Origin of the sequence: Echinicola rosea, from assembly GCF_005281475.1 — a bacterium.
Lineage (GTDB): Bacteria > Bacteroidota > Bacteroidia > Cytophagales > Cyclobacteriaceae > Echinicola > Echinicola rosea.
Window position 1 is genome coordinate 5,411,372 of the sequence record NZ_CP040106.1, and the last position, 57,671, is coordinate 5,469,042.

The 57,671-nt window shown below is 46.5% G+C and carries 41 protein-coding genes and 1 pseudogene (2 of these 42 running past the window's edge); 16 read left to right on the forward strand and 26 right to left on the reverse strand.

The window, feature by feature from the left end:
* On the reverse strand, positions 1–792 hold the 5' end (the start) of the coding sequence (locus FDP09_RS21065) for an OmpA family protein (protein WP_187328735.1). Its footprint begins 1,566 nt before the window's first position; the window shows 792 of its 2,358 coding nt (coding positions 1–792); it begins with the start codon at positions 790–792; its stop codon lies beyond the left edge, outside the window.
* Between the two features lie 2 nt (positions 793–794).
* Entirely contained in the window at positions 795–1,739 is a 945-nt protein-coding gene (locus FDP09_RS21070) for a PorP/SprF family type IX secretion system membrane protein (protein ID WP_229683331.1), read from the reverse strand.
* Between the two features lie 1,073 nt (positions 1,740–2,812).
* Here FDP09_RS21070 and FDP09_RS21075 point away from each other — a divergent pair.
* Positions 2,813–3,439: a response regulator transcription factor gene (locus FDP09_RS21075; RefSeq protein WP_187328736.1), complete on the forward strand. Its 627-nt coding sequence runs from the start codon at positions 2,813–2,815 to the stop codon at positions 3,437–3,439.
* 1,190 nt (positions 3,440–4,629) lie between these two features.
* On the opposite strand, the pseudogene tnpA reads toward FDP09_RS21075, so the two are convergent.
* Positions 4,630–5,049, reverse strand: a pseudogene (tnpA, locus tag FDP09_RS21080) (IS200/IS605 family transposase).
* 579 nt (positions 5,050–5,628) lie between these two features.
* Here tnpA and FDP09_RS21085 point away from each other — a divergent pair.
* Complete coding sequence (locus FDP09_RS21085) at positions 5,629–6,402, forward strand: type IV toxin-antitoxin system AbiEi family antitoxin (protein WP_137404486.1); 774 nt, start codon at positions 5,629–5,631, stop codon at positions 6,400–6,402.
* On the forward strand, positions 6,389–7,285 hold the full coding sequence (locus FDP09_RS21090; RefSeq protein ID WP_137404487.1) for a nucleotidyl transferase AbiEii/AbiGii toxin family protein: 897 nt from the start codon (positions 6,389–6,391) through the stop codon (positions 7,283–7,285). Before FDP09_RS21085 ends, FDP09_RS21090 begins: the two co-directional genes overlap by 14 nt.
* Positions 7,286–7,498: 213 nt before the next feature.
* Here the strand turns inward: FDP09_RS21090 and FDP09_RS21095 are convergent, their stop codons facing one another.
* Together FDP09_RS21095 and FDP09_RS21100 are read right to left on the reverse strand one after the other, a co-directional pair.
* Positions 7,499–9,091 (reverse strand): hypothetical protein, encoded by a 1,593-nt coding sequence (locus FDP09_RS21095; RefSeq protein ID WP_137404488.1) that lies wholly within the window; start codon positions 9,089–9,091, stop codon positions 7,499–7,501.
* A 319-nt stretch (positions 9,092–9,410) separates the two neighbouring features.
* Positions 9,411–9,731 carry a winged helix-turn-helix transcriptional regulator gene (locus FDP09_RS21100; protein ID WP_137404489.1) on the reverse strand — a complete coding sequence of 107 codons (321 nt, stop codon included), beginning with the start codon at positions 9,729–9,731 and terminating at the stop codon, positions 9,411–9,413.
* 255 nt (positions 9,732–9,986) lie between these two features.
* Between FDP09_RS21100 and proB the strand changes: the two genes are divergently transcribed.
* The 9 genes from proB (at position 9,987) to FDP09_RS21145 (ending at position 25,196) form a co-directional block, all read left to right on the forward strand.
* Positions 9,987–10,778: a glutamate 5-kinase gene (gene proB / locus FDP09_RS21105; RefSeq protein ID WP_137404490.1), complete on the forward strand. Its 792-nt coding sequence runs from the start codon at positions 9,987–9,989 to the stop codon at positions 10,776–10,778.
* Between the two features lie 330 nt (positions 10,779–11,108).
* Positions 11,109–12,371 carry a BamA/TamA family outer membrane protein gene (locus FDP09_RS21110; RefSeq protein WP_137404491.1) on the forward strand — a complete coding sequence of 421 codons (1,263 nt, stop codon included), beginning with the start codon at positions 11,109–11,111 and terminating at the stop codon, positions 12,369–12,371.
* A gap of 845 nt (positions 12,372–13,216) precedes the next feature.
* Positions 13,217–13,483, forward strand: a complete 267-nt coding sequence (locus tag FDP09_RS21115) for a hypothetical protein (protein ID WP_137404492.1) — start codon at positions 13,217–13,219, stop codon at positions 13,481–13,483.
* Between the two features lie 266 nt (positions 13,484–13,749).
* Positions 13,750–16,200: a TonB-dependent receptor gene (locus FDP09_RS21120; RefSeq protein WP_229683320.1), complete on the forward strand. Its 2,451-nt coding sequence runs from the start codon at positions 13,750–13,752 to the stop codon at positions 16,198–16,200.
* Positions 16,201–16,228: 28 nt separating this feature from the next.
* Positions 16,229–17,563: a hypothetical protein gene (locus FDP09_RS21125; RefSeq protein WP_137404493.1), complete on the forward strand. Its 1,335-nt coding sequence runs from the start codon at positions 16,229–16,231 to the stop codon at positions 17,561–17,563.
* Between the two features lie 301 nt (positions 17,564–17,864).
* Positions 17,865–19,121 (forward strand): PepSY-associated TM helix domain-containing protein, encoded by a 1,257-nt coding sequence (locus FDP09_RS21130; protein ID WP_137404494.1) that lies wholly within the window; start codon positions 17,865–17,867, stop codon positions 19,119–19,121.
* A 357-nt stretch (positions 19,122–19,478) separates the two neighbouring features.
* Positions 19,479–20,900, forward strand: a complete 1,422-nt coding sequence (locus FDP09_RS21135; RefSeq protein ID WP_137404495.1) for an efflux transporter outer membrane subunit — start codon at positions 19,479–19,481, stop codon at positions 20,898–20,900.
* A gap of 1 nt (position 20,901) precedes the next feature.
* Positions 20,902–22,083 carry an efflux RND transporter periplasmic adaptor subunit gene (locus tag FDP09_RS21140; protein ID WP_137404496.1) on the forward strand — a complete coding sequence of 394 codons (1,182 nt, stop codon included), beginning with the start codon at positions 20,902–20,904 and terminating at the stop codon, positions 22,081–22,083.
* A gap of 2 nt (positions 22,084–22,085) precedes the next feature.
* Complete coding sequence (locus FDP09_RS21145) at positions 22,086–25,196, forward strand: efflux RND transporter permease subunit (RefSeq protein ID WP_229683319.1); 3,111 nt, start codon at positions 22,086–22,088, stop codon at positions 25,194–25,196.
* Positions 25,197–25,203: 7 nt separating this feature from the next.
* On the opposite strand, the gene FDP09_RS21150 is transcribed toward FDP09_RS21145, so the two are convergent.
* The 21 genes from FDP09_RS21150 to FDP09_RS21250 form a co-directional block, all read right to left on the reverse strand.
* On the reverse strand, positions 25,204–25,527 hold the full coding sequence (locus tag FDP09_RS21150) for a hypothetical protein (RefSeq protein ID WP_137404497.1): 324 nt from the start codon (positions 25,525–25,527) through the stop codon (positions 25,204–25,206).
* Positions 25,528–25,552: 25 nt separating this feature from the next.
* Positions 25,553–25,933 carry a DUF2255 family protein gene (locus FDP09_RS21155; RefSeq protein WP_137404498.1) on the reverse strand — a complete coding sequence of 127 codons (381 nt, stop codon included), beginning with the start codon at positions 25,931–25,933 and terminating at the stop codon, positions 25,553–25,555.
* A gap of 8 nt (positions 25,934–25,941) precedes the next feature.
* Positions 25,942–26,337 carry a (R)-mandelonitrile lyase gene (locus tag FDP09_RS21160; RefSeq protein ID WP_137404499.1) on the reverse strand — a complete coding sequence of 132 codons (396 nt, stop codon included), beginning with the start codon at positions 26,335–26,337 and terminating at the stop codon, positions 25,942–25,944.
* 78 nt (positions 26,338–26,415) lie between these two features.
* A complete protein-coding gene (locus tag FDP09_RS21165) occupies positions 26,416–27,279 on the reverse strand; it encodes an aldo/keto reductase (RefSeq protein WP_222840305.1) in 864 nt (287 codons plus the stop codon).
* Positions 27,280–27,297: 18 nt separating this feature from the next.
* Positions 27,298–28,494, reverse strand: coding sequence for an NAD(P)-dependent alcohol dehydrogenase (locus FDP09_RS21170; RefSeq protein ID WP_137404500.1), 1,197 nt, complete (start codon positions 28,492–28,494; stop codon positions 27,298–27,300).
* A 238-nt stretch (positions 28,495–28,732) separates the two neighbouring features.
* Positions 28,733–29,611, reverse strand: coding sequence for a helix-turn-helix domain-containing protein (locus tag FDP09_RS21175; RefSeq protein ID WP_137404501.1), 879 nt, complete (start codon positions 29,609–29,611; stop codon positions 28,733–28,735).
* A gap of 24 nt (positions 29,612–29,635) precedes the next feature.
* A complete protein-coding gene (locus FDP09_RS21180; RefSeq protein ID WP_137404502.1) occupies positions 29,636–30,115 on the reverse strand; it encodes a cupin domain-containing protein in 480 nt (159 codons plus the stop codon).
* A gap of 12 nt (positions 30,116–30,127) precedes the next feature.
* Positions 30,128–30,703, reverse strand: a complete 576-nt coding sequence (locus tag FDP09_RS21185) for a DapH/DapD/GlmU-related protein (protein ID WP_137404503.1) — start codon at positions 30,701–30,703, stop codon at positions 30,128–30,130.
* A gap of 236 nt (positions 30,704–30,939) precedes the next feature.
* A complete protein-coding gene (gnd, locus tag FDP09_RS21190) occupies positions 30,940–32,394 on the reverse strand; it encodes a decarboxylating NADP(+)-dependent phosphogluconate dehydrogenase (RefSeq protein WP_137404504.1) in 1,455 nt (484 codons plus the stop codon).
* Positions 32,395–32,658: 264 nt separating this feature from the next.
* On the reverse strand, positions 32,659–34,071 hold the full coding sequence (locus tag FDP09_RS21195) for a TolC family protein (protein WP_137404505.1): 1,413 nt from the start codon (positions 34,069–34,071) through the stop codon (positions 32,659–32,661).
* A 9-nt stretch (positions 34,072–34,080) separates the two neighbouring features.
* Complete coding sequence (locus FDP09_RS21200; protein WP_137404506.1) at positions 34,081–35,457, reverse strand: HlyD family secretion protein; 1,377 nt, start codon at positions 35,455–35,457, stop codon at positions 34,081–34,083.
* A gap of 6 nt (positions 35,458–35,463) precedes the next feature.
* Complete coding sequence (locus FDP09_RS21205) at positions 35,464–37,095, reverse strand: peptidase domain-containing ABC transporter (protein WP_137404507.1); 1,632 nt, start codon at positions 37,093–37,095, stop codon at positions 35,464–35,466.
* A 321-nt stretch (positions 37,096–37,416) separates the two neighbouring features.
* A complete protein-coding gene (locus FDP09_RS21210; protein ID WP_229683318.1) occupies positions 37,417–38,760 on the reverse strand; it encodes an IPT/TIG domain-containing protein in 1,344 nt (447 codons plus the stop codon).
* Complete coding sequence (locus tag FDP09_RS21215; protein ID WP_137404508.1) at positions 38,761–39,684, reverse strand: phosphodiester glycosidase family protein; 924 nt, start codon at positions 39,682–39,684, stop codon at positions 38,761–38,763.
* Between the two features lie 22 nt (positions 39,685–39,706).
* Complete coding sequence (locus tag FDP09_RS21220) at positions 39,707–41,008, reverse strand: RagB/SusD family nutrient uptake outer membrane protein (protein WP_137404509.1); 1,302 nt, start codon at positions 41,006–41,008, stop codon at positions 39,707–39,709.
* A gap of 21 nt (positions 41,009–41,029) precedes the next feature.
* Complete coding sequence (locus tag FDP09_RS21225; protein WP_229683317.1) at positions 41,030–44,311, reverse strand: TonB-dependent receptor; 3,282 nt, start codon at positions 44,309–44,311, stop codon at positions 41,030–41,032.
* 168 nt (positions 44,312–44,479) lie between these two features.
* Positions 44,480–45,670 (reverse strand): FecR family protein, encoded by a 1,191-nt coding sequence (locus FDP09_RS21230; RefSeq protein ID WP_137404511.1) that lies wholly within the window; start codon positions 45,668–45,670, stop codon positions 44,480–44,482.
* Positions 45,671–45,771: 101 nt separating this feature from the next.
* Positions 45,772–46,341: an RNA polymerase sigma factor gene (locus FDP09_RS21235; protein WP_137404512.1), complete on the reverse strand. Its 570-nt coding sequence runs from the start codon at positions 46,339–46,341 to the stop codon at positions 45,772–45,774.
* A 186-nt stretch (positions 46,342–46,527) separates the two neighbouring features.
* Entirely contained in the window at positions 46,528–48,003 is a 1,476-nt protein-coding gene (locus FDP09_RS21240) for a RagB/SusD family nutrient uptake outer membrane protein (protein WP_137404513.1), read from the reverse strand.
* A 21-nt stretch (positions 48,004–48,024) separates the two neighbouring features.
* Positions 48,025–51,141: a SusC/RagA family TonB-linked outer membrane protein gene (locus FDP09_RS21245; protein WP_137404514.1), complete on the reverse strand. Its 3,117-nt coding sequence runs from the start codon at positions 51,139–51,141 to the stop codon at positions 48,025–48,027.
* Between the two features lie 294 nt (positions 51,142–51,435).
* Positions 51,436–52,650, reverse strand: coding sequence for a polysaccharide pyruvyl transferase family protein (locus FDP09_RS21250; RefSeq protein ID WP_137404515.1), 1,215 nt, complete (start codon positions 52,648–52,650; stop codon positions 51,436–51,438).
* Positions 52,651–52,941: 291 nt separating this feature from the next.
* Here FDP09_RS21250 and FDP09_RS21255 point away from each other — a divergent pair, with 291 nt between their 5' ends.
* The 4 genes from FDP09_RS21255 to FDP09_RS21270 form a co-directional block, all read left to right on the forward strand.
* Positions 52,942–54,486, forward strand: coding sequence for a lipopolysaccharide biosynthesis protein (locus tag FDP09_RS21255; RefSeq protein ID WP_137404516.1), 1,545 nt, complete (start codon positions 52,942–52,944; stop codon positions 54,484–54,486).
* The gene (locus tag FDP09_RS21260) at positions 54,473–55,429 is read left to right on the forward strand and encodes a glycosyltransferase family 2 protein (protein ID WP_137404517.1); all 957 of its coding nucleotides are present in this window, start codon (positions 54,473–54,475) and stop codon (positions 55,427–55,429) included. Before FDP09_RS21255 ends, FDP09_RS21260 begins: the two co-directional genes overlap by 14 nt.
* On the forward strand, positions 55,426–56,562 hold the full coding sequence (locus FDP09_RS21265; protein ID WP_229683316.1) for a glycosyltransferase family 4 protein: 1,137 nt from the start codon (positions 55,426–55,428) through the stop codon (positions 56,560–56,562). Before FDP09_RS21260 ends, FDP09_RS21265 begins: the two co-directional genes overlap by 4 nt.
* Before the next feature lie 687 nt (positions 56,563–57,249).
* Positions 57,250–57,671, forward strand: the start of a protein-coding gene (locus FDP09_RS21270) for a glycosyltransferase family 4 protein (protein WP_137404518.1). Its footprint extends 793 nt past the window's final position; 422 of the gene's 1,215 nt are visible here — the first part of the coding sequence; the start codon lies at positions 57,250–57,252; the stop codon falls past the right edge of the window.

The following is a 57,671-nucleotide window of genomic DNA, read 5'->3' on the forward strand; positions in this document are numbered from 1 at the left end:
GAACGTTCTTTTCTGCTTGGCTTTTCTGATGCTCCGTGTAGCCGAGAAAAACAAATACTCCTTGCCCTCTGCCTTGACAATGGACGGGTCACTTACATTTAAAAAGTCATCCCTGTCCATCTGCAGTTGGATAATCGCTCCATTCGGATCTTTCTTGTAAATTTTCAGGTATTCCCTCCCCGTCCAGTCCGAAAATTCCTTGTCGTACAGTTGGTTCCTGGCATCGAACCGGATTCCCGGAAATGACTTTTCTTGGGCTTTAGTGTCCCTGTCGGAAACAAAATAGAGGTTCCCTTCTCCATCCCTTGCCCCCATAAAATCAGCGGCACTTAAGGTATTAAGCTCTGCCGCCAGCTCCAGTTGATCCTCTTCGGCCTTGTCACTGACTGTCCGGTACATCAACAGGTCCAGGGGATCCATATTTGAAGGATCAAGACCGAGCTGCCTTAGTTTTTTCAGTGCGTCGTCCTCCTTTCCCACTGCATAGGAAGACTTCAAATAATTTTCTGCATCATCAACAGATGGGTTTTCTCCAATTTCCATAGCCTTTCCCCACCATTCATAGGCTTTTGCATAATTATTCGATTTGGCATAACATTCGGCAGCTCCTTTTGCAGAGCGATAAGTCTTCCTTCTTTCAAATGCTCTGGTATAACCTTCCACTGCCTGAGCATAATTTGCCAGGGCAGATTGTTCATCTGCATACCTTAACAATGCATTTTGACCATTTGTGGTGCTCCAAAATGCGCAGGACAGAAAAAGTGTCAACAAAAGGGTATAATTCTTCATCATCTTTAGAACCATCTTTGATTTCTCATCCTGGCTTTACGGGGAGACAGGTAATACCCCAGAGATATCTCATGTGAATTGTGCCGCATCCCTGAAAGAACATTCAAGTTCTGGTCATAGGCATATCCTATCCTCAGATCGGGAGTGGCAAAGACCTCAAGGATCAACGCCAAGGCATTCCTATTGGACAGCCTTTCATCAAGATTATTTTTCCACCATTTTACGTTAGACCGGAAGGAGCCTCCAAGCCATAGCCGCTCATGGAAAAGAAACATGGCATTCAGGTCAAAATTGGTCGGAGCCCCTTTTACCTCTTTTACAAGAATTGATGGTTTGAATTTCACTGCTTCGCTCAAAGGCAAAAGGGTGCCGGCGGTGAAATAATAATGGAAGTCGTGGTAGGCCAGGGCGATGTCCTCTCTCTTGACCTGTTTTTTCCCAATCATGTTATAGGCACTTAACCCAATATAGAAATCACTTGTGTTGAAAAATATCCCCGCATTCATATTAGGAGTGTACAGGTTGGTTATCCCATCTGACAATACATCATCAGGATAATCATTGGGATCAAGCATGGAATGGTCCAAGGCATATTCGGAAACGCCCGCACTTACACCAATCCCCAAAAACGACTCATGACCCGTCTGGATCCGGTAGGCATATGTCAACAGCCCGCCTGTCGTGCGTGCAGCGCCAAGCTCATCATTAAGGAAGAGTACGCCAAAACCCATTGTTCCCTCATTTGCACTGAAATCGGCTGATACTGAAAGTGTTTTGGGCGCACCTGGAAAGTTGGTCCACTGGGAACGATACGTCGCTTGTATATAGCCTTCCTGCTTGTACCCTGCATACCCAGGATTAATATGCATGCCATTGAAAATATACTGGCTAAATTGTGGGAGTTGTTGCCCGTGACTATTACAAACAACTAGAAAAACTCCTGCAAACATCAAAAAAAAGAATCTTAAATATGTTTTCATAATTACTTTCCTTATATTGCCTGCTCAAGACGTTTACTAACACTACACCTCAGATAACCAAAACCATTTAGATTCGCTTCAACTAAATAGAAGAGGCTTAGCACGTTTAACTTTAACTGCCCCTGCTGGTTAAATTCAGAGGCAGTATGATATTGTCTGGCCGCAATACCCAAGATTGGTATGCTCTTAATTGTAGTATAAAATTTGTACTGCCTGTTCATAGATAATTATGTTTTAATATCTCCGCTGACTATAGGATGCTTAAGAGATGAACTGAAAAAACCGTTAAACCAACGCTGAATTCTATCATAATTATTGGTTTATCTAAAATTGATAGACCTACACATTTGAGTTAAATCACAAAAGATTCGATACAAATGAACAAAATCCAATAAACTGATCTCTCACATGTCCCTATGGGACATCGAGAATAAAATTTTGCTCAGCTTTCATAAACGAAATAAACATAAAATCATCAGTTTATTGCACAGACAATTGTCAACCCTTGAATAAATACCAATTTCAAGCTACTCATTACCAAAAAACAGCATTTTTTTGTGATACCTTTCAGTAGTTTTAACTATTTTATGGCATTGCAACCACCCATTCCAAGCAAATAATATTTTACAACTAAAGAAAAAACGATTTGAAAATATAAAATATGATCTTCGTAAAAAACATGTTCTACCTACCTTGGTAGATGATAGATGTTTTTACAAAAAACAACCGTAAAGTAGTGAACCATATCTCACCATAATCAGAGATTTTTATTATGGGATAGTTGAAGATTTATAGAAAATGTCCTTACAAACCTAGATTCTAAAAACACATCAATAAAAAACCTTCCTCGGTGATTTACACATCCTTCTCCTATAGCCATGCATTCAAAAAAATGGAGAAGCTCCTCTTCCAAATAACTTATTCTAATGATCATCACAAATTATTGTCATATTCATAAAATAGGCAACATGTTTTTGTTATTGTTTGTTTGATCTCACATAAGTAGCACAATTAACTTGCTAATGGTGCCTAGCTTTAAAATTATGAAGCACCAAAAAGCAATAATATATGACCACCATCGGCTCTTTAGTGACTCCTTTTCTTGTATCATGGAAAGATCGGATCTTTTCCAGTCCATCCAATCTTTCTTTGACGATAAAGAACTTGTACAACATATCATATCAGAAAGTCCAGAACCTACAGTTTTGTTTATAGATTTCATAATGGATGATGCTTATTCCTTGTTCTTAATAAATGAAACCCGGCGCCTCAACAGAAACCTGAAAGTGGTGGTGGTCTCTGGAATTTCTTCCCCTTCACTCATCAAAACTATTATAAGTTATCGGCCACATGGGTTTATCTCAAAATCTTCTGGCTTTGATGAAATAATAAAGTGCTTAAAAAAAATCGAGGACGGCCAATTTTATTTATGTCCGGAAATCCAAAATGTTCTGACTAATTACGAAAAAATAGAGAAAATACCATTTACATCAAGAGAGCTACAAATTTTACAACTATTTGCTCAAGGATTTTCAATTGACAAAACTGCAGAATTGGTTCACTTAAGTAGGCATACCATCGTTTCACATAGAAGAAAAATGATGAAGAAGGCTGGTTGTAAATCCATTATCGAATTGTTGGCATTCTCACACAAGCATGGATTAATATGACTTTAAAACACTAAAGTTTCACATTATTATTTCGTCATGCTTAAGTTAAACAGCCTGTTATCATTATGGATAGTTAGTCCATAGGTACAATTATATCAGTTTGTTTTCGTAAATCTCTATCCTAATAATGCGTATTAATTTCAACCAAAAGGAATTCGTTTATACAACATATATAGGGAAGACCTTCTCTAAACCAAAAAAAATATCCCCAATTATCCAGATGGGGTCATTGGTAGTTTATAACCATGATGATATCGTTTTACGTTTTGTAATTGAGGATATAAATAACAGGATTTATCATCACTTCACTTTAAATGAAATTCATCAAAAAAGCATAGACGAACTATTCCAAATACTTACTAGTGCCTGATCAAATTAAGACATCCTAAATATTCATTGACACTGATAGGGCATTAGATGCTACGCCTTCTCCTAAATGCTCCTAAGTTGAATGATTTGGCTCCGGTTGGACTGCAATACGGAAACCTAATCATTTAGTAAGAAATTTTCCCTTCCCGGGGGCTAGCCTCCGGGAAGGGAAAGGACAGTGTTGAGATAAGACTCCCTCGCCCCTTTGAGTATTCTCCTTCCGATCTCAAATACCCGCCAAAAGCCTTAAATCCTCCCCCAAGTGGTTCGAGTTTGCTCTTATCAGCTCCACGACTTAGAAACGAGGTGAATTTTCGCCTCGTTTTTTTTATATTACATAAACAAATTAACAAACATCGTTTTCATCTATATAATAAGCTGTTAATTCGAAAAATGAATTGTCAAAAACCAATTCCTTCAAAAATCAAAATACTGACAAAAATCATATGATTTAACAAATGGTTCGATCAATCTCATTGGCTTAGCTAGTAGGAATCGAACTAAATTTCAAATAAATTTGCGTCCAATAACCATTAATTATTCCGTATAAATGGAATAAACTTATTTTTAAAGTTAAAATCCGAAACAAACTTAAACCAAGCGTTCTTCCATTTGACCCTTCCAAAGGATATATCCCTTTCTTGGATCCGAATAATCATGGTTTAACCTACTGAAACTTTCCGGGGACCTTTCAATAAAAGCTTGCCTTCCCTTATCCCCATCCAAAGGAAGGGGATTTGTGATAACCCCTGTAAGGGGGTAAAACTGCTCTTGCCCCCTGAGGAGGCAAGGGAGGTGTTGTCCCCTCTGTTAAACTTTATTTACTTTTCAAATTTCTTTTCTTGCTTTTCCTGGTATTCCACATATCGTCTGATCATTTCTGAATCAAGACCTATCGTATCTACACAGTAGCCCTTGGCCCAAAAGTGATTGCCCCAATAGGGGCGCTGCTTCAACTACTTGAACCTACCAAAAACCCTTATTGCCGTACGTCCTTTTAGCACACCAACAATTTCTGATATGGATACTTTTGGCGGTACCTCGATGATCAGGTGAACATGGTCCTCCTGAACATTTAGTGCTTCTATCTTGCAACGCTTTTGCTCGCTGAACAGATGAATGCAGGTTTCTACTTCTTCCTTTATTGTGCCCTTCAGCACTTTATACCTATATTTAGGCGTCCATACTATATGGTACTTACAATGCCAAATGGCATGAGATAATCTATTGAATCGACTCATTTGGTTACTTTCTTTTGTTGTGGGGACAACATCTTGAAAGTTAACCTTGAGTCGGTTTTTAGGCAAACCCGTGAAACGGTCTCTGACCACGTTCACAGAACGTGGATTTCTAAGTTTATATTAAAAAAATCGTAAAACTCCTCATAGTCAAAATACCCTTTGACTTTATTATGGTATTGCATTAGATCACGACAGAAGTCAAATTCAAAGTCATAACTGGTTTTATAACCTACATTGGTTTTCCTCCCCTTGTATCAAAGATCATTGCCCCTCCGGGCGAAAAGGCGAAATCACTCCCATCGCACTCCAGTAATAGTTTGTTAAGCTGATTTCCGATAGGGTATCCCATTGGAGCGGAAAAGCCCGCTCCCAATAATATAGAAATAGATTTAGGCATTATAGAACAAGAAGTTTTTGTGAAGGTAGTGGTATTGAGCAGGAGTTCAAATACCTCAAATGGGGTATTCTTTATCCATAACGGGTTTAAAAAATACACGAAAAGTAAACTTTTAGTTTGGTTATTGGATTTTATATAAACTATTATTTACTTTGGTTTATAATTGTTCTTTATAACAAACTATGAGTTTGGAAAATAAAACTAAAATAAACCGTCTATTGCAAAACTGGCCATCTGGGGCTGTTTACCTGAGTTCATGGTTGGCAGACCAAGGATATTCGAGCCAATTATTGAACCGGTATAAAAAAAGTCAATGGATTACTTCAATAGGTTCAGGAGCTCTGGTAAAAAATGGAGACCAAGTACTTCTGGAGGGAGCTATATGGGCTATACAGAAGCAGGGAAACGGAACTGTTCACATGGGAGGCAAAACAGCATTAGGGTTATTGGGAAAATCCCATTATCTGGAGTTTTCCCCGCAAAATTGTGTCCTGTTTGGTGGTGAAAAAGAAAAAATTCCCGCTTGGTTTCAGCAGTACAAATGGCCCATGAAATTACATTACTATAGTACGGCTTTCCTGCCACCTGAGTTGGGTATGACCGATCATGAAGTTAATGGGTTTTCCATCAAGATATCCAGTGCTGCCCGAGCGATGATGGAATGTCTGTATTTGGCCCCGGAAAAACAAGAGTTAAAGGAGTGTTACGAACTCATGGAAGGGCTCAATAACCTACGACCCAATCTTGTCCAAGAACTCTTAACAACTTGTTCCTCCATCAAGGTCAAAAGATTGTTTTTATACATGGCTACCAAGGCCGGACATCCCTGGTTACCTTTTATAGATCAGGAAAAGATATCGCTAGGCACTGGTAAACGTCAGTTAGCCCAAAACGGGGTATATGTCCCGGAATTTATGATAACAATACCAAAAGACCTTTTTAATGACGAATTATAAAAATCAGGTAGCACTTTTGCTCAACGTTTTACCCGAAGTGGCCAGAGAAAGCTGCTTTGCTTTACATGGCGGTACGGCCATCAATTTATTTGTTCGAAATATGCCAAGACTGTCAGTGGATATTGACCTGACCTATATACCTGTGGAAGACAGACAGACTTCCTTTAACAATATAAATGGAGCGTTGGACAGGATTGCTAAGCGTTTGCAAAAGGTCCTGCCCAAAACGGAAGTCAATCATCAGCCTGAGCGTCTCAAGCTACAGATCAGGAACAATGAGGCGTTGATAAAGATTGAAGTCAATCAAGGTATTAGGGGTCTTATAGGCCAAATAGTTCCCTTAGAGCTTTGTAAGAAGGCAAGTGAGGTATTTGATGCATTCTGTGTGATACAGGGGGTACCCTTTGGACAATTGTATGGAGGGAAAATTTGCGCAGCTATGGATCGCCAACACCCCAGGGATATTTTTGATGTAAAATACCTTTTAAAGGAAGAAGGATTTACCCAAGAGATCAAAACGGGTTTCCTCTTTACTTTATTGAGTAGTAAACGACCTGTTCAGGAGATATTATACCCCAATTTTATTGATCAACGACAGGCATTCGACAACCAATTTCAGGGAATGACCGAAGAGGATTTTACGTATGAAAATTTCGAAAGTACAAGGAAGGAGTTGTTTCACGTCATTCACGAAAATATAACAGATTCCGACAAGGAGTTTATTCTAAAATTTGAAACGGGTACTCCGGATTGGAGCATTTATGATTTTGGAGAATATCCGGCCGTACAGTGGAAGTTGCATAATTTGAATAAATTCATGCAGGCCAATCCAGAAAAGCACCAAATGGGGCTTTCAGATTTAAAAAGCCTTTTGAACATTTAAAACGTATCTTTTCAATTAAGAAAGCACCCCAAAAAGAGGTGCTTTTCAAAATATGTCCTAAAGTAGCATCATATTTTCAATCCTCTGTCTCAAATGGTAGAGTAAAATCTCATTAAATAAACAGGGAAAAGGTAGAGCCACTTATTATGCACTTAGATGACTAACTTGATCAGAACCCTTGGCCGCCTGCCGGAAGCCTTAGAGCCCGTTGCCCTATTCTTCAAATCCATGATAGAGATATACCGCCCCGTAAGACCAATGTGGCCCGCTCTGGCTGGGATAATTGAACCTATCCATCATCAATGCCACGTATTTAAAGGGATAGCCTTCAGGCAACTGTACCACATTGGGCCATACCCTAGTGCCCGAACGTTCATCCCACGGCGGGAGGTCCATATTCAAACTGCCCACTTCCTTGAGGTCCGGATAGGAATAGATGTATATCTTCCGTTCCGAGCTGCCCGAAAAACAATATCGTTTATCACCTATTTTTTGGATTGAAGTGCCCGTGGAATTGTGCTCGACAGGACCTGCCATTCGCTTGTAGTTCCTGTTCCAGGAATCAGATTCCAAGACAATTGCCTTATAGCCCCCGTTGTTTTCGCAGGCAAGCATACGCCATTTTTTTGCTTCGGTATCAAAAAGGATATGGGGATCCTCGATGTCCCCAACCATTCCAAAGGGAGCAGCCTTCATGATCGAAAAACCAAAGCGAGGGTCTTTTTTGCTCTCGATGGCCAGCAATTGTTTTTTTTCTTTTGAGGGATTAGCATAAGCACTGAAACCGGTGGTTATGCCCCGCCATATATTGTTTTCCCTATCATAAAAAATATGGGATGCTACTTCATTGCGCAATAGGCCATCATTGCGGTCAAATACGATTATACCTTCCAATTTCACGTCAAAGACCGTGGGATCCATGCTAAATACGCCTTGAATGTGATGCGGCAAGGCACGTCCCCTGATGGACATCGTGTACCACAACCTGCCTTGGTCTAGCATGGGGTCGCCATTTTCATAGGTTATGGCCCGTATATCGGCCAGGCCTATCCCGGTACTCAGTTTCATTTCGGCTTTTTTCACTTCCACCCTACCCTCTTTCAAATGGACATATACCTTTGACTGAAAGCTTTGTAAATATGATTTATTGCGCAAATCCATGTATGTGTTAAAATTACTTTGCGCGATGACCTTAGGCAATTCTCCAGTATGTTTTACAAATATCGTAAGACCGCTGCCCAGCATCTGTAGGACTATCTTTCCCTTTATCTTTTCACTTGCATCAATATCCATGGCCATAGACTCATCCGCAACCACTTGGTCACCGGCAAAAACACTCAGCCTGGCCCCGGTAATTAGTGAATCCTCAAAACTGATTTTTATAAGAAACCGTTGTTCCTGCTTTGCATCAGAAAATTCAAACCCCAGTTCTCCATTGCCTTTTGTACCATGCACCTCCATTGAATAGGTAGCAAAGGGGTTAAACCCACCAAACCATATCCCGGTTTCGGTCTCTTTTTCTGATTGTATGATCAAGTGCCCATCCTCAATGCCTACATCCGCCCCATCATTGCCATAATGGGTTGTGGGATACATTGCAGAAAATCCAACACTATTTCCAGGATCAAGGATTGCCAGGGGTATGGATTGATTTTCATCAAAAACCAATCTTTTGGCGCCTTGTCTTACAAAGTTAATCTTGTCCGGAGAAACCTGCCCCATAGCGGGAAAAGCAAACAAAAAAACAAAAATTAATACGATGGATGGTTGATATTTGATCCATATTTTCGGCTTACTTTTAAGCATATACATAGGGTTTCACTCAGTTATTGACTTTTCAGGGATAGCTTTCAATCTATAAAATCCTGATAAATTTCACCAATATAGGGCAATTTGAAACAATTGAAAACAATTAAGATTGACAGTGCGTTTATTTTGGAAAATCCCCAATCCCAACCTTTTTCCCCAAAAAAAACCCTTCAATAATGCTTTGTACCTACCCACAACGGTATTTTGACAAGAACACGTCATACAGAAGCGAACCCAACATACTCACCAGCAGCACTTTTGCCATTGGTGAGATTTCATTCCTATCCCTTCATGCTTTTTCACCTGTATTCTTAAATCAATCCAATTCCCTGATTTTTCTTTGATGACTCTTTCCCCACTTCTCCATAGGCTTCACCACCTCTTCAATTCCAAAACAATAATCCGTTATGGTATATTCGATACGCATGGGAAAATCATCAATCACTGTTCTTTTAATAAGCAGGTTTTCTTCCAGAAGTTTTAATTCTTTGGACAATACACGATTGGTTATGGCGGGAATGGAATTGGAAATCTCGTTATACCTTTTATTCCCATCGTGAATAGTCAGGATAATGGGCGGGTTCAGTTCTCCTTCCGTACCGGAAGAAATTACCGAGATTATCCATGAAGCAGCCACCGATAATAAAGACCAACTGCGTTACCTTGTCGGTGAGAACGCACATGACCGTTGCGCAAGACGATTGGAAATAGTCCCGGAAGCCTTTAGAAAAGAGATATAGCATTGGTTCGCCGATATTAGAAATTTGTAATCAACACCTGAAAAGATCCACTGCACAATTTCTCCACTGTTTTTAAATGTTTTCACCAAAAAAATGGGCAATTCCCTCTTAGAACCATAATTTTGAACTGACGACAAAAACACTTTAAAACCATGGAAGATAAACGGAAAAAACCGAAAAAAATAGTGGTAAAAGTAGGGTCAAACATGCTTACCAATCACAAAAACCGAATCATGGACACTGTCCTGCAGCATTTGGTAGGACAACTTGTCCAACTTTACCAAGAAGATATCATGCCGATACTGATCACTTCCGGATCGGTGGCAGCCGGTAAGGAGGCCATGGGCCGTGAACTGTCCGTCAAGGACAAAACAGTTCGAAGACAGATCTATTCGTCCATGGGGCAGCCCAGGCTGATGCGGCATTATTATGAAATTTTCCAGCAATATGGCATCCGGTGCGGACAGGTTCTGGCGACCAAAAGGGATTTTTCCCCAGGAAAGCACCGGGAAAACATGGTCAATTGCTATAATGGATTGATCGCTTCGGGCATTGTCCCCATCGCCAATGAAGATGATACCGTTTCCCTTTCGATGTCCGCTTTTAGCGACAACGATGAACTTGCTGCACTGGTCGCCGAGTTGCTCGATGCGGACATGCTGATATTCCTTACCCATAAGGACGGGGTATTCAATGGCCCCCCTGATGCCGACCACACTGAGGTGTTGGAAGAAGTCAAAATAGATGAAAAAACCGAACAGTATATCCATGACAAAGCCGACACCAAGACCATCGGAAGAGGCAAAATGTCCTCAAAACTTAAAATGGCAAAAAAAGCTGCCATGAAAAACATTTCCGTGCATATAGCCAACGGAACCACTCCAAACGTAATCTTAGACATCGTGAATGGCAAACAGATAGGAACCAAGGTGATGCAAAATTGATCGTCGCCACGATAAAACACCATCCATACCGGAGATCCTAAGGGCTTTGCCCATTCCCAAAAACCTTTTGCAACCAGTCGATTTGCAAAAGGTTTCTTTTTGCTCCAATTATCCGTTTACCTGTATAGCGCTCTTTTCACCCCCGGATTCCATTCAGCTTCCCCCTAAAAGGTGCCCAATCTTATAATTTTAACCAATTCGATCGTCCCTTGTGGCGTAATCCGCTCCAAGTTCATGTATTTTTATACATTCATTTAATGTTACCAATTAGCAATAACTTGCCTTCATCTTCTCTAACCGCCCAGAAAGGAATGGTAAAAATCACGAACTATGAATAAGAAAAGACTAGTCATCAACCTTTTATCCTTTTGTTCTCTTATCATTTTGATAATGGGATCATCGACCGTATATGGGCAGGAAAAAAAAGAGAAAAAGGACAAAAATGCTCCTCCCCAAAAAGGGAGTCTCTATCTTTCGCCTGTACCCGTTATTGGTGCCAATCCCGCTTTTGGTTTTATATATGGAGTGGGTGGATCAGCTAGTTGGTTTATGGGGGATCCCTCCACCACAAAAATTTCCAATGCCCTCTTAGGGGTAGCCTTCACCACCAAAAAACAGACCATTGTCACCCTCAAGAGTACCGTTTATGGTGAAAACAATGATTTTATCCTATTGGGAGACTGGAGGTATCTGGACAGTTCCCAACCCACCTGGGGCCTCGGTACTGGCCCCCAATCGGCAAAACTGGCCAGCAATGATTTTGGCTTTGATGATGGAAGCATTGAAGGTAATTCGGAAGCCGACATGATGGAGTTTCGCTTCTTTCGGTTTTATGAAACCTTCCTGAAAAGGGTCAATGACAAGGGTTTTTACGCAGGTTTAGGCATCCACGTGGACATGTTCCGTAACATACAGGATCAATTGCTGGACCTGGAATCAACTCCTCAGATAATCACACCTTATTATGCCTACAATGAAGCCTACGGATTTGACCAAGAGAAAAGCACTTTGGTGGGCATTTCCCTTAATGGGGTTTATGACACACGGGACAACATCAACAATCCCTACGCCGGAGGTTATGCCATGATCAACTTTAAGATAAACCCTGAATTTATGGGCAGTGACCAAAGCTCCACGCAATTATGGATGGAATACCGCGACTATTTTGACTTCACCGATGACCACCAAAATATCCTTGCCATCTGGACGTACGCCAATCTCTCCATCTCAGGTGACCTTCCCTATATGAATCTTCCTGCCATTGGTTGGGATCAATATTCCAAATCTGGAGAACCTTATTCCCAAGGACGGTTTAGGGGCAGTAACCTAATGTTTGCCGGAGTGGAGTTCAGAAAGCACCTTTTGGCAACTAAGAACAACCCTGATTTCTTTGGGGCGGTTGTGTATGCCAATGCCACGACTGCAAGTGGAAAAGCAAATGGCATCAACCTGTTCGAATATGTAGAGCCTGGTTATGGCTTGGGATTGCGGTTCAATATTAATAAAAAGGCCCGGACCAATGTAGGAATAGACTATGGCTGGGGCAATTATGGCACCTCGGGACTGTTCTTAAGACTGAATGAAAACTTCTGACAATAGCATGTCGTTTTTGACATCAAATTGAAATAATTCCAACACAAATCCATTCAGTGCACTCAATTAGGGAAATCATCTCCTAAAGGTTCATTACAATTTACCGAGAGCTATTATTCCCCACGCACAATCCCACTGATATGCGCTTTACTTTTAAACGTTGAATGGACTATTTGACCATGGCTTCCTCCATGGCTATGAACATGTCACTCCCCTGGGGCTAGCTTCGAGTGCAATCTATCAATGCAGGTCCAACATACACTTGGTACCTTTGTGGCATTTTTATGTATCGTTAGTTTTTCCATTAAGTAAACTGGCAGCCCCCAAACTTTTCCGCTTGATCCAAGAACTGCTTGTGACTTAAACCCGGAATCAATGCCGTTTAGTTAGTATGTACCTGGAAATATTGGTTCTATTGTTTTTCTGCTAAATTCCAAGATGGTTTTCATCTCTTTACCTTTGTCACTTTTTTGCTGCAGGTCAAAAAAGTGACCAAAACCTGTCCGCCGGTGGTGGAAACCCCGCCGCTACGCCACGGCGCACAGGTGTGCATCTATTGGCCTAAAATTAAAACCTCCCCTCATGCAGGCAAACTCCTCCTTTTCTAGCTGCCAATATTCTTTTTGGCTAGTATTTCGTCAAACAAGCCTGCCTTTTTACCCGCCCGCTTTTTAATTTCTTAACGCCCAATACCTGCAAGGCGGATCCGATTAATAAGTTTCTTATGGATAAATTATCATCATTATTCCATGTACTGGTATATTTTCTTAAGTAACCAAGTTGAGCCGGAACGATAAGCCCCCCTGAGCCAAAAAAGGTATCGCTTCCTTATTACGGCCCTTGGTATGCCTGTTTTCCAGCCGATGGTGGAGGCCGTTAAGAAAGGGAGTTGGCTCGCGTCGTGGAACAGCGAGCCCCACTCGCTTTTAGGTCGTAGCCATCGGGTGGAAATTAAAATGGGTGACGGATCCACGTCGCAGGGGAAATCCATGTCCCATTTTAAAGGGCAGACCACCGGCCTGGATTTTTTTCTTTCTTTTTTCATCAATGGAAAAAAGGAAAAGGATAAAATCCACCAAAATGCCCAAAGCCATACAATTAAAGTCAAATAGAAAAGAAACTCCTAGCAGGTGAAAACAGGGAAATGGCCTTAACTAAACGGCATTAAACCCGGGTTAAAACAGCCCCCCTTTTGATATTTATTAAAAATTAATCTAAATAATAATTGATCTAAAAAGCCCTAAGGTATATATTTGCAGTAAATTAGATTAAATCTAAACAAAAACGATACAATAAAGCAGTCCCGTGTTTTTTTTTAAATGAGCAACATATCGCTTGAATTTTATTTCGAATTAAAAAATACGATAACGAAGATCGGATGAAAGCAACTCTACTTATTTGCAAAACTTCTTTTTTATTGGTGTTCAGTATGGTTTTATCCAGTCCAGCAGCCCTGGGGCAGGCCGTCGAAGCTACCACGGTAAAAGGAAAAATTTTTGATGCTGCGGCCACGCCACTTCCAGGAGTTATCGTGCGCATCAAGGACAGCCCACTGACGGCCATATCAAATCTTGATGGCAGTTACCAAATTCAAAATGTCCCCTCTGGAGAGGTTGAAATCTTGCTTTCATGCCTTGGCTATCAGGACCATGCTCGTAAATTCTCTTTGAAAGAAAATGAACCCACAGTCCATTTGGATTTTTCACTGGAGGAATCCACTACGGATCTTGATGGTGTCATCATAGAAGGCCAATCGGTGAAAACGGAGATAGAAACCAAAGGATTTGCCGTGGAAGTGGTGGAAACGGAAAAGGCCGCCTTGCAGTCCGTCCAGACCAACGACCTGCTCAACAGGACAGCTGGTATCCGTGTCCGCCAAAATGGGGGCATTGGTTCCAGGGTGGACTATAACCTTAACGGCATGTCGGGAAATTCGGTGCGAATATTCATCGACGGTCTCCCAATCTCTACCTATGGCCCTTCCTTTAGCCTTAACAGTATCCCTCCTGCCCTGATCGAGCGAATAGAGATATACAAAGGCGTTATTCCTGCACACCTTGCGGACGATGCCCTTGGCGGTGCCATCAACGTGGTCCTGAAAAAAGCCGCTTTCAATAGCCTGATGGCATCCGTTTCTTATGGTTCATTCAACACCCTGCAAGGCAACCTCAATGCCGTTTACCATGATGAAACATCCGGCTTTACCACCAAAATATCTGGATTCTACAATTACTCTGACAACGATTATGAGGTATGGGGAAAATTTGTCCGTAACATTTTGCCAAACGGCCGGTATGATTATGTGCGTGCAAAAAGGTTCAATGACAGCTACCGGTCGGTTGGAGGCAAATTTGACATTGGCTTCTCCAATGTCAAATGGGCAGACCAGTTTTTTATCAGCTACACCGGATCCGATGATTACAACGAAATACAGCACGGCACCTATATGTCCATTCCTTACAAGGGACGATTCACCACTTCCCAATCAAACGTGTTTGGACTAACCTATGCAAAGGACGGCCTGTTTACCGAAAAGCTTGAAGTCAACTTCAATGGATCCTTCAGTAAGCGGGCAGAAGTGGTCACCGATACCGTAAAGTGGAATTATAACTGGTTTGGAGAAGTAAGCCTTAACCTGGATGGCAATCCAATTCCAAAGGATATGGGAGCCCAGCAAGGTGCCCCGACCATTAACCACATTGACCGGAATGTTAGTACGTTTCGCGCTGTTGCCAATTATGACATTACTCCACAACATAAGATAATCCTAAGTCAATCATTCTTTAACATTGATCGCTACCAGCAGGATGAAATGAGAAGTGAGGTTGAGCGCCAGTTTGTGGGCACTCGTGACTTACAAAAACACATCACCTCATTTGGATATGAATTTAACCTGGTCCAGTCCAGGCTGAAGGGAAATATTTTTGGCAAATACTATGTACAGGATATTGAACGGATGGATCCAATCCTTGTGGAAGGTACAAATGGATCAGTAAGAGAGGAAGACAGGGTTTCCAGCAACCGAAATACCACTGGATATGGCATGGCCTATTCATTCCAAGCCTGGAAACAGGTGATTTTTCTTGCTTCTGCCGAAAAGGCGGTCAGGATGCCTTCCGAAGGAGAGATTTTCGGAAGTCCTGGGGACAATATCGTGGAAAATATTAGTCTCAAGCCAGAAATCAGTAATAACCTTAATGTGGGCTTCAAGTTGGGAAAATTTAAACATAATTCCCATGAATACTCATTTTCAGGAACGGGATTTATCCGTGACACTAAAGATAAGATCGTCCAACAGATCAATCCCAGAGTCAATGATGCCGTACAGACCAATCCTTTTGAAAACTTAAATAAAGTCAAAGCAATTGGGTTTGAAGCACAGGCAACATATTCGTATAAAGAAGCATTGTTGGCCACAATAAATTTCTCTCGATTCAATTCAGTGTTTAATAACAAGTACGATCCGAATGGAGAAGTATATGAAAAATATGGACAACAAATACCAAACCAACCTTACTTTACTTTAAATAGCTCATTGGAATACATTCTCCATAACTTCATTCAACAAGGTTCATCACTCAGGTTATCGCACTATTTCAGTTTCGTACAAAATTACTATATCAATTGGCTAGAAATCGAAAGTCTCCGGACTCCTAAGCAATTTGCCCATGACCTTGGAGCGACCTACACCCTGCCAAATCAACGGCTGTCCATCAGTGCAGACTTAAGAAATGTATTTGACAAACAGGTATATGACAACTTTGCCGTCCAAAAACCGGGCAGGGCATTCTACCTCAAGGTCAATTATGCCATTCATAACTTTAAATAAATTTTAACCAAACAAGTAACAAAGGAAGATGTTCAAGACAAACACATTATCGTTTAAACTCCTACAAATCAGCTTTGTGGTAGCCATGCTATCCCTGGTAAGCTGTAGCAGTGAAGATGATCCCACCCCGGAAAACCCACAGGAAGCAGACCGCTGGGTGACCGTAGCAGGCGCCCTAATGGGAGATAGCCCAGGTGACGGAAACGGTGGCACCAAAATCTACGCGGTCAGCTACGAGGATGCCATCAATCCCGAAACGGAGATCAATGTTTTTGACGACGGAGAGCCGGTAAAATCCAACCGTACCGCAAGGATTCAGGTATCAGAGGACGGAAACACCTTGTTCAATATTGCCTACGGGGGTGATAATGGTGGGGAATTCTCCAAATTTGATGTGACAGGTGGTTCAAGCTATGTTCAACAAGACGTAACTGCCAACATTTCTCAATATGTAGGTTCTGCCCCAAGATGGAGTAAATTATACAATGGTGATAAAAACGGTATAGCAGTAAATATCACCAGTATTACACCAAATAATGCAGGAGAGAATTCTGCAGAACCTTTCCGCTACTATAGAGGTACTGCTACTGTTCTAGACTTGGATCTTCAAAATGTACTTATCAAAGATAGTGAGAATTATGAACTGCCCCTTTCTGCTGAAGAAGAACTGGCAGGGCATTGTATCTTCAGATTGGATGCACCGGTGCTGAACCAAGCAGGCGATAAGCTACTTATTGGTACCTGGATGCGTAAGTACGATGTAGCCACTGGCGACAGGGAAAGCGAATGGGAAAGACTGGGCACCAAAACCGTGGTAGTAGATTATCCTTCATTGGAAAATCCAACGATCATTACCTCCACACAAGCCAATGGAGACTGCTCTGGCTACCGTAGCAACGTAAACCAACTTGCAGAAGACGGAAGTATATATCAGGCCACTTCCCGTGACACCGACGGTTCGCACATCCTGAAAATCACTCCTGACAACGAATATGACAACACCTTCGCCCTGAGCTTGGACGAAGCACTTGGATTCAACGACGTTTATGTGGATGCTTGGAAATACGTGAACAATGGTATCGGCTACGCCATGATCCGTCATGGAGAATCAGACCAAGGTTACATTGCCAGATTGGACCTTAACCAACAAACCGCCCACCTGGTAAATGAAATCCCTGATGATCCTGATGTAAGGTTTAACCAATACCAAGGATTTATGGTAAATGGAAACGACCTGTTGGTACCCGTTTCTCCACTGGGCAAAGACGGAAATATCTACGTCCTGCACAGCGAAACCGGTGAAGTTTCTGTTGGTGCCAAACTGATCAACAAACCAGGCAACCATTTTATCGGCGCCTTCTAAGACAGAAAGCTTATTACCGAATGGCTTTGAACTGGTATCGACCTTGCCTCCTCTGTACTTACCTGAGGGGACAAGGTCTTTCCTACTTCAAGCAGTACCTTCCCAAGATCGCACTCCCAGGTGGCGGAAATGACAACGTGTTGGTTTTCCAATACTACTTCATATATACCGAGACAGTATATCACCGCCAAACCTACTGCCCACAGCAGTTTTGAAACAACTCCAAGTAATGCTTTTCAAAAAGGGACATAATCCCTTTTGGCAAGCTCCCCTTTCAGAGACAACACAAATTTTCAGAAACATGAAATCAAAGCCTAAAAAGACCACTTGGCAAAAAGTCCGGAAGTTCTTTAACGACATCCACTTATGGGTTGGGCTGGCCAGTGCCTTGGTGCTGATCCCGGTTTGCCTATCCGGAACAATATACGTCTATAACAGCGAGCTGCAAGAAATGTTCAGTGCGCACCTCCACTCCATCCCCTATACAAAAGGAGAATCCAAAAAATCAATCGAAGACCTTGTCCACGTCCTATCTACCCAAGTGGAAGGCGATATTACAGGTGTCTCGATACCCCATGATCCGGAAAGCACCTATCAATTTACCGTAAGGAAAAAAGACAGCCGCAGCCGTTTTGGCACTACGTATTACCTGAACCCTTATACCGCAGAAATCGTCGGCGACTCAAATGAAGAGAATCCTGTGGCTGATTTTATGCGGGAGATGTTCAGCCTCCACCGCTGGCTAATGCTGGATAAAATCGAAGAACCGCTATTCGGAGAACTGTCAAACCGAAAACTGGGCAGCTACATTTCCGGGACAGCCACGATATTGTTTACCTTGGGTGTCATTACCGGGATTGTCATCTGGTTTCCACAAAAGCTAAAAAGCTGGAAGCAGGGATTAAAGCTAAAACTGAACGGCAGCTGGAAACGTGCCAACCATGACCTCCACAACACACTGGCCTTCTATTCCTTTTTTATCTTGCTGATCATGGGACTGACCGGACCACAATGGTCCTTTCCGTGGTACCGAACGGGATTACAAAAAGCCCTGGGGACTTACCAAGAGTCCCCCAACAGAGGCGGCGGTCACGGAAGACCTTCGCCTGCTAAGGAGACAGAAGAAGCCCCTACCAAAGCCCTTTCGCTTCTTCCCTACCAAGAATACCTTGACATGACCGACAAAAACCTCCCCTATCAGGGAGATTACAGGATTAGCTTCCCCAAAACCGGAAATGACCAGGTTCAAATCCAAAAAAATAAAACGGGATTTTTTGCCCCAGCAGCAAGTGACAGGATCAGTCTGGATCCCGCTACAGCAGCCGTCACGGATATCCATCGTTTTAGGGACCAACCTTTTAACCAACGGGTAGCAAGATCCATCAAAGCCCTCCATATTGGTTCTGTATATGGTGGATTTTCCAAGCTTTTGTACTTCATATCCTGTTTGATTGCCACTAGCTTACCCATTACGGGAACACTGATCTGGATCAATAAAATGAAGAAAAAACCTGCCAGAAAACGTAAAACCAAGCAGCAAGAGGTTTCTGCAGCTTAGACTATCACCACACTAAGCATTAAATTTGATTGAAAATATTCTGAACACAGGGAAAGGTTCTTAACGTCTTATGACCCGAAGCATCCTCTTCCCTTGTGTTCGGAAATAAATAATAAAGGTTCGCATAACAGACAAATTGCTATCCCCGCCACCAAACTGCCTTCATCCCTCCACCCTAATTACTTTAGTTGCCCCTACCTAGTATTGATGCCCAATAGAATCCTAAAACCCCTGCTTTTCACTACTGATATTGAATTGTTTCCAAATTTAATGCATGGAAAATTGGGAAAGAATGGATTTGCTATAGTGCCTAAAATACTTTATTTTAAGGTTTTACGCACATAAAGGATATGGCACTTGTACAACAATGACCCCACTCATTCCACCCCCTTGAGAAGCAGCTTCATTTGCCTGCTGACTGTGTGCCTATTTTTCTGGCAATGTTCACCAAAAATCACTTCCTACGACCCTCCTATCGATACCGCGCAGGAATTCTCCAGCACTGGGGAGGATAGCATTTCCATGTATTGGTGGGAGGCCTTTGAGGATCCTGCACTGAACAAGCTCATGGACAGCTCCTTTTCCCATAACCATAACCTCATCAGCATCTGGTACCAATTGGAAGAGGCCAGATCGATCCGAAAAATCCAGTCCACTTTTTTGCTTCCCGATATTGAAGGCAGTGCCCAGACGGCCATCAGCAGGCCCCAGCCGGACTTCGCTGGTGGCGAAAACACCCAAATAGGCGTTTCGGCCAGTTATGAGGTGGACCTATGGGGAAGGATCCGAGCGGGAGTACAAGCGGAGGACTTCAGGATGCAAGCGTCCTATTTTGATTATCAAACCGCTGCCATGACCTTATCCTCACAAATAGCCACTACTTGGTTTCAACTGATAACGGCAAAAAAACAACTGAACCTTGCCAAAGAGCAGATCGCCATCAACGAAAAAATCATTAATCTGATAAAGGTCCGATTTGGTGCGGGGCAGACCAAAGGCGTGGACATCCTCCGCCAACAGCAACTGGTCGAAGAGGCCAGAAACCAGCAACTCCTCTACGAAACGGACCTTGCCCTTCTCAAAAACCAACTGGCCGTACTTACGGGAGTACCGCCACAAAATTTTGAGGTATCCGCACGAGACAGCCTTCCTCGCCTCCCGCCACATCCACAGACAGGCCTGCCACTGGACCTGGTAAGGAGAAGACCGGACGTCCAACGTGCTTACCGTGACCTGTTGGCCGCCGATCGGGACATGGCCGTGGCGGTAAGAAATAAGTTTCCCCGGCTATCCTTTAACCTTACCGGCCAGACAAGGTCCAATACCTATCCGGAACTCTTCAATGATTGGGCCTATACCCTGGGTGCCAATCTGGTCGCTCCACTCCTATACTGGGGCAGGTTGCGGGAGGAGGTAAAACGTGCCGAGGCGGTAAAAAACCAGCAATTGCACAATTATGGCCAATCTGTACTCATAGCCTTTCGGGAAGTAGAGGATGCCTTGGTGCAAGAGCAAAACCAAGCCAAGCGGCTTAAGGTAATCGAAAAACGCATCACCATGGCAAAAAAAGTCCAAAGACAATTGCAGACCGAGTACATCAATGGGTTTATAGAATACCTTGATATCCTGGTATCCCTAGAAGAACAACAACAGCTTGAGCGGCAAAAAATCCAACTTGAACAAGACTTGTTTGAGTCAAGGATTGCATTGTACCGGGCATTGGCGGGGAATTTTGACCTGGAGTATATCCCCAATTCCCAACCAGCTAACCAGAACTAAGATGAGCAATAAAAAGACCCTTTTCATTTCTGCTGGAATCTTGATCGCCTCCACCTTGGTGGTTTTCCTGATTTTTTTCACAGAGCCTACCGCCCAGAGTGAAGGAGCCACCAAAACCACGGCGATGCTAGTAAGTGTGGAAGAGGTCCATAGTGGCACTTTCGTTCCTGAGTTTATCACAACCGGATCTGTCCAAGCGGTGGACAACATCAATTTAAGCGCCCAGGTAAATGGTGAAGTGGTCGAGCGAAGGAGTGAATTTGTCCCTGGTGGCATGGTAGAAAAAGGCGAAGTACTCTTGAAGATCAATCCCGCCGACTACCAAAATCAACTGGCCTTGCGCAAAAGTGAACTGGCACAAGCAGAGACCAATCTTCAGATCGAAATGGGACGCCAAAAAATTGCCGAACAGGACCTGTCCCTGATCGGTGGGGACACCCTTTCGGAAAAGGAGCAGTCACTGGTCCTCCGCAAACCGCAGCTGGAAGCTATCAATGCCCAAATCCAATCTGCAAGAGCGGCCGTGGACCAAGCTAGCCTAAACCTTCAACGCACCGTCATCAGGGCTCCCTTTGATGCCCAGATCATCACACAAAACGTCACGCTGGGCTCACAGGTGGCAGTAGGCGATGACTTGGGCAGACTGGTAGGCACCGAAGCGTACTGGGTGCAGGTCACCCTTCCGGTCCGGGACCTAAAATGGCTACAATTCCCAAACGACGACCAAGAATTGGGCGATACCGTAAAAATAAAAAACACCAGTTCCTGGGAATCACAAGAATACAGAAACGGCTACCTGTACCGCCAGATTGGAGCACTGGACCCACAGACACGCTTGGCGCGCATCATCATTAAAGTGCCGGATCCATTGGGGATGCGTTCTGAAACTTACCTTCCCAGGCTGCTCATTGATGAGTTTGTCGAAGTCTCTGTCAAAGGCAGCCCTATCAAAGAAGTGGTCAGGTTGGACAGGGATTACTTGAGAAGTAATGAAACCGTTTGGGTAATGGAGAATAAAAAACTCGCTATTCGCAAAGTGCACATCAAACTGATGGATGCCCATTATGTCTATATTTCCGAAGGGCTGGAAGATGGCGAGCAGGTAGTCACCACCAATATCAGTACCGTCACAGACGGCGTTCCCCTTAGGATTGAAGAAGACACCACCACTAATACCAGATAACCTTGGAAAAGCACAGCGACAAAACCGAACACAAGGGGATCATTGCCTACATGGCTACCCATTCCCTAGCGGCCAATATCCTCATGATGCTGCTGGTGGGCGGTGGCATCTATACGATGTTTACCATCCAGAAGGAAGTATTTCCACAGTTCCAGCTGGACTTTGTAAACGTCTCCGTGGTCTATCCCGGTGCGGCGCCTGAAGAAGTGGAGCAAGGCATCCTGATGCCCGTGGAAGAAGCCATCCGGGGCATTCAAGGGATCAAGGAAATCACCTCTACGGCAAATGAAGGATCCGCCCAGGTCAGCATAGAGCTGGTCGCCGGCACCAACAGGATGAAGGCCTTTCAGGACATCGACCAGGCCGTCAACCGCATCCGTACATTCCCCGATGATATTGAGGAGCCCGAAGTGGTCCTGCAGGACCGGCAACGGGACGTGATGCAGATTTCCCTCTACGGAAATGTGGACATCTGGACCCTGAGAAAGCTTGGGGAGCGTCTCCGCAACCGGCTGTTGAGCCAACCGGAAATCACCCAAGTGAGCCTTGACAATGTGCCCGATTATGAAACCCGCATAGAAATCCCCCGCCACAACCTCCGAAAATACCAGCTCACACTGGGGCAAGTGGCTGATTTGATAGACCAGTCCAGCAGGGATGTACCAGCAGGTGCCATCGAAACCAATTCGGGCGAAATCCTGCTCAGGATGAAGGAAAGAAAGCAATGGGCCAAGGAATTTGGAAACATCAACATTGCCTCCTCGCCTTCGGGCGCACAGGTAAAATTACAGGACATCGCCACCATTACGGACGGCTTTGAAGAAACAGGTTTTCACGGACAGTTTAACCAGACCCCTGCGGTCAGCATGGAAATATTCCGTGTCGGGGACCAATCACCGCTGGACATAGAGGAATTGGTAAATGAACTTTTGGCGGACTTTCAGCTCCCTCCGGGAGTGCATTATCGCATTGACAGCAACAGGGCGGAAGATTATCGCGAGCGCCTTTCCCTGCTGACCGAAAATGGCCTGATGGCAATCGTGATCGTATTAGTGATCCTCGCCTTATTTTTGGAGTACCGGTTGGCCTTTTGGGTCATGATCGGCATGGTCATCTCCTTTATCGGCGGGATCACTTTTTTGCCCTGGATCGGTGTCAGCGTGAACATGATTTCAATGTTCGGTTTTTTGGTCGTTCTGGGCATCGTGGTAGATGATGCCATCGTGGTCGGGGAAAATGTCTTCGAATACCGCCAAAAGGGATATAGCATCATGGACGCTTCAATCAAAGGCACCAAGGACGTCGCCAAACCGGTACTCTTCAGCATTTTAACGACGATCATTGCTTTTTTTCCATTACTTTATATCCCTGGCGAAACCGGCAAATTCTGGTGGCCACTTCCTGCAGTGGTGATCGTCATACTCAGTGTTTCCCTGATAGAAGCCTTGTTCATCCTTCCCTCCCACTTAGGGCATATCAAGCGCCGCAAGAAAAAAGGGATCATCCTGAAACTGGAAAGCTATCAAGCCAAATTTGCCAAGGGATTTGAGTGGTTCATAGACACCTACTACCATCCTTTTCTGGACAAATGCCTGGAGTTTAAGTACATCACCTTGAGTATAGCGGTCGGATTGTTGGTGATGGTCGGCGGATATGGACTAAGCGATCATATGGGGATTATCTTGATGCCGGAAGTGGCGGCAGACGAAATCGAAGCGGGGATCAGGCTGCCAGTGGGCACCACCCCTGACCAAGCGGCTGCAGTGGCCGAAGAAGTGACCACGGCCACCAGGAAAATGTTTGAGGAACACAACTTATATGAAGTCGCAGAAGGGATCAAAACCAATGTCCGCGGGCAAAACTTCATCGATGTGGAAATCGTCATGCTTCCACCTGACCAACGGGACATTTCTGCTAGGGAGATCATCGCCCTGTGGCGGGACAACATCGGCGACATCCGTGGTGTGGACCAAATTACCTTCGAAGCCGAACGCGGTCCAGGTGGTGCACGACAGGCCATCAGCGTGGACCTGAGCCATTCGGACATAGCGGTTTTGGAAAAAGCCAGCAACGCCTTTGTCCAAAAGATGAATACCTTCGAGAATACCCGGGACGTAAGCGATAATTATAACAAAGGAAAAATACAATACGACTTTAAGCTTTTGCCACAAGGACGAAACCTGGGCCTTACCTCCTCTGAAGTAGGCAGGCAAGTACGCAACGCTTTTTTTGGAGCCTTGGCCATGCGCCAGCTCCGGGGCAACGATGAAGTGGAAATCCGTGTAAAACTACCACTGGAGGAACGGAAAGACATTCGAAATCTCGAGGATTTCATCATCCGGACGGACGAAGGCATCGAAGTCCCTCTCATGGATGTAGTGGAGGTGGTCCAAAAAGAGGCCTTTACCTCTATTAACCGACGGGACGGCCGACGCGTGGTCAATGTGGGCATGGACGTAGAACCTTCCAATGCCGTCAGTCGAGTGCTCGCATCCATAAATGAAACGGTACTTCCACAGCTCCGGGCTGATTTCCCTGGGCTCACGTGGACTTTCGAAGGCAGTCAAGCAGACATGAGAGAATCCACGGACTCGCTGTGGGGAACCTTCACCATGGCACTCCTGCTTATTTACGCGCTGTTGGCCTTGGCCTTTGGCAATTATACCCAGCCGCTCATTGTCATGACTGCCATTCCGTTTGGGATCGTAGGTGCGGTAATCGGACACATTTTACTGGGGTATGACCTGTCTCTGGTCAGCCTGATGGGCATGATTGCCCTAGCGGGGGTAGTGGTAAACGATTCCTTGATCATGGTAGATTATGCCAATAAAATGAGAAAGGAACTTTCTGCCTTTGACGCTATCCATGAAGCGGGACTAAGACGCTTCAGGCCTATCGCCCTGACCACCTTAACTACCTTTGGTGGGCTTACCCCCATTATCATGGAAACTTCCAGCCAGGCCTATTACCTGATTCCCATGGCCATTTCACTGGGGTTCGGCATTGTATTCGCCACTTCCATCATTTTGGTGATCGTTCCCTGCCTTTACCTCTCCCTTGAGGATATCAAGCACCTTTTTGCAAAAATAACATCCAACGAAACAACTACCTGAGGCTACTTCAGATGGCTGAACACCTCAGTATAAGGTAATGTAAATCCGCTACTACCCTGTCTTCCTTTTTATGGGCAATGGCATTTTTAAACACGGGCATGCCGCCCATTTGGCCTGTTTCATATGGATCCAACACATACTTCCATTTTCCATTCATGCTGGTAAACGACCTGTTTTGGGTATTGGCTATGAATGTTTCCTGACTAACCCCATCTCCAAGGGCAAAAAAGAATAGGATAAAGGATAAAAAAACAGTCTGCGGTAATCGTTCATGCTTTATATGGCTTATGGTTTCGATATTTAATTTCAGGGCTAAAATACCGAAAAACATGCTGCAAATCCGTTGAGATGTTTGCTTATTGGGCAGCCAAAACCTCCACAGTAGCGGCCTTCGCTCGGTCACTGATCATGGGAGCCAAGTATGGACTCCCTCCGTATTTTTCCCGGTACGCTTGATCAATCTTATCATTTAGCTCACCTGATATTGGCTCAAACCGCACTTTCTTTTCCAGTCCAACTGCGGTGATTTTACCGCTTTTTTGACCCATGGCAGCTTGATACCACCTCGAACCAATCCCATTATAGGCACGGACATATAACCTGCCGTCCACGGCTACGGACCAAATCCAAGTGAGGGTGCCAAAAGTCTGACCGTCTTCCCGAAAAGGAGCGATGTGAAAATCATCCTTTTCTGCAATTTGCTGGACTTCCTCTTTGCTCAATGTTTCTGATAGCATTTTACGATCTATTTTGAGTATTGCTCATCTGTTACTTTTTCCATCCAAGTCACCACAGTACCATTTACCTCCTCTTGAATGGCTATATGGCTCATGGCCTTATTGGAGGAAGCTCCGTGCCAATGTTTTTCATTTGGCTCAAACCAAACGATGTCCCCTGGCTTAACGACCTCTATCGGCCCTCCCTCCCGCTGCACCCAGCCCAAACCTGACTGGATGATCAGCGTCTGACCTGCTGGATGGGTGTGCCAAGCCGTCCTGGCACCTGCCTCGAAGGTCACTAAGGCACCAGCCGCTTGGGTAACTTCCCTTTTGGGAAATAAGGGATCGATCCTCACCGAACCTGAAAACCAATCTTCAGGCCCTTCCATTGAATTCAGTTGTTCATTTTTAACAATTTCCATCGTATTTGTGGTTTTATTTTAATATCCTTCCATGATTACGATATGGTACAGGCAATCATAAAACGCCAAAATTACTTGTTAATCCCCCGAAAACACTGGAAACACAGTAGCCTCTCCATAGTCATTTATCTGTTCGAGGTGCTTTAAATGCTCCATATCCTTATCGGAAATTTCAAAATCCAATGCAGCATTGGCCTTCATATGCTCCGGATTGGCTGTTTTTGGCAATGGTAACAGTCCCAATTGCAAATCATATCGAATGCTGAGCTGTGGCACGGAAACACCATATTTTTCAGCCATTTGGGCCACCTCCTTATCTTTGAGCAACTCGCCATGTCCTAATGGTGAATAAGCTTCTATCAAAATGCCCTTATCCTTACAAAACCGGATCAAGTCGGCCGGGGTATTCTTGATATGGGCCAGGATTTGGTTGACCATAGGCTTAATGGTACAGGAAGTCAAGATATTTTCAATATCGACTTCCTTAAAGTTTGAGAGGCCTATTGCCCTTAGTTTACCGGCCTCATAAGCTTCTTCCAAGGCACGCCACGCGGCACGGTTCCCTTCAAAATACCGGTCCTCACCCTGGTATTCTTCCCATGGCTTTGGGCTATGGATGATCATCAAATCGACATAATCAAGGCCCATTTTCTCCAACGAACCATCAATTGCAGCTTTGGCACCTTCATAGGTCTTCTGCTCAGCTGCCAATTTACTCGTAACAAACAGGTCTTCTCTTTTTAAACCGCTTTCACGGATTCCCTTTCCCACACCAGCTTCATTTTCGTAGGCCTGGGCGGTATCGATGTGGCGATAGCCGATTTCCACCGCTTCCTTTACAGCTTGCGCAGCATCCTCGTCACTGATAAACCAGGTACCTAGTCCCAGTTTTGGAATTTCCACCCCATTTGACAATGAATATTTCTCTTCTAAAATCATCATGTGTACTTTTTTATTGACTTAAAATGTAGCGGCATCGATCACATACCGATACCGCGCTTCTTTGTTGACGACCTTTTCCCAGGCGTCATTAATCTCCTCGGCCGCAATTTTCTGAATCTGCGGCCGGATGCCATTATCCGCACAATAATGGACCACCTCCTGTGTCTCAGGGATCCCTCCGATCAAAGACGCATTAAAATTTACCCTTGAAAATGCTAGCATCAGATTGTTAAGGGTTATTTCTGAGGCATCTGGCATCCCTACGAAGGTGAATGTTCCCTGAGGCTTTACACACGCCACATATGGTGAAACGTTAAACTGGTAGGGAATGGTGCAGATCATATAATCCAAGGTCTTAACGAAGGCTTGCATGTTTTTATAATCCTCATCCACGACGATTACTTCCGTGGCTCCCCACGATTTAATATCCGCTACTTTTTCGGTGGTGGTGGTAAAGGCATATACTTCGCCCCCCTTGGACACCGCTAGTTTTACCGCCAGGTGACCAAGCCCTCCGATTCCCGCTACCCCAACCTTATCCCCTACTTGAAATTGCGCTTTCATGAGTGGCGAATAGGTGGTGATTCCTGCGCATAAAAGAGGGGCCGCTTCTTCAAAACTGAGCTGGTCGGGAATGTGTACCGCAAAATGGTCCCGCACTACCATCTTATTGGAATAACCTCCCTGGGTAATTCCTGAAGGTGATTCCTCAGAAGGATATCCGTAGGTAAATACCGTCTCTCCGCGATCACAAAAGTGTTCCTCACCATGGGTGCAGCTTTCACACTCCATACAGCTGTCCACCATACACCCTACCCCGGCACGATCGCCCACCTTGAACTTGGTAACGTTTTTGCCAACTGCCGATACCACACCGACGATCTCATGACCGGGTACTTGGGGATACACCTGCTTGCCCCAGTGTCCTTTTTCCTGGTGGATGTCAGAATGGCAAATACTGGAAAACTTAACATCGATCAGGATATCATCATCCCCTACCGGCCTCCGTTCAAACTCCCATGGGCTTAACACACCGGATTCATCTGTAGCTGCATAGCCCTTGGCTTTGATGGGTTCTACGGTCTTTCCCGCTGTTTCCCCCTTGGAAAAGACTGAAACTGGATTGGATAAGGTCAGGCCTGCCCCCAAAACGACCGTCTGCTGGATAAAAGCTCTCCGGGAGCTGTCATCTGATATTTGGGATTTCTTTGTCATATGTCCTATGGTGAGGTTTTAATTTCCTTTACACTTTCAACATTACAAATTTCAAACTTTCACCTATCAAAAAATAAAGCTTTTCAAATCATTTATTAAAAAAATCAAACCTCACATGAACTGCTCAAATAGATCATAACAAACAGAACAATAATTAGTTAAGGAAATACCAACAATATATCGAACCTAATACCGGAACAACAAACCACATCCCTGCCCCCATCACAAGTTAACATAATCAAACTTTCTCTAACCGAATAGCCTTGGGCGTAGTACCGGTCTGCTTTTTGAAAAAATTGTTAAAATACGTAGGATAATCAAAACCGAGCGCAAAAGCAATTTCACTGATGTTCCAGTTGGTATGGTGCAATAAAGCCTTTGCCTCCACCAACACGCGATCGGACACATGGGCGGAAGTGGGCTTTCCAGTAACCTCCTTCACCGCCCTGTTCAAATAGTTGACATGGACATTCAGCTGATTGGCATAATCCTGCGCTGACTTTAGCGCTAAAGGCTTACTGGACGTCTCAATGGGGAATTGCCGCTCCAGCAACTCCAAAAACACCGATGTCAACCGCGAAGAAGCATTTTTCTGCTGCTCAAAATCCTCTGAAGGCTGCAGCTTCATGGCCTCGTGTAATATCAAATGGATATAATTACGGATCAGCTCGTCCTTAAATGGATAATCAGACTGCTGCTCTTCGATCATTTTCTTGAAAATCCCGTTAAGAAATTCACGTTGCTGCTCATTGATCAGCAGTATCGGCGTACCGCCCAACTTGAACAAAGGGGATTGTTGCAGCATATCGCTTCGGTCTGATTGAACCAAAAACTCCTCGGAAAACAAACAAGTATAACCAACATACCGTGTGGACAATGTTTCCCAGGAATAAGGGATATGGGGATTGCCAAAAAACAAGATGGTATCATCTGCTTCAAAACTCCGGTCGGAATAGTGAATAATACTTCTTCCTGTGGTCAGGCATATTTTATAAAAATCCTTCCTACTGTAAATCTTGGTTGCATTTCCATCCTTTTCGATCTGAAACACATTAAACCCCCTAAGCTTTAACTCATTGTTAAAGTCTGATACTGACCGTTCAATTTTAGCTTCCATACCTCAAAATAAGAAAAAAGCTCCTCATTTACTATTGTACACTTCATCGCTTACAGGCTCCATCCACTCGACAATCCCCTTGTCCGTGTTGGTTACCACATACATTTGCTGCAATCCCGTATCGGGACTGGCGCCATGCCAATGTCGGGTATTGGGCGGACACTTCACCACATCACCCTTTTTCATGATTTCGATGGGCTTCCCTTCTATTTGGTGGTATCCTTCACCATCGGTAATGATCAGAATCTGTCCTCCCGGATGGGTATGCCAGTTGCTTCGTGCTCCCGGCTCGAAATAGACATTCCCTACGACTGTATGATAAACGGAATCATTCGGAACCAAACCAATATTATAGGCATTTCCGGTAAATAATTCCGCCGGTCCTTTATTTCCTTTGGGAAAAATTGCCTCCAAGGATTTACCCTCCCCTTTGGACGCTTCCTGTTGATGACACCCTTGTATTAGCAGGCCTATCATTAGTGATAATAATGTAATTCGTTTCATGGCATTAATGGTTTATCGGTTTAGATCTTTAATGATTTTTGCGGGAACGCCCGCGACCACACTATTGGCCGGAACATCCCTATGTACCACTGCACCTGCTGCTACCACTGCATGCTCTCCTATCGTGACACCGGGCAAAATTGTGGCATTGGCACCTATCCAAGCATTCCGCTTTACCAATACTGCTGCTGGCACCATGGTTTTTCGGGCAACGGGATCCACTGGGTGGTTTTCGGAAGTAATGTTCACACGGGGACCGATCATCACACCATCTTCTATGGTAATTCCTCCCAAATCCAAAAAACTACAGGCATGGTTGATAAAAACATTGCCCCCTAACCGAATATGCTTCCCCACGTTGGTATAGAAAGGAGGGAATATAGTCGTACTTTCCGGAATAGGTTGTCCAATGATTTCTGAAAGACAAGCCCGGATTTCCGCTTTCGTCTGCGCAGAATTCAGCTTATGGGACAACACTAAAGTACGATCTACCGCCTCCCCAATTTTTACATATTCCGCATCATCCATGGATATGGCCTCCCCTGAAAGCAGCCGCTCAAAAATATCTCTTACCGGTACACCTCCCATATAACAATCTTACTTACAACAAGTTGACAATACAACAAATTTAATATTTACCCCTAAAACAAATTAACGATAATCAAAGGAAAAATTAAGGAAATCAAACCTGATCATATCAAACGCTCCAATCCCCTCTCGGAACGAAAAAAGCCCTCGGCCATCGGACAGTATCCAATGACCAAGGGCTTCAAGGCTTTTTTTCCAATAGCACGATAAGTTGCCAAGCCTAAAATGTTGGTGCGTTAACTGTTATAGGCCGTCGAAACGGTATCGGCACCTTCTCCTGTCCAGTTGGTGTGGAAGAATTCCCCTCTAGGCTTATCGGTCCGCTCATAGGTATGGGCACCAAAATAGTCGCGTTGTGCCTGAAGCAGATTGGCAGGAAGCCGCTTCGTCCTAAACCCGTCAAAATATGCCAAAGCAGCGCTCAGGGCCGGTACTGGAATACCGTTGGTCACGGCAGCGGCACAGACCTTTCTCCATCCTCCTTGGGCATTTTGTACTTTTTCTTTGAAGAAATCATCCAACAATAAATGGGGAAGACCAGGATTCTTGTCAAAGGCCTTCTTGATATCTCCGAGGAAGGCAGAGCGGATGATACACCCCCCACGCCACATCAAGGCTATATCGCCATAGTTCAAATCCCAATCATGCTCCTTGGAAGCTTCCATCAACAGGTTGTAGCCTTGGGCATATGAAGTGATCTTGGCACCGTACACCGCCATTTTAAGGCTTTCCAGCATCTCTTCCTTGTCACCATCAAAGGTAATTCCCGGCGCCTCAAACACCTGGGACGCCTGATCACGAAGCTCCAATTGGGCACTCAGGAACCTGGAAAATACCGACTCGGCAATCAGTGTCAACGGTACTCCCAAATGCATCGCTTCTATCCCCGTCCACTTTCCAGTACCTTTTTGGCCGGCAGTATCCAGTATTTTCTCCACCATCGGCTCGCCATCTACGTCCTTATAGGCCAAAATATCAGCGGTAATCTCAATAAGGTAGGAGTCCAGCTCTTCACTGTTCCATTTTTTGAAGGTCTGGTGCATCTCGTCATAGCTCATGCCCAGCACGTCTTTCATAAACTGGTAGGCCTCGGTGATGATCTGCATATCCCCATATTCGATGCCGTTATGGATCATTTTCACATAATGGCCGGCACCGTCGGCACCCACCCAGTCACAACAGGGCACGCCCCCGTCCACTTTTGCAGATATGGACTGGAAGATTTCCTTCACATGAGGCCAGGCTTCCTTGCTCCCTCCGGGCATCATGGACGGCCCGCGTAACGCGCCGATCTCTCCGCCCGATACGCCGGTTCCGATAAACTGAAAACCTTTGCTCTCCACATATTCGGTACGGCGGACCGTATCGGTAAAATTGGAGTTTCCACCGTCAATGATAATATCGCCTTCTTCCAAGTGGGGAATGATCTGCTCAATGAAGCTGTCCACCGGGTCGCCCGCCTTTACCAGCATCATTACTTTTCTGGGTTTTTGCAAGGAATCCACCAGTTCCTTTACCGAATGGGTGCCGATGAAGTTTTTTCCTGCCCCACGTCCTTCGATAAACTTGTCCACTTTTTCTGTTGACCTGTTGTAAACGGCTACGGAAAATCCTTTGCTTTCCATGTTCAGCACCAGGTTTTCGCCCATTACCGCAAGCCCTATCAGGCCTATATCAGCCAATTTGCTCATAACGTTCTTTTTTGTCTTTTGATTAGTGTTTCGTAAAGTTTGGGAAAGTTAACATAAATCCCGCTAATTTTTAAGTCTAGGGGCAGTTCTCATCACGATTTGGGCCATCAAACCTGTACAGATCGATTATAAACCAAAAAATCACCATCCATCCTACTCTCCACTCGTCTCCGAGGATATTCTCCCCGCAAGATCATGCATCCTTCATTTCATTGGACTGTCCTCAGCGCCACAGGCACTTTGGCCAGGTTTAATCCACTGACACTACTGTACCTCCCCCGGAACCTCCAGCGTATTGGAAAAATAGCCAAACTTCAGCTTCTCCAGCTGCCACTTGGTAATCAAGTCCACCAGTTTGAGTTGGCCCTCCAGGTATTTCTCCTGCCGCTTGTTCAGCAGAAATACAGAGCTTTCCCCATAGTTGAACTTCTCGGATTCCGCCCATAACAACCGCTCATATCCCTCGACGTTTTGCTGCTGATTCGCCACTTGGTTGGCCAGCAGCCCTATTTGCGCTTGACTGTTAAGCACCTTGTTTTGCAGCCCGAGTGTCTTGTTTTCCAGGTCCAGGAGCTTTTCCCGTACCTTGATCTTGCTGAGCTGTAGGTTTCCCCTTTCGCCCCTCAAAAGGAGTGGAAAGCTAAAAGAAAAACCCCATTTATAGTCGTTTTCATTGTATCCCGGCAGCCCTTCCCCGTCCGGGGTAAGCAGCGGCATGTATTTAAGCTTAAGCTTAGGCAGGAGTTTTTCCTGTTTCATCCTCCTCTCCGCCTCTAAAGCGGTGATGTCCAACCTGCTCTTTTGGAGCATGGGATGCTGCTCCAACGAATCAATGGCATATGGTGGCACCGTGACTTCTTCACGGAGGGATTCAAGTTGCTCTGGTGCCCGCCCCTGGAGGTAGGCATTTCCATCTTGGTCCCACAAGAAATTTTCCAGGTTCCGTACCGTGGACACATAACTGGACTGTGCAGATTGCAACAGGTTTTGGCGATCTTGCCATACGGTAAAGGCTTCCAAGGTATCCATGGCCGTCTTTTCCCCATTTATATAAGCCGTTTTGGTATTTTCGAAGTAATTCCCGGCCAGTTCGACGCTTTCTTTTACGATCGACAGGGACTGGTGGCTGTTGGCCCAATAAAAATAGGCCTCGGCCGCGCTGAAATAAAGGTCATTGGTCTGAAGCACCTGCTCTTGTTCGGCGATTGCCGCATAGGCCTTCGCCTGCTTCAGGGCTGTCCTGCCTTCGTCCATCAGCAGGCCTTGGAGGACATTCAACTCAATGCCTGCATTCCAGAGCCCATCGTCCCCTGCGATATAGTTTTCCGGGTTCAGGTTATACCCCGAATTTTTCTCATACCCGGCCACGAGGTCAAAGCCCGCCACGGTAGGAATCCTCACACCTGAAGCAAGCTTGCGGTAATAGATTTCCTCATCATAATGCTTTTGGCTGAAATCTGCACTGGCTACGGGGTCAAAATTTCCACGCGCCGCCCGCACCGTTGCTTCTGCCTTTTGGGCATTTAACCTCGCCTTGGCAGACAAGGGATGGTGTGCCAGCACATCCTGAATGTACTGTTCAAAATCAAGCACCCCACTATCTTGTGCCTGGGCTCTCGGCAACAGGCACATGGTACATAAACACCAAAAATATGTATAGATTACCACCTTGATCATGTCGATGCTTTATTTTACCGATTTTAAGGGAGCCTTTAACTTGATCCCTTTGGGGTTGGCCTTCTCTTCGCTATAATAATCTGTGGGGAAGCCATTCAGTTGCCGCCATATTTCGTACCACAATGGCACATCGTTCAGCAAAAGGAATGCGCGTGCCCCGGTGCCGATGCTGAGCCTTTCGGGCCACTTACGGTCATCCGGATCGGGGGTGACCAGCAGCCTGTAGTACCCATTGGTACTAATAAACCGGTCCATGGCCACTACCTGTCCGGAAAATATCCCCGTGGATGCCTCCGGCCAGCCACTGATGACGATGGCGGGCCACCCATCAAAGCGCAGGCGAACCTTTTCATTTTGCTGTACCAACGGAAGATCCCGTGGACGTACGTACACTTCCACGGCCATGTCCACCCTGTCCGGAACAATGGTCATGATATCGGTGCCCTCTTTGATCATTTCCCCGAGGCCCTTTGTTACGGTCTTAGTGACGTATCCAGACTGCGGTGCGGTCACATAATACCGTTCTTGCCGTTCTGTATAGTTTCTTAGCTGGTTGCGCAGTTTGGAAGCATCGGCGAAGGTTCCCAATTTGGAAGAAAGGGCCGTTTGGATGTCCGACTGCACCTTTGCCAGCTTGTCCCGATATTCCCTTTCGGTGGAAGATATCTGGAGGTCCAGGTTGAGCAGTTCGTTGCGCTGGTTGGTCAATTTGTTTTGCTGTACGGTCACTTTGGCACGTGTTTCCTGTACCTTCAGTTCCTTCTCCTGCAGTTCGGTTAGCGACTTGAGTCCTTTCGAATGCAACTCAGTAGTCCGTTGCAATTGGTTTTCGGCAATGGAAAGATTGGTCTTAAAGGCCACCAGGTCCATGCTGTCCATTTCGACTTTGTTCTGAGCCTGCAGTATCTTGTTGTCCAGCTGCCGGAGCTTAAAGTCAAGTGCTTCTTTCACGGCCTGGTACTGCGAGCGCAGCGCAGCCACCTTCATTTCGTAAGAATCCGCACTTTGGGTCTTTGCGTCCAATTGCTCGGTGGTCCTTTCCAACAGGTTAGGGTCAAAGTATTCACTCTTTGCATCGGAGATATGGACCAGCGTATCGCCCTTTTGGACAAAGTCCCCCTCCTTGACATACCACCGTTCCAACCGACCCGATATCACTGACTGGATGGCCTGTGGCCGTTGCTCTGGCGACCGGGTGGTGACATAGCCATCGGTTTGGATGTTTTGGGTCCACGGCAAAAACATGGAAGCTCCAAAGACCACAAAAATGATCAGAAAAGTCCTGCGGGAAAACTGGAAAGCCTTGGCATCTTCCAGTACCTTAAAGGCCTTAAAGTCCTTTTTTTTGATATAATTATGGATACTGTTTTCAGAGATATTCAGCATAGCGGATTACAGCTTCACGGTCATTGTACTTCTTTTCAGCCATTCTTGGTCATCACTGATGACCATCAAGGTCCAAGGCCGCTTTTCATCGGTCAAGTATTGGATCAATTTGACCTTTTCGCCCGTAGGAACATTGACCAAAGGATCTTCCATCAGCAATAACCCGGGACAGTGGCAAATGGCCCGCGCCAAGTGTATTTTTTGGATCACACACCTCGGGGTCCTTCTTCCCCCACTGTCCATAATGGTTTCCAGCCCTTGGGGTAATCCCTTAATATAGTCTTCCAAATCCAAGTCTCGCAGTACCTGTAAGAGTTCTTTTTCCGAAACCTCCCTGCCCACCAGGATATTTTCACGGATAGTGGCATTAAAAATCTGGTTAGAGGCAAAGACGACACCCAACTGCTGATGAAGGCTTTTCCGGCTCAGCACGTTATACGAAATGTCGTTCAGCAAAACATCGCCCGACTCCAGGTCCTGCACCCCTGCGATGACCTGTAGCAAGGTGGATTTTCCTGATCCCGTCTCGCTATTTAGCACTGCTCTGGCTTTGGCCGGAATGACCAGGTCAAGATCGCTAAAGACAGGTTCCAAAGCGTCCTTGTGCTTGAAAGTGGCTTTTTTCAAGGTCAGTGAACAATCCGAATTCGGGGAAATTACCTCCTGGCCTTTGCGCTGTTCAAGTTCCAGATCGGTCACAAAACCAATTTTGTCAAATGCCGTGAGCACATCATATACGCTGTCCCACACCTGTAGTAGCTTTTCCACTGAATTGATGATCAGGATGATCACAATTTCCGCAGCCACAAACTGCCCAATATTCATTTGTTGGTTAAACACCAACAGTCCACCCACTACCAGAATACCCGCAGCAATCAGTATCTTAAAGCCCACAAAAGATTTGAACTGGTCCATCAGCACCTTAAAATGCGACTCCCGACCGTGGATATAATCGGCGGTAATGCTATCGGTCTTCCTCAAGTGGAATGAAGAGGGATCGTTTATCTGAAAAGTCCTTCTTGCCCGGCCGATTTCTTCCAGCCAGTGGGCCAATCGATACTTGTATTTACTTTCCTCCAAACTGGTGTCCAGTCCGATTTTTCCGGTAACCTTTACCAAGACATAAAGAATCAGGATCATCACCAATCCCATACCGATAAAATAAAGGCTATAAACTGAAAGCAACAGGAGTCCAAATAAAATCTGGAAGGTAGATACGGAAAGGTCAATCAATATCTTCGGCAGGCCTTTCTGAATGGTCAGCGTGTCAAAAAAACGGTTGGCCAGTTCCGGTGCATGGATGCTATCTACCTCTTTGGCCTTCATTTTCGGAAACCGAAAGGCAAATTCAAAGGCCGACCGGGCAAAAATATCTTGCTGGATATTCTCCACCAAACGTAGCTGTAGCACTTGGAGCACCCCTGCCACGGCGATGCCCAGTAATACGACAATGACCAAAATAAACCAAGAGGAAGACAACTGGCCGGTCTGCAGAAAGTTGATGATGGCCTGAATACCCAGTGGAAGAGACAGGTTTACGACGCCAATGAAAACGGCATAGGTATAAATCTGCCTTATCTCGGGCTTATAAAGTTTCAGTAGCCGCCACAGCCTCTTCAAAGGTGATAAAGTACTCATAAAGTTTACTACAGATTAATCGAAATAGTTGGATACCTTTTTCAAAACCATTAAACACCAAAACGGTACTCAAGGTTACTAAAATTTTCAATTCTGATGGCGGTAGGAGTGCGAATTTATAAAATAAACGCTTAAAACAGCAATTTCATTCGACTTTATGTATAAAAATTCATTTTTTGATAACACCTTAGCAGAAGGTGTGCATCGTGGCATACCCCTAAAAAGCTGGGTAACAATCCAAAAAAATCCCTTCCGATAAATTTCGAAAGGGATTCTGCTTTCTGTGCAAGCAATTGTTATTTACATTGATCTTACTTGTATCTATTCCTCCTCAATTTTCCTTACCCTATGATTTCCCAGATCGGCTACGTAAATCACACCATCGTGGAAAGTCACATCGGTAGGATTGTAAAACTGGGCGGTCACTCCTACCCCATCAAGGAACCCGCTTACCGATCCTGCAATGGTGATGACTTCTTCATTATCGATCAACCTGACCTTGTGATTGGACAGGTCCGCTATGATCAGTTCACCGTCATTTCCCACACTAATCCCATAAGGGTTGTTAAACTGGGCATTTGCAGCTTGGCCATCTCGTGTACCTTGTGACCCGTCGCCAGCTACCGTCGTGACTTGACCAACATTCAGCTCTATTTTTCTGATCAAATGATTGATCCGGTCGGCTACGAAAATGTTGCCCTGCGCATCGATGTCCAAACCAGAAGGGTACCGGAAAGTCGCTTCTTCCAATGTGCCATTTTGATCGCCTTGCTCACTTCCGGCGATCGTACTGACCGTTCCATCCACATCGATTTTCCGAATGCGGTGGTTACGGTTGTCTGCGACATAGAGTACCCCTTCCTCAGTCACGACTACATCCAGTGGCTGGTCAAACTGCGCTTCGCCTGCGGCACCGTCATTGAATCCGGCCTCACCGGTTCCTGCCACGGTACTTACCGTGCCTTGGGTATCTATTTTCCTGATGACGTGATTATCACGGTCTGCGACATAGATATTGCCTTCCTGGTCCACACAGGACTTCCAGGGATAGTCCAACAGCGCACCTGCCACAGGGCCATCCAAATACCCCCTCTGACCAGTTCCCAGCACTGTGGTCACTGTACCATCCAAGGTCACTTGGCGAATACTGCTATTGCTCCTGTCCGTGATGATAAGAGAGCCATCAGGATGAGCTGCCACCCCTTCGGGATTCCTGAAGGAAGCTCCATTGCCAACGCCGTCTACCAAGCCATAGTCACTGTTCCCTGCCAGCGTCGAAACCCTATAATTGGCAGGCCGGACCACATGGCTGAATTCAAGCGAAGCGCCATCGGCACTGACACCGTTTACGCTCACCTCTATCGTTTGCAGTCCCTCACCTTCGGGGACCACCACCTGAAGCCTACTGTTTGTTGCTTCCAAAACCGTGGCCGAAATCCCGTTAAAGGAAACGGCATTTGCTTCCCTGTTACCACTGAAATCCCTTCCTTGGATGGTTACCACATCCTTCGCATTACCTTCCTCAGGGCTCATGGCGTATATAAAAGGAGCCAAGCTGCTTTGGGGTGTCACATCATCATTGTCACAGCCAAGAACCAGCAAGGCCGAAAGGATGATGGCCAACAATGGAAATCTATACACACTTTTCATTTTTATATCCATCATCTATTCGTTTTCGTTTACCAAAATTGCCCAGCCATTTGCCACAGGACGTGGTGTCCCATCAGATGGACGGTTACGTACATGAAATACATCTTCTAAACTGTGCAAGGTCACAAAAGTAGAAGAGCCGCCCCCATCGAGGTTAGTGGCATCCCGTACACCCAGTGCCTGAAATACCTCGGCCACTTCCGATAGTGAAAGCCCGTTGGAGTAATCAAACTGCCGACCATCCACTACCATAAAATAAACCTCTTCGGCATCGGTAATACCGACCGCAGTCCTTGGATGGATGTCTTCGCTCGGGATAGGTACCAAATTATAATCCTTGATCAGCAAGTCTCCAGCGCCCAAGGCATCGTACAATCCGTCCTGGAATTCGGGATAATCATCGGAATGCTCTATTACCAATCTCCCGTTTTCGTCCACGCCAAAGAAGGACCTTCCTACCATTGGGGTCGTCTTAATGGCTTCTCCGTGGAGATGGACTACGCCACGGGGCTCTCCGGTATCCATATTGAAAAAATCGGCATTGACACCGCCCACAACTTTCTTTCCGGGCACATCCACCCATTCCATCATTTCAGGAATCGGCTGCATTCCAAAACCGCTGCTCGCAAATGGTGTCAACGGAAACAGTTCGACGCCCTCCTCTTTCAGGTCTATCTTAACTACAAACATCCGCATGGTAAGTCCCTTCATGGACAAATAATGGATATCCGTCTCCTCCACCCCAGGAGCCACCGTAAAGGTCGTGTCCCAAAAGACTTCGCTGACCAATTCCGTACTGTCGGCCAGCCTTTGGGTGATGGCGCTCAGTTCTTTGTCCAGCACTGTCGGCTGGATATCGTCGTTTTTACAGCTGGCGGCCATCAAAACCATAGAGGTCGCCAACAGAAATGCATAGTAGTAATTGAGGTATTTTTTCATCACTTTTTTGCCTTTTTAGGGATCAATATCCCGGGTTTTGTTCCAGTTTTTCATTTAACAACAACTCCGTCTCCGGTATGGGCATGAGGGTTTCGCGCTGCTGTATGCCCAATTCTTCCACGGCCTTTCCCGTCCGTACCAAGTCCACCCATCTGAAGCCTTCGGCAAAAAGCTCCCTTCTCCTCTCTTCCAAGACCAGCTCAAGGTAGTCCTCCTCGTTGGAAGGTGACACCGGCCCTAGTCCGCGGGCTTCCCGAAGTTCATTGAGCCGATCGAGTCCTGCCAGTCCCTGCGCCTCTGCACTGATCAAGTACATCTCGGCCAGCCTGCTCACGTTGAGCTGGTCTGTACCGGTCTGGCCACTGGGGTATTTATTGACCACGTCCAGTCCATCATAGGTATCCACAGAAACTTCCGCCCGTAAATCGGATCCGGAGAACATTTCCATCGCCCAGGGGTTGGGCTTGAAAACATACGAACCACTCTGGGGATGGGCATAGGTGTAAAACAGCGTGGAAAGGTTGATGCTGGACTCAATGGTGAGATTTACAAAAGCAAAAATCAACTCACTGTTATCCTGTCTCCTGAACATTTTATCAAAACTGTCCAAGCTGAGATAGGGCGAATTGATCAGTTCTTCGGACAAGGTAGCCGCTTCGTCCATTTTTCCCTGCCCCAGCTTGGCACGGGCCATCAGGGCCTTGGCAGCTTGGCTGGACACATAGTTAAAATCACCGCCCAGTTCCCCGTTGAAATCCGGAGCTTGTTCAATGGCCACCGACAGGTCCTCCTCGATAAATTGCCAAACCTCCTCGGCAGAATTCCTTGGCAACTTTTCCTGGGTATTTTCCCTGATGATCGGTACACCGCCAAATTTGATCAATAAATTATAATAGATATAGGCCCTGAAGTAGTGTGCCGTTCCGTTTACCTGATTGATCCTATCGGAAGGAGTCATCTCCTTGACATTGGCGATCAAGGTATTTACCTGATAGAGTGCTTCGTAGTATCCTTTCCAGGAACTGTTGACATATCCGTGCTCCGGGCGAAGGATATTGCTGATAAAGGCATTGGTACCACCGCCATTGGTAGAACCGGCAGAATTGAGGTCTCCCCCCACCAGATCGGGCAAAATGTACGATTCCCTTCCAGGATCGTTCTGAACAGACTGATAGACACCGATCAGGAACGATTCCACATCATCTTCGGTAAGATCAGATTCGGAAGAGACGGCCGACCGTGGATAAAGGTCCAACTGATTACCACAGGCACTGGCAAGCATAAGTACCAGCAGGCCTAGGGACATTATTTTTATATTATTCATGATTATCTTCTTTTTTTGGTTCTAGAAAGCCGCATTGATCCCCAATCGGATTGTTCTGGGCTGGGGCAGGTTCATGTTGTCATCTGCCATAAAGCGGGCATCGTAATTTTTGGATACCTCAGGATCCAATCCTGAATAGTTACTGAACAGGTACAGGTTTTCACCTTGGACAAAAACACGTAGCTTGCTCATCTGAAGCTTATCCAAAATGGACTGGGGCAAAGAATAACCCAAACTCAAGGTCCTCAACCGCAAGAAAGATGCGTCTTCGAGAAACCGGGAAGAGTTATACGTGTTATATCCAGTGCCGTGAATGGCCCTGGGGACTTCATTGCTGGTACCTGGTCCCGTCCATCGCTCCAGGGCAGGCTCCTCCCTAAATCCTTGTCTTCCATTCCCCAATCGATCCGTCGTAATCCTCCAGGTGGCATAGATCTCGGACCCTTGGGAAAATGTCAGGAATGCACTGAGGTCAAAGTTCTTGTACTGGAAGGTATTGGACCAGCCACCGTAAAAGTCGGGGTTGGAAGTACCGATGATCTGGCGGTCGTCCACATTGATGATGCCATCACCATTGACATCTTCATAATGGACGTCTCCTGCACGGACTCCCTGGTCGTACAATTGTTCCGGCACTTCCTCGTCCGTTTGGAAGATCCCCAGCATTTTGTACATATAAAAACTGCCCACTTCTTCCCCCACCTGTAGGGTCCTGTTGGCGCCGATCAGCAGGGGATCATCTCCCAGCAGCGAAGTGAGTTCATTTTGGACAAAGGAAATATTAAAGCTGGACTGCCATTGCAATTCACCAAATTGCTGATTGTAATCAAACAAAAATTCCAACCCTGTATTCCTCATGGAACCGATATTACTCGTCACACTGCTAAATCCACTGGTCGCATGGATGGGCATATTGTACAGCAGGTTTTCGGTATTTTTGATAAAGTAGTCAGCCGAAATATTGGCCTTTCCGCTCCACAGGCCCAGATCTATTCCCACATCAAATTGGTTGGCCGTCTCCCAGGTAAGGTTGGGGTTTCCAAAAGTGGAAATGGACAGGCCACTGTTTCCGCCATAATTGGCACCTCCACTCATCAGGGCCTGGTAGGCATAGCTCCCTATACCATCTTGATTACCCGTAGCACCATAGCTTGCGCGCAGCTTTAGGTCCGTTTGGGAAAATTTCCAAAAGTCCTCGTCCGACACGTTCCATCCGGCGGAAATGGACGGAAAAGAACCATAGCGTTTTTCGGGCGAGAACTTGGAAGACCCATCCGCTCGGATGGAAAGTGAAAGCAGGTATTTGTCCTCCCAGCTCAGGTTGGCACGGCTGTAATAGGATTCAAGTGCATTTTCCCCAAAACCAGAGGAGGCGTTGGCAATCTCACTGGCCACTGAAAGGACATCGAAAGAAGGTGAAGGAAATCCCCTTCCATCAATGTAGTTGGTACTGGTGGTCACTTTTTGGTAGGAATGCCCCACAAGTGCATTCACCGTAAGCTTTCCAAATGTATGGTCAAAATACAAGGTGTTTTCAACCAGTCCATTGGTCATCATCCTACGCTCGTCCAACAGACGTCCCTGTCCTGCCCCATAGGGATGCTCATCGGTGTAATAAAGATAATCCTCCGTATAGATGGCATCCAGGCCAAAGGTATTTTTCAGATGGAAAGAAGGACTGAACTTGATGTCGGCATAGGCATTTCCCAGCATTCTATAATTGTCCAATTTTGTATTTTGCTCGTTGATGATCTGCAGGTTGTTATGGTACACCAATTCATCTGTACCTCCTACATAATAATCACCATTGGGCTTGTATGGCCTGTCAAACGGCCGCTGCCCCATGCTGCGCAAAAACACCGATGAACCATAGGTACCGTTTGGTACCCGGTGGTTTCTGGAAAAGCTCAGGTTGGTATTGGTACCGATTTCCAGCCAATTTACCGCTTGGTGGGTCACATTGACCTTGGCATTGTACTTTTTATAATCATTGGTCTTGAGTACTCCTTCCTGGTTTAGGTAACCACCAGAAATATAAAGTTTCGTTTTCTCACTCCCACTGGAAAAAGAGACGTTGACATTGGAAACCAAGGCATCCCTCAGCACCAAATCCAACCAATCGGTATCCGGCAGCCCGGGATAAGGATCTTCCATATAATCCACAAAGTTCCCGTCTCCAGGTGAATAGCCATTTTGCTCGTTATAGTTAAAACGAGCTTCATTGAGCACCTCTAGGTACAGGTCCGAATCGGCCATTTTTAACTTGTCCAGGTTCGGAAGATACTGGACGCCAAAATTGGTCTGGATATTCAGGCTTGATTGTCCCACTTTTCCGGACTTGGTGGTGATGATGACCACACCATTGGTGGCCCTTGAACCGTAAATGGCCGCGGACGCCGCATCCTTGAGCACTTCGATGGATTCAATGTCATTGGGATTAAGCTCGGACAGCGGGTTCATGCCTTCTCCAAGGTTAAAAAGCGCTGCATTATGGTTGACCAAGGGGATGCCATCTACTACATAGAGGGGCTCGTTCTGTCCACTCAGGGAACCGATACCGCGAATACTTACACGGACATTGCTTCCTGGAGTACCGGCACCGGCACCGACATGGACTCCCGGCATCCTTCCCTGCATCATCTGATCTGGCCCCAGTACCTGTCTGAAGTTCTTTTCATCTGGCCGGAAGTTGGAAATGGCACTGGTCACTTCCTTCCTGTCCTGCTGACCATAGCCAATGACCACTATTTCGGACAAGTCATTTTCTGACGGCCGGAGGGTGACCGCTATTTTACTGCGCCCATCTACGGGGATTTCTACAGGATCATATCCGATAAAGGAAATGACCAATATGGCATTTTCGGACAACCCATTGAAGGTGAATTTCCCATCCAAATCAGTGACTGTTCCTTTAGAGCCTCCCTTCACCCGAACGGTCGCACCGGGCAGCGGCTCCCCGTCCGTGCTGATTACCGTACCAGTAACCGTTATAGCTGCTGGATCATCAGTGGTTTTTGGCTTGATGACAATATAGGTTTCCACCAGCTGGTAGGTAAAAGGTTGGTGGCTGAAGATCTCCGTAAGGATCGTTTCAAGTGATCCGCTCTTCACGTCCACATATACGGGACGGGATTGGCTTACTGTTTCATCGTTGAACACAAACCGGTATTCAGATTGCGATTCTATCATTTCCATCACTTCTATCAGGGGAAGCCCCTGGGCTTTTAGCGTCAGATCCTGGGAATGGACCTTGGCCGTTACCTGAAAGACGAGTGATAAGCATAAGATTAGTGTCCATTTCATAACCAAAAGGTAATTGGGTGGAGCAAAAGATACCCCTTGTCCACCTTGTCCTAAGTGGGTTAATTTCATAACTTTACAAATTAGATGTTGATCGATAAAATTTTAATGTGAGGTTAAAAGGCATTGATCAGCCTGGCCGGTGGTTTTGCGAGAACCATCGGCTTTTTTTTAGTGGGTGGTGTTTTTTACATAGACTGTTCCGTTTTTTAGTTCAAAATCGATTGCTCCTGACATTTCCAGCATGCCCAATACCTTGGACAGATTGGTATCCATCGATATGGTACCACTGAAATGTTTTTCGGGAATATCTCCATCAAAGGAGACCTTGATGGCATACCATCGTTCCAATTGCCTCAAAATATCCTCAAGCTTGGTGCGCTTGAACATAAAAAGGCCCTCCTTCCAGGCCACCACCTGTCGGGTGTCTATCTTCCTTACCGAAAGCTGCCCATTTGAGAGTGCTTGTTCTCCAGGTGAGATGACCTTGGTCTTATCTTTATGGGAAACCTCGACGCTCCCCTCCAATAAGGTGGTCTTTGTCAAGGGCTCGTTTTCATAGGTGTTGATGTTGAAATGCGTGCCCAGTACCTTCACTTCAGTATCGTTGGCCTGAACGATAAAAGGTACTTCGGGATCGTGGGCGACTTCAAAATAACCTTCTCCTTTAAGCATCACTGTTCGGGACGGCCCGGTAAAATTGGACGGAAACGCCAAGGATGACGCACTGTTAAGCCAGACCTTTGTCCCGTCTGCCAACACCACCTGGTATTTCCCTCCCTTTGGTACAAAAACCCTGTTTACTTTGCTTTCAGGTGTGGTAAAATCTTTTTCCACATTGAATATCACCTGATCAAGCCGTTTGGCGACGGTAATACCAACATCCTCTTTCAACGTCCCTTCTGCAGCTCCTTCCAGAAGGATCTCTTCCCCATCCGGGAGGATCAAAATGGCTTTGTCCGTTCCCGGCCCCACATCTACGGTAGCCACCGTTCCTTGATCGGAAGGCGGCGTAATGGGCAACCATCCACCGTATATCCCCCAGCCCGTTATCACCACTGCCAGAATCGCTGCCGCTGCTGCATAGCGGACCCACCATTTTTTCTCTTGACTTTCCCTCTTGCCGCTGGATGGAAGGTGCTGCTTCAGCTTGCCAAAGGCCCCTTTGGAATCTATGGAAGAGAAGAAAGCCATCTCTTCTTCCAGTAAATGCTCTTGGCTGATACGCTCATAAAAATCCCTGCTCTCTTGGCTCTGGGAAAGCCAATCCTCCAAACGGTCGCGCTCGACTTCCTCCAGTGTTCCCTTAAGGCTCTTTAGGATAAGCTGAGTATATATATGAATATAATCTTGCTCGTTCATTTCAGTGTATTTGTCCTTATTACACAGAAATAGAAGAAACGGGTGAAAGAAAATATGGATTTTTTATAAAAAAATATTAATTAATATTGAGGTAACACCGATTAACAATTAATTAACAAAACAAGAACGTATAAGACTTCCGGATTTAGGCGTAACCGCAAGAGTTTAAGTCCCCGTTGCTTTTGGGTTTTTACGGTATTGATCGATACCCCGAGTTGGTCGGCGATTTCCTGGTTGGACTTCCCTTCCAAAAAACCTAAGGTAGAAATTCTCCTGCACCCCTCAGGAAGTGCCTCCATGGCAGCATAAAGCTCATTCAACACCTCTGAGTGGATCATCCGCTGGACGATGGACTGGTTTTGGTTCGATATCTCCGCCATTCCATCATCTATTCCCAAATTGTGTTTTTGATCACGAAGGGCATTGATACTCCTGTTCTTGACAGCTTTAAAAAGGTAGTTTTGGATGTACGGTATTTCATGCTCCAGAAGCTCCTCCTTTTGCGCAAATTGGATGAATACTTCCTGCACGATGTCCTCGGCAAGATCTTTTTCTTGCACATATTGGAAACAAAAATAGACCAGCTTTTTATGAAAACCATAAAAGACCTCCTCCAACGTAGGCTTGGTGCCTTTTCGAAATATGCTGGTCTGGTCATTGTTGTTTTTCATCGAGGTAATTCATCAGATAAGTATTAAGCCGTGTATCGGATACATCAAAATTAAAGAATAACTGTCCGAAGTTATTTTCTTTAGTTGTTATCAATTTATTAAAAACCCTTAACAGGTTCACTATACACGCATAAAAAAGCCCCAAAACTGGGGCTTTTTTTTATCAATTGACTTTCAGGGCGCTGTTCAATACCCTGGGTTCTGGTCACTGGAAGCATCCATGGCCTGGTTATAGTTCAGTTCGTCCACTGGGATGGGCCATAAATAATGTTTCTCTGCAATGTCGATACCCTTGTTCTCGGACACAAATTCTTCGGCCCTGCCCAGTCGCTTCAGGTCCAGCCATCGTTTTCCTTCAAACTGGAATTCATAGGCACGCTCCTGCAGCACCGTATCCAAAAATGCCTCGGGTGACATTTCAGCAAGGCCAAAATCCACTTCATTGGCGGCAGAAGGATCCAGCCCATACCCCCTTCTGTGCACTTGGTTCAGCGCATCCAATGCCCCGCTGCTCACCGTGCCCGAGGCCCTTGCATCTGCTTCGGCAAAGATCAACAGCACCTCGGCATAACGGTAGATCGGCAGGTCGTTGCCCGCACCCGTATTGTCCGGGGCTTCCGGTTCCACGTATTTCCCGTTGACCAAGGTGGTGGCCCCCAGGCCAAAATCCACTGGTGTCCATAGCTGCTTCCTGAGGTCTGCATCATTCCATTGCGCATAGAAAGGATTGGCCGAATCGCCGTAATGCGCATAGGCTCCCCCAAAATTATAAAGCCCGGTACTGGGGTGGTTCAATATCCAGGGGAGTCCGTTTCCCTGGGCGGTCTGTCTGGTATATTTCAGGTAAAACACCTCTTCTGTACTGTTCACCAGGTCCGGGCCGAAAACATCCCACTGAATGTCCTCTACACCTTGTACCGGCACCAGACCAAACCGCCCGGATTCCATCACTTCCAGGGCTTTGGTGCGGGCCGAATCATACTGCTCCAGCTGGAGATAGACATCTGCCAACAGTGTCTTGGCCGACCAACTGGTAGGCCTTCCGGGCTGGACAGGATCGGCAGGAAGGCCATCCTCTGCAACCAGTAGATCCGCCAAGATAAAATCATAGACCTCTTCTACACTGGCCTTCGGCACATCTTTTTGCTCGATGTTTTCAGCTGTCCTCAGCGGCACACCGCCCCAATTCCTGACCAGGTCAAAATAGGTCAGTGCCCTTAAAAACCTGGCTTCGGCCAAATAACGGCTGCGGATTTCCTGGTCCACTTGTTCGCTCTGCGGGGCATAAAAGATCACCAAATTGGCATTTCTGATCCCTTCGTAAAACATCGTCCACCGGCTTGCCGCCGCATTCATATTGGTAGCGTTCAAACCATTGAAGTCATTGTATTGCGCCCTACTTCCCCTTCCGTATCCCCAATCGGTATGGGCACTCAGTACGGCCACTTGCTCCGGTCTTACATTCCGCAAGGGCGTATAAATGGCGTTGGTAGCGGCCTCGATATCTGCTGCGGTCTGGTAAAAATTTTCTGCTACGACCGTCTTGGGTTCCTCTTCCAGGAGATCGCTACATCCTGCCAGCATCACCAGTACCACCGCCATCAGGAGCAGGTTTATGACGGGAAGTGCCTTGTCTTTGGATTTTATGTGATATGTATTCATGTCTATTGTGCGTTTGGATGGTTAGAAAGTGGCCCTCAGACCCACGGTATATGATTTTGGTATAGGATAACTGTAATGGTCAATGCCCAGGCTGGTATCGCCACCGTTGCTGTTGACCTCTGGATCCCACCAGGAATAGTCGGTAAATGTCAACAGGTTCTGCCCACTCACATATAGCTTCAGGTTCCCGATCCACTTGGACTGTGGAAAGGAGAAATCGTAGGCCAGTTGGACGTTTTTGAGGCGCATATAGGAGCCATCCTCCACGTACCGGTCAGAGACCTTCAGGTCATTGTTACGGCTGATCCTGGGATAGGCCGCATCAGGATTATCCGCCGACCAATGGTCGAGGAGCACCGCTTCGGGCATATTCAAGCCCTGTCCATAGTCCATGGTACTTGATATCGAACTGACGTTGAAGATATCGTTGCCCTTTGATCCCTGCAGGAAAATATCCAGTTGGAAATTCTTGAAATTCATAGTGGAGTTGATCCCGTAATAAAAATCCGGATTGGGGTCACCGATCGCCGTCTTGTCCGCTTCGGTGATTTCCCCGTCCCCGTTCAGGTCCCTGTACCGGATATCGCCCTGTTCGGTAAAACCGTCCTCTTGGTAGCCCCAAAACTGTCCCAGGGGCCTCCCTTCCTCCATAATGGAAAAGTTGTCCGCCACGGTGACCACATTGATGTAATTGGTCAGGATGGGCTCACCATCATTCAGGCTGATGACCTTGTTGCGGTTAAAGGAAATGTTTCCACTGAGGTTCCAGCGAAATGCCCTGTTCAGCACAATGGCATCCATGCTGAGTTCCAGTCCTTTGTTCTGGACCTCCCCTACATTGGCCACCGTGGTGGTATAGCCATATGAACTCGGCAGTCTAACGGTGCTGAGCAGGTCGCGGGTATTTTTGATATAAAAATCGGCTCCCAGCATGATCCTTCCCCCGATCAGTCCCACGTCCATTCCCACGTCAAACTGCTCGGTAGTTTCCCACTTCAGGTCACCTGGAAGGACCGCCTGCGGGGCAAAGGTACTGTACAGCTCATCCCCAAACACCGTATATCCCGGAAACAGCCTGTTCAATGTACTGTAAGGGTCAATGGCCTGGCTTCCGGTCAGCCCCCAGCTGGTACGGAGCTTTAATGCGGAAATTGCTTTCTGGTCCTTCATAAACCCTTCCTGGGACACCCGCCAAGCCAGTGCTGCGGATGGAAAATGTCCCCATTTATTGCCTTCACTATAGCGCGAGGAGCCATCCGCCCTCCAAGTGGCCGTAAAGAGGTATTTATCCGCATAATTATAGTTTAGCCGACCGATATAGGAAAGCAATACCGACTTGGCATATCCTGATGTGGGCACCCCTGGGGTATTGGCCGCGCCCAGGTTATCGGTCTCGAACAGATCGCTCAAAAATCCGGCAGCACTTCCAGCCAGGTAGCGTGTCTGGAAGTCCTGATAGGTAAATCCGGCCAAGACGTCAAACTTATGCCTTTCGTCCAGTGTGTCCGTATAGGAAATGGTATTTTCATTGAGCCGGCTGATGTACTGCCGGGTGTTGACGCTGGCATTACCGTCGCTATTGATAAAATCGGTGGTCCGGTAAACATCCGTCCGGTCATCCCTGTTCTCTATTCCTCCAAGCACCTTGATGGTCAGTTTCGGAACCGGGCTGTAGCTCACCGAGGCATTGGCCAGGACAATATTGGCATTGACCGTATTAAATTCCTCGTTGATATAGTTAAGTGGATTGATGATATCCGGAGAGACAAATGGAAAATCTTGCGACAATACGGTCAGTGAGCCATCCTGCCCATACGGTGTGGACAATGGAGAGGCCACCAGCGCCGCCCCTATCATGGAGTTTCCCCTGGCCCCGCCATCACTGTCCCTTCTGGCCGTGGTCAATTTGGTCAGGTTGGTCGAAAAGTCAATGGTCAGCTTATCGCTCAGCGAATGGTGGATGGAGGATTGCAGGGCGTAGCGATTATAATCGCTTCCCTTGATGATGCCCTCCTGGTCAAAGATACTCCCTCCAACTGAAAACCGGGTACTTTCATTTCCACCGGAAACCCTTATGGAGCTGGACTTGATGGGGGCCTTGTCAAAGACCTGGTCCTGCCAGTCCGTTCCATTTCCCATGGCCGACAGTTCACTTTCGCTGAAATAGGGGGCCAGGCCATCATTTTCAGCTTGGATGTTCATCAGCTGACCATATTGCCGCCCGTTCATCAGGTCCAGCTTTTTGCGCAACCGTTGCACACTGTAATAGCTGTCAAACTCCACTTGGGTAGGGGACTGAACGCCTCCTTTCGTCGTGATCAGAACTACACCATTTGCACCCCTGGATCCGTATATTGCCGTGGCGGAGGCATCCTTGAGCACTTCGATGCTGGCAATGTCCGAATTGTTGAGGTTGGTCGGGTTGCCCGAATAGGGAAACCCATCGATCACATAGAGTGGACTGTTGTCACCTTGGATGGAGTTGCTTCCCCTGATACGGATGTTGACACCGCCGCCGGGAGATCCGTTATTCTGCACGACCTGCACACCAGGAGCCCGACCGGCCATGGCCTGGACCACACTGGTGGTGGGAAAGGCATTGACCTCTTCGGCACTGACCTGGGAAATGGCCCCGGTAAGGTCAGCCTTTCTGGCAGAACCATACCCGATGACCACCACTTCTTCCAGTTCTTCCTCTTCACTTGCGAGTGAAACGTCTATCTGACTCTGGTTGCCCACAGTGATCTCCTTACCCTCGAATCCGACAAAAGAAAACACCAGCACGGGGCTTTCGTTTTCAGCAGGAAGGCTGATACTGTAATGGCCGCTATCATCGGTGATCGTTCCATTCGAGGTACCCTTGACCTGTACGGTGGCCCCGGGAAGGGATGCCCCATCTTGATCGGTCACCTTGCCCTTGACGGTTTTGGCAGATGCTGGCACCGTATCCCTTTGGTCCGGCACCGTATCCTGTACCAAGGGAGGGACCGGTACGGTATCCTGCAGATAGGATACGCCACGATGGCCCCCATGTTTTGCTGAAAAGGTCGCGATACTGGCAAAGGCAAAAAGGCAGGGCATTCCCGCCAAGCTCAAGGTCAATACCCATCCGTACAATCTAGTTAATGGTATTTTCATCATTTCTGGGTTTAAGGCACCAATGGAAAGACCTTAATTAATCCAATACCCGTTCCACACACTTAAAAAAACACTAAAAAATAACAAATATAGCCAATCACATAAATTAAAGCAGTGTATTTCGCCTCTCACCAAAAAAGCCTGGGGGCAAAAAATAAATTTATTGGCCAAATTGTAGAATTATTGTACCACTATGTAGATAAATTCACAATATCCCACAGGTGGTCCATCCGTGCAAACAGCTTACCGTAAACCCGTTCCCATCGTCCCCCATGTCTTTCAGGGGAAGTCGGACTATTGGTCTTTGTGCAATTCCTTCCCTTTTGCAATTACACGCGCAATGACATCAAAGGCCTTCTTCGCTTGGCCCACCTGGATTTGCTGTTTTTCGGTGTAAGCCGCTTGGTCAATGGAAACGGCTACCTTAAACTGTTCAAAGAGCTTGTCAAAGCCCACTGCAAAATTATTCTTGGGCAGCCCCCAAGTGGCCAAATAGGCATTGAGTTTCTCTACCTTAAGCCCTACGTGGGGTACGGCATAGCTCATCGCGGTAATGGCCCCATGGAGACTGGTTCCCGCATAGCATTTGGCATTTGCGATCAGGTACATGATGTCCCAGATATTGTCCGCATCAAAATAAGTATGGGGACTGTCCAGCTGCCAGCGTACTTCGGCCAGGGCGAGATGGTCATCATGGTCCAAGGCTTTGCCGATGGGGCAAAGGCACAGCTCTGTGGCCGATTGTCGATAGACCTGCTCCAGTTGCCCCGCTATCATTGCTTCTTCGCCCAGGCTATTTTTTCTGTTGATCTGGAAAAACAGGTACTTTCCACGATTGGCCTGCACGTACTCCCTCACGGATGGGGTCACCCGGTCCCTTAGATCGACAATGGGATAAAATTCCGACATCAATATGGCCGAATCCGGAAAAAGTTGCGCGGCCACTTGATTGGCCTGTAGGTTTTCGACGGTTTGCCGATCCCTTACCGCTAGGTATTCCACCCCATCAAGCTTGACCTTCATAAAAGGATATTTCCCAAATACGCTTTTATTGATCCCCGATCCTCCCAGGGAGTTAAGGATTACCGAGCTCACCTTTCCGAAATCGTCCTTGGTAAACACCAGTGGCAAGGTCGTCTTGCCTTTCAGAAACCTGCGGGCCATGGCGTTCAGGTCAATATACTTGGAAAGGCGATAGCGGTAGCGGTGCACCTTTTGGTAAGTGGGGTTCAGCGCGGCAAACAGCGAGTGCCAGGTCACGCCCAATGCCTCCCCTCCCGCTACGATGACGTGGTTGTTTTCTTCAGTGGCATTGCATGCTTGGTAAAAGGCCTCCAGTCCTTCGGTGGGCTTCCCGCCCACGCGTGAAAGATCACTTTCTACCAATCCAAAAAAGCGGAACCGGTACCCCTTCCCCAATGTCTCCAACTGCTTTTCGATAATCAAGGGAAAAAGCAGGTCCCCATAATTGTACCGGTCAAATGCACCGATGATCAAAATATTTTCCATGATGAGGATGCTAACAAAAAACCTACCTTTTTTATAAATTCCATGAAAATCAACCCAAATTGTTTATGGGCAATCGCAGCAGCCTGTCCCCACGAATGCCGGGAAGGACGGCAGGGACGAAAAAGCCATTTTGGTGACAATTCGCTCTGCGGACTAATCTAGCACTATGATTGCTACATCCATTCCTGCGGTTTTTTTCCTGACCTGGTCAATTGGTCTGTTCCAAGGTCTCCATAAAACCTCCAATATCCTTAACTTGGGCTAACATACACCTGATACCTTGATCCATCTATGGCGGGACAATCTCCAGTAAAGAAAATCTTCTCCGGCTCAGTCTGGGGCATCGCTGCCAAGGTGCTCGATGCGGTGGCAAAGTTTGTGACCATTCCACTACTGGTGGGCTACTACGGAAAGTCCGACTATGGGCTTATTGCTCTGGCCTTTTCCCTGAATGCCTATCTCCGCCTGATGGACTTGGGCATGAACATCGGTTCTGTCCGGTATTTTGCCATGTGGGAGTCCAGGGCCGAATACGGCAAGATCGCCAATGCCTCACGGTCCAGCATGGTATTTTACGGTCTTATCGGCCTGGCCAATGCCTTGATATTTGTGGTGATGGCCGACTTCGGCCCCGAATTCTTCAATATCAGTCCGGAGCAAGCTCCCACCTACAGGGTAATGATGTACATCCTTGCCGCCAGTACGGTGTTCAACTGGCTGTCCAACGTGGTAATCCAGCTCCTTAGTGCCAAGGACGAACTCGGCTACGTCAACCGCATCACGGTCATCAGCAGCGTCCTCAACTTCCTCTTCGCCCTGGCGGCCATCCATTTCAAGTGGCCATTGACGGTCTATTTTCTCTTTTACACCCTCTCTCTTTTGGTGGTCATTCCCTTTAATGTCCACCGGCTCAGGCTGTACCCTGTTCCCTTGGGCACGCTCCTGCTTCCCAAATGGGACGGAAAGGCCTTCAGGCAGATCCTCGGCTACAGCGTCGCAATCTTTGCCATGGGGCTGTTCCAGTTTTCCGCCAAGGAACTGAGGCCTATTTTACTGGCCAAATTTGCCAGCGGAATCGATGTGCTCACGGACTACCGCGTGATCCAGACCATTGCCAATCTGATCATGTCCTTTGGCAGTATCTTTCTCCAGGTGCTACTCCCTTCGGCCTCCAAGGCCCATGCAGAAAACGATCATGGGAAGATGGCCAAGATGGTTTTTGAAGCCACACGGTACATTTCCATCTTCCTGACACTGGTAGTCTTTGGCCTTATCCTGAATGCCGACAACCTGCTGGTGCTCTACATGGGCGAAAGCTACCTTGACCTCAGCAAATGGCTGATCATCTGGCTACTTACCGTACTGCTGTCGATGCACAACACCCCCGTGGCCAGTTTGGTGCTGAGTTCGGGAAAGACCAAAGTGCTGGTATTTTCCGCTGCCATCGGCTGCCTCATCTCGCTGCCGATCACCGTGGTCTTTGCCAAGGAGATGGGCGTGGGGGCTGCTGTCATTGGCTACTTGGTATATATGCTGATCCAAATGGGCTTCTTCTATTTCTATTATATCCCCAAGGTGTTGCACCTCAGCAGTACCCGCATCTTTTTCAAAGCCTTCTCCCCTTCGCTTTTGGGCGCAGTTATTGCAATGTTCCTGGCAGGTTTCGCCGGAACCCTTGCCGACATTGCCCGGCCATATATGGAAATGGCCGTGGAATCCACGGTGTTTTTCATCGTTTTTGCAGGCTTTCACTGGGCCTTTGTCATCAAGCGTTCCGATATCGATTACCTAAAAAGCAACCTTCTAAACCGCTCAAGATCCCATGCAGAGAAATAGCCGCATCACCTTCTCCATATGTATCCCTGCCTACAAGAGCAAGCACCTCAAGGAATGCATTGACAGCATCCTTGCACAGACCATTGGCGACTTTGAGCTGATCATCCTTAACGACTGCTCCCCACAGCCTGTTGAAGAGGTGGTTTCCCAATTTGATGACAAAAGGATACAGTACCATAAAAACGACAAAAATGTCGGGGCACTTCATTTGGTCCAGAACTGGAACAAATGCCTCTCCCTTGCCAGCGGGGAGTTTATTGTGATCATGGGAGACGATGACCTCCTTGAGCCCGATTACCTGGAAGCATTCAGCAGGCTTATCGCTGCCCATCCCTCCCTGGATGTTTACCATTGCCGAAGCAAGATCATTGACGATAGGGGAACACCATGGCTGCTCACGCCCGCCTGCCCCGAGCTCGAGGATGTCTATGACAGCATCTGGCACCGCCTGAACCAATACCGGTCCAATTATATCTCTGATTATATGTACCGCAGTGGGCCACTCCGCGACCAAGGCGGATTTTACCAGCTGCCACTGGCCTGGGGATCCGATGACATCACCGCCTTTATGGCCACTGGCCAAAAGGGGATCGCCCACAGTCCAGAGGCCGTTTTCCGCTACAGGAGCCATTCCATGTCCATTTCCTCCACCTCCACAAACGGGCTGGAAAAGTTGGATGCGGACATGGGCTATGCTGCCTGGCTGAAGAAATTCCTGCAGGAAAACCCCATGGGGGAAACCGAAACGGTCATTTACCGACACTTGGTCGAAAATCAGGACCGCTACATGCATGAACGGAGGGTCTTTACGATCACCAAGATCATGGCCTCCGAAGCCATTCCCAACGTCTCCAAATGGCTTCGCCACCGAAGAAAGTTCCAGCTTTCGACCAAGGATGTCTTACTGGCCGCTGTGAAAAGCCGAAAAATGAGAAAGGCGTGAACAGCACGAAGATCACCTTAAGGGAAACCGAAAGAAAAAGCCAGGGCAAAAAATCAGCTAACAAGGTTTTGAACATGGATATCATCTTTAATCCACCCATAAACGCCGAAAACAAGTATATCCAGATCATGGTGGATCCCCTCCAGCGGGAGGGATACCGTATCCATGAACTGGACGGTCTGTTTTCCAGCTGGAAGCACTTTCGTAGCATCCGCCTGGTCCACCTCAATTGGTTTGAAAATATCGACGACGGCTCGTTATTCAAGGGCTTCAAGAGTTTTTTCCGGAAAACATTTGTGCTGACAGTCCTCCATCTGAGCGGAAAAAAACTGGTATGGACCATGCACAACAGGATGACCCACGAAAAGAAAACCGGTAAAATGAGCGGTTTGTTGACCAACCTACTGCTCGCCTGGTCGGATGCTATTATCATCCACTGTACCCTTTCCAGACAATTGCTACTGGAAAGGTCACCTTCCCTTGCCCAAAAGATCCATTACATCCCACATCCGGACTTTGTGGACAGTTATGGCCCTGCCAAGGCCACTGCCCCCTCTAAGGAAGAACCACTAAAATTGCTGTTTGTGGGCGCGGTCAAACCGTATAAAAACATAGAGCTGCTGATGGAAACGGTCGGCGATATGGAAAGGGTCTCCCTGACCATTGCCGGCAAGCCAAAGGATCCCGCCTATGCACATGCCCTTATCCAATTGGCCCGCAACCGTCCCAATATCAACCTGCAACTGGAATTCATCCCTGACAGCCAGCTTCCTGAGCTGCTTGGGAACACCGATCTGGTGGTATTGCCCTATGACCTGAACAGCAGCCTGAATTCCGGTACCGTCATATTGGCCTTCAGCTACCAAAAAACCGTGATCTGTCCGGAAATTGGCACATTGGTTGATATGCAGGAAGCACGTGGAAATTTCTTTGCCTACCGTTACCAAGATGCTGCGGGGCACCGACAGGCGCTCAGGTCGGCCATAAAAAAGGCCATGGCCTTTAAAAAACAGGATGAAAAGGTACTTGTGGAAATGGGCAAGGCCATGCAGGACCATATCCTGCGGCACCAGCCCAAGTCCCTGGTCGGCAACAAGCTCAGAAAACTCTACACAAAATTGTCAACGGACTAGGCCAATACCTGCTTTTATCCTATAATTTTGGTAAATTTTAAACTCGGATCATACGTTGGGAATCGTAGTGAGAGCTGAAAGTGCAAGAAAATCAGTTAGTTTGGAGGCATTAGCGTAGCACCGCTACGGTAATGCCGAAAACTAAAGTGAAACGACTGATTTTGTCCGCCGCGGCGGATCAGGTCGCAACAGATAGGCTAAAGCATATTCCGAGCAATGTCGTTTAGTTAAAGAGATTTTCCAATACGGATCGTCCATTGAGAAAATTATGGTTTTAATCGATGGCCTTATTTAAACATGTATAAAATGGATCCGCCTTGCAGGTATTGGGCGTTAAGAAATTAAAAAGCGGGCGGGCAAAAAGGCAGGCTTGTTTGACGAAATACTAGCCAAAAAGAATATTGGCAGCTAGAAAAGGAGGAGTTTGCCTGCATGAGGTAAGGTTTTAATTTTAGGCCAATCGATGCACACCTGTGCGCCGTGGCGTAGCGGCGGGGTTTTTTGGTTACTTTTTTGACCTGAAGCAAAAAAGTAACAAAGGTAAAGAGATGAAAACCATCTTGGAATTTAACAAGAAAAATAATTAAACCAATATTTCCAGATACACGCTAACTAAACGACATTGATATTCTGGGTTAAACAGAAAGTTCCTTTTTTCCGAGGGGAAAAGGCCTAAGACCAAATCCTATGAAAATACTCTACATCAATTCACTATACGCCCCTGACATCCGAGGTGGGGCCGAACTTTCGCTCAAACTCATCGTGGAAGGCATGCAGTCCAAGGGTTTTGATGTAGCCGTATTGTCGATGGCACCTGACGGCGGCCTGCGCTCTTCCACCGTGGATGGCGTAACAGTCTATCGCGCCGGCCTCAAAAACAGGTATTGGCCATATGACACCTCCCAGCCCCCTGCCTACCAACGGTTGCTTTGGCACGTCAAGGACCGCGAAAACCGGGATATGGCCGCCTTCGTCCAAGAGGTCTTGGAAAAGGAAAAACCTGATCTTGTTTCCTGCCATAACCTTGCCGGCTGGTCGATTGCGGTCTGGGAGGAGGTTCACGCCAAGGGCATTCCCATTGTACAAGTCCTGCACGACCTTTACCTGCT

Excerpts from the sequence above, each read along its gene's own strand:
- FDP09_RS21070 (WP_229683331.1), bottom strand. The coding sequence starts at position 1,739 with ATGTTTGCAGGAGTTTTTCTAGTTGTTTGTAATAGTCACGGGCAACAA.
- FDP09_RS21075 (WP_187328736.1), top strand. The coding sequence starts at position 2,813 with ATGAAGCACCAAAAAGCAATAATATATGACCACCATCGGCTCTTTAGT.
- FDP09_RS21085 (WP_137404486.1), top strand. The coding sequence starts at position 5,629 with ATGAGTTTGGAAAATAAAACTAAAATAAACCGTCTATTGCAAAACTGG.
- FDP09_RS21090 (WP_137404487.1), top strand. The coding sequence starts at position 6,389 with ATGACGAATTATAAAAATCAGGTAGCACTTTTGCTCAACGTTTTACCC.
- FDP09_RS21095 (WP_137404488.1), bottom strand. The coding sequence starts at position 9,091 with ATGCTTAAAAGTAAGCCGAAAATATGGATCAAATATCAACCATCCATC.
- proB (WP_137404490.1), top strand. The coding sequence starts at position 9,987 with ATGGAAGATAAACGGAAAAAACCGAAAAAAATAGTGGTAAAAGTAGGG.
- FDP09_RS21110 (WP_137404491.1), top strand. The coding sequence starts at position 11,109 with ATGAATAAGAAAAGACTAGTCATCAACCTTTTATCCTTTTGTTCTCTT.
- FDP09_RS21115 (WP_137404492.1), top strand. The coding sequence starts at position 13,217 with ATGCCTGTTTTCCAGCCGATGGTGGAGGCCGTTAAGAAAGGGAGTTGG.
- FDP09_RS21120 (WP_229683320.1), top strand. The coding sequence starts at position 13,750 with ATGAAAGCAACTCTACTTATTTGCAAAACTTCTTTTTTATTGGTGTTC.
- FDP09_RS21125 (WP_137404493.1), top strand. The coding sequence starts at position 16,229 with ATGTTCAAGACAAACACATTATCGTTTAAACTCCTACAAATCAGCTTT.
- FDP09_RS21130 (WP_137404494.1), top strand. The coding sequence starts at position 17,865 with ATGAAATCAAAGCCTAAAAAGACCACTTGGCAAAAAGTCCGGAAGTTC.
- FDP09_RS21140 (WP_137404496.1), top strand. The coding sequence starts at position 20,902 with ATGAGCAATAAAAAGACCCTTTTCATTTCTGCTGGAATCTTGATCGCC.
- FDP09_RS21150 (WP_137404497.1), bottom strand. The coding sequence starts at position 25,527 with ATGTTTTTCGGTATTTTAGCCCTGAAATTAAATATCGAAACCATAAGC.
- FDP09_RS21155 (WP_137404498.1), bottom strand. The coding sequence starts at position 25,933 with ATGCTATCAGAAACATTGAGCAAAGAGGAAGTCCAGCAAATTGCAGAA.
- FDP09_RS21160 (WP_137404499.1), bottom strand. The coding sequence starts at position 26,337 with ATGGAAATTGTTAAAAATGAACAACTGAATTCAATGGAAGGGCCTGAA.
- FDP09_RS21165 (WP_222840305.1), bottom strand. The coding sequence starts at position 27,279 with ATGATGATTTTAGAAGAGAAATATTCATTGTCAAATGGGGTGGAAATT.
- FDP09_RS21170 (WP_137404500.1), bottom strand. The coding sequence starts at position 28,494 with ATGACAAAGAAATCCCAAATATCAGATGACAGCTCCCGGAGAGCTTTT.
- FDP09_RS21175 (WP_137404501.1), bottom strand. The coding sequence starts at position 29,611 with ATGGAAGCTAAAATTGAACGGTCAGTATCAGACTTTAACAATGAGTTA.
- FDP09_RS21180 (WP_137404502.1), bottom strand. The coding sequence starts at position 30,115 with ATGAAACGAATTACATTATTATCACTAATGATAGGCCTGCTAATACAA.
- FDP09_RS21185 (WP_137404503.1), bottom strand. The coding sequence starts at position 30,703 with ATGGGAGGTGTACCGGTAAGAGATATTTTTGAGCGGCTGCTTTCAGGG.
- gnd (WP_137404504.1), bottom strand. The coding sequence starts at position 32,394 with ATGAGCAAATTGGCTGATATAGGCCTGATAGGGCTTGCGGTAATGGGC.
- FDP09_RS21195 (WP_137404505.1), bottom strand. The coding sequence starts at position 34,071 with ATGATCAAGGTGGTAATCTATACATATTTTTGGTGTTTATGTACCATG.
- FDP09_RS21200 (WP_137404506.1), bottom strand. The coding sequence starts at position 35,457 with ATGCTGAATATCTCTGAAAACAGTATCCATAATTATATCAAAAAAAAG.
- FDP09_RS21205 (WP_137404507.1), bottom strand. The coding sequence starts at position 37,095 with ATGAGTACTTTATCACCTTTGAAGAGGCTGTGGCGGCTACTGAAACTT.
- FDP09_RS21210 (WP_229683318.1), bottom strand. The coding sequence starts at position 38,760 with ATGATGGATATAAAAATGAAAAGTGTGTATAGATTTCCATTGTTGGCC.
- FDP09_RS21215 (WP_137404508.1), bottom strand. The coding sequence starts at position 39,684 with ATGAAAAAATACCTCAATTACTACTATGCATTTCTGTTGGCGACCTCT.
- FDP09_RS21220 (WP_137404509.1), bottom strand. The coding sequence starts at position 41,008 with ATGAATAATATAAAAATAATGTCCCTAGGCCTGCTGGTACTTATGCTT.
- FDP09_RS21225 (WP_229683317.1), bottom strand. The coding sequence starts at position 44,311 with ATGAAATGGACACTAATCTTATGCTTATCACTCGTCTTTCAGGTAACG.
- FDP09_RS21230 (WP_137404511.1), bottom strand. The coding sequence starts at position 45,670 with ATGAACGAGCAAGATTATATTCATATATATACTCAGCTTATCCTAAAG.
- FDP09_RS21235 (WP_137404512.1), bottom strand. The coding sequence starts at position 46,341 with ATGAAAAACAACAATGACCAGACCAGCATATTTCGAAAAGGCACCAAG.
- FDP09_RS21240 (WP_137404513.1), bottom strand. The coding sequence starts at position 48,003 with ATGAATACATATCACATAAAATCCAAAGACAAGGCACTTCCCGTCATA.
- FDP09_RS21245 (WP_137404514.1), bottom strand. The coding sequence starts at position 51,141 with ATGAAAATACCATTAACTAGATTGTACGGATGGGTATTGACCTTGAGC.
- FDP09_RS21250 (WP_137404515.1), bottom strand. The coding sequence starts at position 52,650 with ATGGAAAATATTTTGATCATCGGTGCATTTGACCGGTACAATTATGGG.
- FDP09_RS21255 (WP_137404516.1), top strand. The coding sequence starts at position 52,942 with ATGGCGGGACAATCTCCAGTAAAGAAAATCTTCTCCGGCTCAGTCTGG.
- FDP09_RS21260 (WP_137404517.1), top strand. The coding sequence starts at position 54,473 with ATGCAGAGAAATAGCCGCATCACCTTCTCCATATGTATCCCTGCCTAC.